44 protein-coding genes and 1 pseudogene (1 of these 45 cut by a window edge) are annotated in these 55,061 nt (G+C 46.8%); 39 read left to right on the top strand and 6 right to left on the bottom strand.

Annotation, left to right across the window (positions count from 1 at the left end; all coding sequences use genetic code 11):
• The 6 genes and pseudogenes from H7T88_RS23655 to H7T88_RS23630 all read left to right on the top strand — a co-directional run.
• Nucleotides 1–305: pseudogene (locus tag H7T88_RS23655) on the top strand (class I SAM-dependent methyltransferase); the annotation flags it as partial.
• 26 nt (nucleotides 306–331) lie between these two features.
• Nucleotides 332–766, top strand: coding sequence for a GNAT family N-acetyltransferase (locus H7T88_RS23650; RefSeq protein ID WP_260511092.1), 435 nt, complete (start codon nucleotides 332–334; stop codon nucleotides 764–766).
• 211 nt (nucleotides 767–977) lie between these two features.
• Nucleotides 978–1,433, top strand: a complete 456-nt coding sequence (locus H7T88_RS23645; RefSeq protein WP_221790634.1) for a MarR family winged helix-turn-helix transcriptional regulator — start codon at nucleotides 978–980, stop codon at nucleotides 1,431–1,433.
• Complete coding sequence (locus H7T88_RS23640; protein ID WP_221790632.1) at nucleotides 1,433–4,600, top strand: MMPL family transporter; 3,168 nt, start codon at nucleotides 1,433–1,435, stop codon at nucleotides 4,598–4,600. The genes H7T88_RS23645 and H7T88_RS23640 overlap by 1 nt, the downstream gene beginning before the upstream one ends.
• 162 nt (nucleotides 4,601–4,762) lie before the next feature.
• Nucleotides 4,763–5,425, top strand: coding sequence for a GDSL-type esterase/lipase family protein (locus H7T88_RS23635; RefSeq protein WP_260511091.1), 663 nt, complete (start codon nucleotides 4,763–4,765; stop codon nucleotides 5,423–5,425).
• 86 nt (nucleotides 5,426–5,511) lie between these two features.
• Nucleotides 5,512–6,627, top strand: coding sequence for a phosphotransferase enzyme family protein (locus tag H7T88_RS23630; RefSeq protein ID WP_221790631.1), 1,116 nt, complete (start codon nucleotides 5,512–5,514; stop codon nucleotides 6,625–6,627).
• A gap of 111 nt (nucleotides 6,628–6,738) precedes the next feature.
• Here H7T88_RS23630 and H7T88_RS23625 read toward each other — a convergent pair whose 3' ends face one another.
• Entirely contained in the window at nucleotides 6,739–7,416 is a 678-nt protein-coding gene (locus H7T88_RS23625) for a tetratricopeptide repeat protein (protein WP_221790629.1), read from the bottom strand.
• 103 nt (nucleotides 7,417–7,519) lie between these two features.
• Nucleotides 7,520–8,398: an AraC family transcriptional regulator gene (locus tag H7T88_RS23620; RefSeq protein ID WP_154983918.1), complete on the bottom strand. Its 879-nt coding sequence runs from the start codon at nucleotides 8,396–8,398 to the stop codon at nucleotides 7,520–7,522.
• Between the two features lie 194 nt (nucleotides 8,399–8,592).
• Here H7T88_RS23620 and H7T88_RS23615 point away from each other — a divergent pair, with 194 nt between their 5' ends.
• Together H7T88_RS23615 and H7T88_RS23610 are read left to right on the top strand one after the other, a co-directional pair.
• Complete coding sequence (locus tag H7T88_RS23615; RefSeq protein ID WP_221790627.1) at nucleotides 8,593–10,110, top strand: tagaturonate reductase; 1,518 nt, start codon at nucleotides 8,593–8,595, stop codon at nucleotides 10,108–10,110.
• Nucleotides 10,107–11,621, top strand: coding sequence for a UxaA family hydrolase (locus tag H7T88_RS23610; RefSeq protein WP_186809552.1), 1,515 nt, complete (start codon nucleotides 10,107–10,109; stop codon nucleotides 11,619–11,621). The genes H7T88_RS23615 and H7T88_RS23610 overlap by 4 nt, the downstream gene beginning before the upstream one ends.
• Before the next feature lie 129 nt (nucleotides 11,622–11,750).
• Here H7T88_RS23610 and H7T88_RS23605 read toward each other — a convergent pair whose 3' ends face one another.
• The gene (locus tag H7T88_RS23605) at nucleotides 11,751–13,781 is read right to left on the bottom strand and encodes a beta-galactosidase (protein ID WP_221790625.1); all 2,031 of its coding nucleotides are present in this window, start codon (nucleotides 13,779–13,781) and stop codon (nucleotides 11,751–11,753) included.
• Nucleotides 13,782–13,906: 125 nt separating this feature from the next.
• Here H7T88_RS23605 and H7T88_RS23600 point away from each other — a divergent pair, with 125 nt between their 5' ends.
• The 17 genes from H7T88_RS23600 to coaD all read left to right on the top strand — a co-directional run bounded on the left by H7T88_RS23600 (nucleotide 13,907) and on the right by coaD (nucleotide 35,241).
• Nucleotides 13,907–14,740: a helix-turn-helix domain-containing protein gene (locus H7T88_RS23600; protein WP_221790623.1), complete on the top strand. Its 834-nt coding sequence runs from the start codon at nucleotides 13,907–13,909 to the stop codon at nucleotides 14,738–14,740.
• Between the two features lie 136 nt (nucleotides 14,741–14,876).
• Nucleotides 14,877–15,665 carry an alpha/beta hydrolase gene (locus tag H7T88_RS23595; RefSeq protein WP_154886419.1) on the top strand — a complete coding sequence of 263 codons (789 nt, stop codon included), beginning with the start codon at nucleotides 14,877–14,879 and terminating at the stop codon, nucleotides 15,663–15,665.
• A 72-nt stretch (nucleotides 15,666–15,737) separates the two neighbouring features.
• Nucleotides 15,738–16,397, top strand: coding sequence for an SGNH/GDSL hydrolase family protein (locus H7T88_RS23590; protein ID WP_090923924.1), 660 nt, complete (start codon nucleotides 15,738–15,740; stop codon nucleotides 16,395–16,397).
• A 14-nt stretch (nucleotides 16,398–16,411) separates the two neighbouring features.
• Nucleotides 16,412–17,293 (top strand): SMP-30/gluconolactonase/LRE family protein, encoded by an 882-nt coding sequence (locus H7T88_RS23585; RefSeq protein WP_154886418.1) that lies wholly within the window; start codon nucleotides 16,412–16,414, stop codon nucleotides 17,291–17,293.
• Nucleotides 17,294–17,628: 335 nt separating this feature from the next.
• Nucleotides 17,629–20,703 carry a cellulose binding domain-containing protein gene (locus H7T88_RS23580; RefSeq protein WP_221790622.1) on the top strand — a complete coding sequence of 1,025 codons (3,075 nt, stop codon included), beginning with the start codon at nucleotides 17,629–17,631 and terminating at the stop codon, nucleotides 20,701–20,703.
• Between the two features lie 276 nt (nucleotides 20,704–20,979).
• Nucleotides 20,980–22,515 (top strand): response regulator transcription factor, encoded by a 1,536-nt coding sequence (locus tag H7T88_RS23575; RefSeq protein WP_221790620.1) that lies wholly within the window; start codon nucleotides 20,980–20,982, stop codon nucleotides 22,513–22,515.
• Between the two features lie 24 nt (nucleotides 22,516–22,539).
• Nucleotides 22,540–24,309, top strand: coding sequence for a cache domain-containing sensor histidine kinase (locus H7T88_RS23570; protein WP_090923920.1), 1,770 nt, complete (start codon nucleotides 22,540–22,542; stop codon nucleotides 24,307–24,309).
• 333 nt (nucleotides 24,310–24,642) lie between these two features.
• Nucleotides 24,643–25,938 carry an extracellular solute-binding protein gene (locus H7T88_RS23565; protein WP_221790618.1) on the top strand — a complete coding sequence of 432 codons (1,296 nt, stop codon included), beginning with the start codon at nucleotides 24,643–24,645 and terminating at the stop codon, nucleotides 25,936–25,938.
• Between the two features lie 130 nt (nucleotides 25,939–26,068).
• Nucleotides 26,069–26,968, top strand: a complete 900-nt coding sequence (locus tag H7T88_RS23560) for a carbohydrate ABC transporter permease (RefSeq protein ID WP_221790616.1) — start codon at nucleotides 26,069–26,071, stop codon at nucleotides 26,966–26,968.
• Nucleotides 26,961–27,791: a carbohydrate ABC transporter permease gene (locus H7T88_RS23555; RefSeq protein ID WP_221790614.1), complete on the top strand. Its 831-nt coding sequence runs from the start codon at nucleotides 26,961–26,963 to the stop codon at nucleotides 27,789–27,791. The genes H7T88_RS23560 and H7T88_RS23555 overlap by 8 nt, the downstream gene beginning before the upstream one ends.
• 132 nt (nucleotides 27,792–27,923) lie before the next feature.
• Nucleotides 27,924–30,974: a beta-galactosidase, LacZ type gene (gene lacZ, locus H7T88_RS23550; RefSeq protein ID WP_221790612.1), complete on the top strand. Its 3,051-nt coding sequence runs from the start codon at nucleotides 27,924–27,926 to the stop codon at nucleotides 30,972–30,974.
• A gap of 197 nt (nucleotides 30,975–31,171) precedes the next feature.
• The gene (locus H7T88_RS23545; protein ID WP_090923916.1) at nucleotides 31,172–31,477 is read left to right on the top strand and encodes a hypothetical protein; all 306 of its coding nucleotides are present in this window, start codon (nucleotides 31,172–31,174) and stop codon (nucleotides 31,475–31,477) included.
• Nucleotides 31,478–31,908: 431 nt separating this feature from the next.
• Nucleotides 31,909–32,343: an Imm44 family immunity protein gene (locus H7T88_RS23540; RefSeq protein ID WP_221790610.1), complete on the top strand. Its 435-nt coding sequence runs from the start codon at nucleotides 31,909–31,911 to the stop codon at nucleotides 32,341–32,343.
• 178 nt (nucleotides 32,344–32,521) lie between these two features.
• Nucleotides 32,522–33,421 carry an AraC family transcriptional regulator gene (locus tag H7T88_RS23535; protein ID WP_221790608.1) on the top strand — a complete coding sequence of 300 codons (900 nt, stop codon included), beginning with the start codon at nucleotides 32,522–32,524 and terminating at the stop codon, nucleotides 33,419–33,421.
• A gap of 97 nt (nucleotides 33,422–33,518) precedes the next feature.
• Complete coding sequence (locus tag H7T88_RS23530) at nucleotides 33,519–33,872, top strand: DUF3021 family protein (RefSeq protein WP_221790639.1); 354 nt, start codon at nucleotides 33,519–33,521, stop codon at nucleotides 33,870–33,872.
• 252 nt (nucleotides 33,873–34,124) lie between these two features.
• A complete protein-coding gene (gene rsmD, locus H7T88_RS23525) occupies nucleotides 34,125–34,733 on the top strand; it encodes a 16S rRNA (guanine(966)-N(2))-methyltransferase RsmD (protein WP_154886412.1) in 609 nt (202 codons plus the stop codon).
• A 1-nt stretch (nucleotide 34,734) separates the two neighbouring features.
• Nucleotides 34,735–35,241 (top strand): pantetheine-phosphate adenylyltransferase, encoded by a 507-nt coding sequence (coaD, locus tag H7T88_RS23520; RefSeq protein ID WP_154887388.1) that lies wholly within the window; start codon nucleotides 34,735–34,737, stop codon nucleotides 35,239–35,241.
• Here the strand turns inward: coaD and H7T88_RS23515 are convergent.
• Nucleotides 35,219–36,553: a nucleoside recognition domain-containing protein gene (locus H7T88_RS23515; RefSeq protein ID WP_221790607.1), complete on the bottom strand. Its 1,335-nt coding sequence runs from the start codon at nucleotides 36,551–36,553 to the stop codon at nucleotides 35,219–35,221. The two genes, coaD and H7T88_RS23515, sit on opposite strands and share 23 nt — an antisense overlap.
• 265 nt (nucleotides 36,554–36,818) lie before the next feature.
• Here H7T88_RS23515 and H7T88_RS23510 point away from each other — a divergent pair, with 265 nt between their 5' ends.
• Nucleotides 36,819–37,859 carry a SepM family pheromone-processing serine protease gene (locus H7T88_RS23510; RefSeq protein WP_090923910.1) on the top strand — a complete coding sequence of 347 codons (1,041 nt, stop codon included), beginning with the start codon at nucleotides 36,819–36,821 and terminating at the stop codon, nucleotides 37,857–37,859.
• Nucleotides 37,860–38,173: 314 nt separating this feature from the next.
• Here H7T88_RS23510 and H7T88_RS23505 read toward each other — a convergent pair whose 3' ends face one another.
• Together H7T88_RS23505 and hmpA are read right to left on the bottom strand one after the other, a co-directional pair.
• Entirely contained in the window at nucleotides 38,174–39,418 is a 1,245-nt protein-coding gene (locus H7T88_RS23505) for a nucleotidyltransferase (RefSeq protein ID WP_221790605.1), read from the bottom strand.
• Between the two features lie 250 nt (nucleotides 39,419–39,668).
• Nucleotides 39,669–40,904: an NO-inducible flavohemoprotein gene (gene hmpA, locus H7T88_RS23500; RefSeq protein ID WP_221790603.1), complete on the bottom strand. Its 1,236-nt coding sequence runs from the start codon at nucleotides 40,902–40,904 to the stop codon at nucleotides 39,669–39,671.
• A gap of 509 nt (nucleotides 40,905–41,413) precedes the next feature.
• On the opposite strand from hmpA, the gene H7T88_RS23495 reads away from it, so the two are divergent.
• The 13 genes from H7T88_RS23495 to trhA form a co-directional block, all read left to right on the top strand.
• The gene (locus H7T88_RS23495; RefSeq protein WP_221790601.1) at nucleotides 41,414–41,920 is read left to right on the top strand and encodes a YceD family protein; all 507 of its coding nucleotides are present in this window, start codon (nucleotides 41,414–41,416) and stop codon (nucleotides 41,918–41,920) included.
• A 65-nt stretch (nucleotides 41,921–41,985) separates the two neighbouring features.
• Nucleotides 41,986–42,159: a 50S ribosomal protein L32 gene (rpmF, locus tag H7T88_RS23490; protein WP_017689233.1), complete on the top strand. Its 174-nt coding sequence runs from the start codon at nucleotides 41,986–41,988 to the stop codon at nucleotides 42,157–42,159.
• 396 nt (nucleotides 42,160–42,555) lie between these two features.
• Nucleotides 42,556–43,104, top strand: coding sequence for a transcription factor FapR (gene fapR / locus H7T88_RS23485; RefSeq protein ID WP_260511099.1), 549 nt, complete (start codon nucleotides 42,556–42,558; stop codon nucleotides 43,102–43,104).
• Nucleotides 43,101–44,096, top strand: a complete 996-nt coding sequence (gene plsX / locus H7T88_RS23480; protein ID WP_221790599.1) for a phosphate acyltransferase PlsX — start codon at nucleotides 43,101–43,103, stop codon at nucleotides 44,094–44,096. The genes fapR and plsX overlap by 4 nt, the downstream gene beginning before the upstream one ends.
• An 8-nt stretch (nucleotides 44,097–44,104) precedes the next feature.
• Nucleotides 44,105–45,094: a beta-ketoacyl-ACP synthase III gene (locus H7T88_RS23475; protein WP_090923953.1), complete on the top strand. Its 990-nt coding sequence runs from the start codon at nucleotides 44,105–44,107 to the stop codon at nucleotides 45,092–45,094.
• 25 nt (nucleotides 45,095–45,119) lie between these two features.
• Entirely contained in the window at nucleotides 45,120–46,061 is a 942-nt protein-coding gene (gene fabD / locus H7T88_RS23470; RefSeq protein ID WP_221790597.1) for an ACP S-malonyltransferase, read from the top strand.
• Between the two features lie 257 nt (nucleotides 46,062–46,318).
• A complete protein-coding gene (fabG, locus tag H7T88_RS23465) occupies nucleotides 46,319–47,068 on the top strand; it encodes a 3-oxoacyl-[acyl-carrier-protein] reductase (RefSeq protein WP_090923903.1) in 750 nt (249 codons plus the stop codon).
• 151 nt (nucleotides 47,069–47,219) lie between these two features.
• Complete coding sequence (acpP, locus tag H7T88_RS23460; protein WP_024630176.1) at nucleotides 47,220–47,453, top strand: acyl carrier protein; 234 nt, start codon at nucleotides 47,220–47,222, stop codon at nucleotides 47,451–47,453.
• 174 nt (nucleotides 47,454–47,627) lie between these two features.
• Nucleotides 47,628–48,866, top strand: a complete 1,239-nt coding sequence (fabF, locus tag H7T88_RS23455; protein WP_090923902.1) for a beta-ketoacyl-ACP synthase II — start codon at nucleotides 47,628–47,630, stop codon at nucleotides 48,864–48,866.
• 13 nt (nucleotides 48,867–48,879) lie between these two features.
• Nucleotides 48,880–49,578, top strand: coding sequence for a ribonuclease III (rnc, locus tag H7T88_RS23450; protein WP_090923901.1), 699 nt, complete (start codon nucleotides 48,880–48,882; stop codon nucleotides 49,576–49,578).
• 189 nt (nucleotides 49,579–49,767) lie between these two features.
• Nucleotides 49,768–53,337 (top strand): chromosome segregation protein SMC, encoded by a 3,570-nt coding sequence (gene smc, locus H7T88_RS23445; RefSeq protein WP_154886400.1) that lies wholly within the window; start codon nucleotides 49,768–49,770, stop codon nucleotides 53,335–53,337.
• A gap of 97 nt (nucleotides 53,338–53,434) precedes the next feature.
• Nucleotides 53,435–54,448, top strand: coding sequence for a signal recognition particle-docking protein FtsY (gene ftsY / locus H7T88_RS23440; RefSeq protein WP_154886398.1), 1,014 nt, complete (start codon nucleotides 53,435–53,437; stop codon nucleotides 54,446–54,448).
• Between the two features lie 141 nt (nucleotides 54,449–54,589).
• A protein-coding gene (trhA, locus tag H7T88_RS23435; RefSeq protein WP_221790595.1) for a PAQR family membrane homeostasis protein TrhA crosses the window boundary here: on the top strand, nucleotides 54,590–55,061 show its 5' portion. Its footprint extends 176 nt past the window's final position; 472 of the gene's 648 nt are visible here — the first part of the coding sequence; its start codon is at nucleotides 54,590–54,592; the stop codon falls past the right edge of the window.

The following is a 55,061-nucleotide window of genomic DNA, read 5'->3' as shown; positions in this document are numbered from 1 at the left end:
CTAGCAAAGAGGCTTTTCTTGAAACAGTGGAACGATTAAAAGAGGGAACCCGGCTCGGAGGTATCCATTGTATTACGATGAGTACCAGTGTGGAGGAAAAAGAAATCCAGACAGGCCGTCAGATTGAGCCATTGATTGAATTGAACCTGCCGACATCCGAAGTCATGGCTTTACTGGAACAAGCCTACGAGGGCTGGAATATTCTGTTTCAGGAGCATGTAACCCAGACGATCCAAGAAGAGAAATATGATAAACCGACAGAGTTTCGTTGCGAGTTGCTTCGGTTTGCTGTGCAGAAAGACTAAGTACTTATATTGGAGGAATTGTTTTGTTGAAAAATTTGAAGCCACGACTGCAGGAGCCGGAGGTACAGGAGCTGCTCTCTTACGCTGTATTCCCAGACCCGGATCAGGTTAATGAAACGGTACAGCAATATGTGACACAAAGTAACCTGTTTCTGACGGGATATGAGGATGAAGAACAGCTGGTTGGTCTAATTGGCTATGAACATACGGGAGCGAGCGAAATTACCATTCGCCATATTGCAGTTCTGCCCGAGAACCGCTTCAAAAATTATGGGCGGGGCATGATTTCACAACTTCTTGCAGAGTACAATCCGGATACTTTGATCGCAGAGACAGATCAGGAAGCGGTGGAGTTTTACCGAAACACGGGATTTGTCGTTTATAGTCTCGGTGAACTGTATCCAGGCGTGGAGAGATTCCGCTGTGTGTTTGAGAAAGAGGACGATGAGCAGGAAGCTTAGCAAGGGATGTGCTTTAAAACGTTTTGCGTATAATCATATACGATTAAATCAGATAGGATATTTGGCTTGGCAAAAGTGCTGAGCCGGATGTCCTGTTTTCTTGTTTAAGGAGTAGGAAAAAAAGTATTGCTTCACAACATAGTTTCATTATAGAATAGTTTTACTGATGAATAGTTCGTTATGTGAACTAGTTTTGAAAGGAGAAAAATATATGAACATCCCAGATGCCAAAAGTTTGGTGAATCGTTATCTGGATGCGTCTTTCCTGGTTAACAAGCGGTTTGATACCCAGATACGGGAAAAGGTAGGGCAAACGGTCACAACGGATCAGTTTTGTGCACTGCGCCTCATACATGAAAAGCCTGCCTGCACCCCGTCGGATCTTGCGGAGCTCCTGTGTGTGGGCAAGAGTAGCATTACGGCTCTGGTCAACAAGCTGGCTGACCGGAATCTGGTGCATCGTGCAGGGGATGAACGTGATCGTCGTGTTATCTATCTGACTCTGACCGAGGCTGGTCTTCAGATTTACAAGGAGACTGAGCTGGAAATCCAGAAGGTTCTTGAACCTTACTTGAAACATTTTACACCAGAAGCGGTCCAGAACTTTATTGAATCTTTTGAGAAGCTTGCAGCGTTACTAGCACAAGAAGAAGGGCTGGAGAAGTAATGAGAGCGATATTAAAAGGACGCTGGTGGATCATGGGGCTGTGGATTGTCGCCGCAGCTGTATTGATGTTTACCGCGCCAAACATGAGCGAATTAATTCGTGAAAAAGGACAGTTTTCCGTGCCGGAGGGGTACTCTTCCACAAACGCAGCGGCAATTTTGAATGAAGCCGCAGCCCAAAATGGAGAACAAAAAGGAACTTCTATTGCACTGGTGTTTTATAATCCAGATGGTCTTGGCACAACAGGTAAACAAGAGGCGGAAAAGGCGGTTAAACTGCTTGAGGCCGATAAACAAAAACTCGGCATTCTGTCTGTTCTGGAACCATTCTCACAGCCAGAACTGTCAGACAAAATGATCTCGAAGGACGGTAAAACCATTCTGACTTCACTCTCCATTGAGATGGGTGACCGCACGGTAAAGGAAATGCGGAACGATCTGAATGATGCGCTGGAATCAGTGAATGTTGAGCATTATATTACAGGTAAAGGGTTAATTGATGAAGATACGATTGAGAGTTCTCAGGAAGGACTCAAAAAATCGGAATACATTACGGTTGTCTTTATTTTGCTTATTCTGTTCCTCGTGTTCCGCTCGTTCGTGGCACCATTCGTACCGCTGCTGACGGTGGGCATCAGTTACATCGTATCCCAGCAGATTGTTGCGTTCCTGGTCGATGGGGTTAACTTCCCGCTCTCTACGTTCACACAGATCTTTATGGTTGCAGTCATGTTCGGGATCGGTACAGACTACTGCATTCTATTGATCAGCCGGTTCAAGGAAGAACTTGCGCACCATGAGAACACATGGGATGCCATTATAGCTACATATCGCACCGCAGGTAAAACAGTATTTTTCTCTGCTCTGGCAGTGCTGGTTGGATTCGTGGCCATCGGTTTCGCCCAGTTTATGTTGTACCGTTCTGCGGTCGCTGTCGCTGTAGGGATTGCCGTGATGATGCTGGCACTCGTGACGATTGTGCCATTCTTTATGGCTGTGCTGGGCAGAAAGTTATTCTGGCCATCCAAAGGATCACTTGAACATGCCGAGAGCAAAATCTATGGGGCTGCGGGCAAATTCTCACTTAAACGTCCGTGGGCAGCTCTGCTGATTGTTGCCGCAGTTACGGTGCCTCTTTTGTTGACATATGACGGGAAATTATCATTCAACAGTCTGGATGAGATTGGTGACAAATACGATTCGGTCAAAGCTTTTAATATTATTTCAGATAGCTTCGGGCCAGGAGAATCCCTGCCGGGTCAGATCGTCATTCAGAATGACGAAACGATGGATAATGCCAAATATATGGCTGTGGCAGAGAAGATCAGCCGCGAAGTAGAGAAGGTTCCCGGTGTTGCGGGTGTTCGTAGTATGACACGTCCAACGGGGGATGAGATCAAAGATTTTGAAGTAACAAAACAGGTAGGTACACTATCGGATGGTCTGGGCGAGGGCAAGACAGGTCTGGATAAAATCAGCGATGGTCTTAGCAAAGCTAGTAATGAATTGAGCAAAAATGAACCACAGCTTAAAGAGGCAGCAAACGGAGCAGGTCAGCTAACCAAGGGAACAAGCCAGCTGCAATCCGGTATTACGCAGCTTAGCGACGGACTAAAGCGCATTGAAAAAGGGATTCGGGACGGATCGTCTGGTGCAGGGGATCTCAAAGCCGGACTTCAACAAGCCAAAACCAGTGCAGACCAGCTAGCCAAAGCGAATGATCAGTTGTTGCAAGCCTACCGTCAGGCAGGAGCAGGTGTTGCTGCGCTGGGGAATGGAACGAAGGAACTGGAGCAGCAATTGACAGGTGTTTCAACAGCTTTGACGAGTCTTACAGCATCTTTCTCTGCTCTGGAAGAGCGTTTCCCTGAGTTGCAGCAAGATGCTGACTATCAACGCATCAAAGGCACGATTGGTCAAACCGGTTCAGGCACTGCGCAGCTTGCGCAGGGACTTTCCAAAATTCAGACGAATCTGAGTGCAGCGGCGGCTGGAATCAATCAAGCGAATGAAGGTTTTGCTTCCGCAGCGTCCGGACAGAAGGCTTTGGCCGATGGTCTGGGTCAGATTGTAACAGGTATTGGTCAACTGGAAACAGGATTGAAACAGGCTGCCGATGGTCAAGGTAAGGTGATCAAAGAAATCCCTTCTATCCAGAATGGTCTGGGTCAGCTTCAGGGAGGGCAGGAGAAGATCCAGAAGGGCTTCTCGGATCTCAGTGGTCAATTAACACAATTGACAGATGGCTTGAATCAAAGTGTTGATGGAATCAAGAAGGTGTCGGGCGGTCTCGATTCCGCTCAGGATTATCTGACACAACTGCAAAATTCACCGGATTCGGATCTCGCAGGCTGGTACGTACCTGAAGAAGCCTTGAATAACAAGGACTTCAAAAAAGTGTTTGATACGTATCTATCGAAAGATCGCAAGACGATGACGCTGGATGTTATTTTTGCTGAGAATCCGTATGGTACAGAAGCGATTGACCGTGTGCCAGATATCGAAGCGGCAGTACATCGTGCAGTTCAGGGCAGTGCGCTTGAAAAAGCCGATGTTGCCGTAGGCGGTGTAACCAGCACGTTTGCCGATTTGCAGTCGATCTCGAACAAAGACTACACACGTACCGTTATGCTGATGCTCGCAGGAACATTTATCATCTTGGTAATCCTGCTTCGTTCCGTCATCATGCCGATTTATCTCATTATTTCACTTCTGCTTGCGTACTTCACATCGATGGCACTTACGGAAGTGGTCTTTGTGAATATCATGGGTTATGCCGGAATCAGTTGGGTTACGCCATTCTTTGGATTCGTTATGCTGATTGCGCTTGGCGTTGATTACAGCATTTTCCTTATGGATCGATTTAACGAAAACAAAGGAATGAGAGTACAGGATGCAATGTTATACGCGATGAAAAACATGGGAACCGTCATCTTATCCGCGGCGGTCATTCTAAGTGGAACTTTCGCGGCGATGTACCCGTCTGGGGTACTCTCGATGATGCAAATCGCTACCGTTGTGCTTAGTGGTCTGATTCTGTATTCCCTCTTATTCCTGCCATTCTTCGTACCTGTAATGGTGAAGATGTTCGGGCGGGCGAATTGGTGGCCGTTCCGTAACAAGGAACAGTCGGAATCTTCCGAATCGAATCATACCGTTGGTATGTGATCATCATTGATGATATTTCATATGGAAAGGAAGCTCTGCCGCATCATGTGGTGGGGCTTTCTTTTTTATAATACTCATCATGGACACAAAGATTGGTGTTTGCCTAAGGACACTATCCCGCGCTTTGTCGAATCGATCTTCATAGGATATAGGGAGTCATGAATGATCAGGGAGATCAGCAGAGAGAGGGGCGGCGGGATGGTATATCGTTATGTAGCTATAGGGGATTCCTTGACGGTAGGTACAGGAGCTTTGCTCGGAACCGGATTTGTTCCAATCTATCGCCGTATGGCGGAAATGAACCTTCGTACATTTGTATCTATGGACAATTTGGGTGTGAACGGACTAACATCGGCAGAACTTCAGCAGATGATTAACGGACATCCTCGGGTGCGTCAAGCGATACGTGAAGCAGATATGATTACGGTATCCATTGGTGGTAACGATCTGATCCGTACATTTAAAGCTAGCGGAGGTATTCCAAATGCAGGGAAAATGACACAGGTGCTTGGTGAAACACGTCATCATGTATCTCAGGTTATGCGACAAATTCGGCAGTTAAAAGGGGATCAGAAGTACTTTGTTCGTTCCATTGGATTGTACAACCCGTATCCACAATCAACCGAAGCTGCATACTGGGTGCGACAGTACAATTCTTATCTTAATAGTGCAGGTTCAGGTAACTATGCATGTGCTCAGGTGTACGACAAGTTTGAAGGACGTGAGCGAGAATTGCTGTTCTGGGACAGAGTCCATCCAAACGCAAGAGGGTACCGGATTATCGCGGAGCAGTTGAATCGAACGGGCTATGTTCCTTTTGCTTGAAGCCTGAAGAAAACTAGACCCGCCTTACAACTTCCGATATGATGAAAGAGTTCATTCAAATTATCGTAACAGGGGAGTTCAAATCGGTGTCTAACAAACAGCAAAATTCTCTTCTTCCATCGGAAAAGCAATTAATCTCTGAAGTGTTAGCCTTGTACGGCTTCAGATCGGAATGGCAAGGTAAGCGCAGCAATGGAGGTATGAATAACTCTACTTTTGTGCTTCACACCCGTGATGCAGATTATGTTATGAGACAATACGAAACACATAATGATCAAGCGAAAATAGCTTTTGAACATGGCGTGCTTATCGCACTGTCCAATACAGATTTTAAACTTCATTCGCCAACACCAGTCATTTCATTATCTAGTAGTAGCGGCGAGACCGGCGATCAAGAATCGAAGGAAAGTAACCATTCTAATGAGGAGAATAGGCAGACTTACCAGCTTGTACAAGATCATATCACGGGAACTTTTAAAGTCGTGGCTCTGTTTCGTTATTTGGAAGGCGTAAATCCGGTATGGGATTCCCCCGAGCAATTGCTTCCTTTGGGGCGGGCAGCGGGAAATCTCTCAACAGAACTTGCCAAGCTCGAATTGGAACTTAAGCCGGTATATCCGCCATATTACCGGATCGACGAGGCTTATCCGCTGTGTACACCAGAACGTTTACTGGGAATGTGTGCTTCGCCGCCGGAAACGCTGAAGGTTTGTGCCGAGGAGTTAGAGCAGTTGCTGGTTGAACTGCCAGGTTTGTTCAAAGCATTGCGTGGAATGGAGCAACTTCCGCATCAAATCGTGCATGGTGATGTGAACGCATCCAATGTGCTGGTAGACCCAGAAGGCAACATGAGTGCGATTCTTGATTTTGAGTTTGCCACCTGGGATCTGCGGGTCATGGAACTGGCTGTTCCGATGTCTGACATGCTGACCATGGACAAGAGCGAAGAATGGATGTGGCAGGCGCAGGCTAATCTGGTGCAGGGCTTTCGAGAAGAGGTTGAACTCACCGCTGACGAACTGAAAGCAATCCCGCAGCTGATTTTGCTGCGAAGTCTGGATGTGGTTATGCATTTTATCAGCCGGATGCTGGAAGGGACGGATAAACCAGAGGTGGCCGCAGAGCAAATTGTGAAACTCAAACAGCGAATGGACTGGATGAGGCGGCATGAGAATCAATTACGTCAATTGTTAACGAATTAACATGCGTGGCAAATAAATAAGTGTGCTGGTTCTGCTACGGACAAAAAAGCAGAACCAGCACACTTATCTTTCTTTTATAGGATGCTTGCTGATATACGAAGGTAGTTCAATCTACAAAGCACGTTTGCGGAACCAACTGCGGACAGCCCAGCGCCGTTCCTGACGTTTTTTATATTTGGGCAAGGAACGATACACATTCAGGGATTGATCATATGCCTGTTTGGCATCTTCATTACGCCCTAGCGAACGGTATACCGAGCCAAGCAGATAAAAGGCTTCACTGGAGGAAGAATGGATTTCCTGAAACTGCTGCACATAATGAAGGGCTTTGTCACGATCCGTATCCTTGAAGGCTGTAGCCAGATTCAGATAAGGCTGTCCGTACTTGACTCTGGGGTTAATCTCAAGTGCATGCAAGATATGACGTTCGCCTTCCGAGATTTTGCCGAGATACAGTTCAGTTGTGCCCAAAGCTTCCCAGTACTCAGCAGACTGTTCGTAAGGGCGTTCCAGTTCAAGCAAAAAGGCATGTGCCTCACTGTAACGTTTGCGTTCAATGAGCAATCGGGCCAGTTCCAGCTTGGAAGATACTTCGTTAGGGTTCAGCGCTATCTGTTGTTTCAACCTGGAAATGTTACGCAACCGTTTAAGGGGTTTGGTGAAGCTTGGAAATACGCCGACAAAACGACGATCCAGGAAATACAGGATGACGAGCAGAATCAGAATGGCGATGAACGGATTGCCAACGATCTGCCAGAGCAGGCCAAAAATAAGAAATTTAATAATCACAGGTTCAACTCCAGTAACAATATAATCGTGTTGCGCAAACCTTGAATATCATACCATATCCTCTCTTGGAATAATATGTGTGTGCATATCTCCGTTTCACATCCTAGCGATGTTGTACCATCGTTCTGCGATATGCAGCCGGTGTCGTGCCCGTCAGTTTCTTGAACTGTCTGTAAAAATGAGGCAAACTATCAAATCCGCAAGCATCTGCGACAGCAGCCATCGTTTCATCCCCATTCAGAAGATGCTCCTTCGCCATAATAACTCTACGAGCGAGTACATAATCCGTTAGCGTCATTCCGGTGTAACGCTTGAATGCCCGGCTAAGATGAGCAGGAGACACGGCAGCTTGTTGTGCAAGTTCAGGTAAAGTCAATCGATTGCGCAGTTTAAGATCTATGTCAGACAGAATGGAGGACAGCCATGACGGAGTAGGTAGTGATGTTGTAGCATGGGCAGGACCGGTAGCTGAATCCAGACGTTCAAGGAAAATAAGCAAGAGCTGCAGTCGGAGCAGTGCGGCGTGAGAACTCAGATGATGATCGGAACGGAACTCGGCATGAATATCATCAATGAAGGCAGACACTTGTGCCTGCTCGGCACGGTTTAGATGCCTTTTGTATATTCGCCGTTTGCGACAGCGTTCAAATGGGTGTAGCAAGGAGGAGGACATGCCTCCGGCGGTTGAAGCCAGTAACCCCGGACTGAAGAACAGTGCAGAAGAGGTAACCGGATTACCTGCATCAGGCAATGCACGGTGCACGGTACTGCCTGGAATAAGAAATAAATCTCCCTCCTGCATATCTTCGAGACCTGCATCGATAAAAATACTTCCCTGTCCCCTATAGACATATATAATTTCATGCCAGTCGTGCAGATGATCCGGTAATTCATTTTGTGGAGATTTCGTATCACTATAGACAAGGCGGAACGGTATGCCCGATTCGGTCTGAATGGTGGTGCGAACTGGTGAATGTTCCATTGGGACTCCTTTGGGAGACAAATGTCTCAGATAAGATGTCAATTCTGATCAAAAAACAGTATATTTAACGCAATATAAGCAATTTAATTTCCTTTTATTGATGATACAATGAATTTAAAGCGTTTACAATAAAAGGATGCCAGCATATGCTGTTCGCATTCTGAGTTCGCAAATAATCGGTGAGGTGAGTGTCCATGTCTGCAAGCACAAAGCGGCCAAGATTGAAGATGCATCTGCTCGGCAATGATAGTCAGCGCAAATGCAAAGAAATGATTGAACGTCCCGTCAAAGTTTTGCAGATCGGGGAAGGTAATTTTTTACGGGGATTCGCAGACTGGATGCTTCATGAGAGTGCTCGGCAAGGCAAATTTCACGGCTCTGTAGCCGTGACACAGCCTCGGCCTGGGGGCAAGGCCAAGCTGGAGCAGATTCGTGATCAGGATGGATTATATACAATGATTACGCGTGGTCTCTCTGAAGGGAAACGTGTGGAACGTACGGAAATGGTCTCTGTCTTCTCCCAATTTATTAATCCATACGAGGAGTGGCAGACGTTTCTGGAACTTGCGGAGCTGCCATCGCTGGAATTTGTAATCTCGAATACGACAGAATCCGGCTTGAAATTTATCCAATCAGACTATATCCCAGGAGAGCCCGTTCAATCTTTTCCTGGTAAATTGACGGTTTTCTTGCATCAAAGATATGTACGTTTTGCTGGAGATCCATCGAGAGGACTCATTCACCTGCCATGTGAATTGCTGGAGGGCAATGGTGATGTTCTGCGAGAATGCGTGCTCCGTCATAGTGAAGATTTCGGATTCTCGGACAGCTTCCGCTCTTGGATCGAACATCACAATCAATTCCTGAACAATCTGGTAGATCGTATTGTGACGGGTGCGCCAACTCAGGAAGAGGCAGATGCACTCACGGAACGCTGGGGTTATGAGGATCAACTGATTAATACGGCAGAGCCTTATCATTTCTGGGCGATTCAAGGCGAGGAGTCGCTGGACAAGCGCCTTCCATTGAAACAAGCAGGGCTCAATGTGCACTGGGTTAAAGATTTGAAGCCATATCAGCTTCGGAAAGTGCGCATCCTGAACGGCTCACACACCCTGATGTCTTCTCTGGGCTTGCTTCGCGGTAAACAACATGTAAGAGAAACCATGGAAGATCCGCAGTTTAGTTCCTGGATTAGGCAAGCGGTGCTTGAAGAGATTGTGCCTGCTATGGATATGCCTGAGCTGGGATTGGAGCCATATGCGGAAGAAGTCTTTGAACGTTTCTTAAATCCATATATTGATCACAAGTTGCAGGACATTGCACTGAATACGGCCGGTAAATTCAAAGTACGTGTACTGCCAACCCTGCTCGCCTATGAACAGAGTCAAGGAAGCTGGCCTGAGCGGCTAATACAAGGTTTTGCCGGATTCCTCTATTTATATCGCCCATTGCAGACGCAGGAGGGCTACAGAGCGCAGCTTTTGAGCGGAGAAACGATTCCACTAAGAGATGACCCTGATGTACTGGCAGCTTTGGCTACTCATTGGGAAGGTTACGATCACTTGACCAGTGGAACGGCTGAATTGGAGAAGAGGGTTGCTGCGGTTCTCTCCAATGAAGTGATCTGGGGAGAGAATCTGGATGCAAAAGAAGGATTGCGAGCAGCACTCGTACATGAAATCAGTAAACTGGAAGGTGAAGTGAAATGAGTACAACAAGCACAATCAACGACTGGATTGCGATCCAGCCTCAGGACGATGTCATCATAGCACTTCGCGATTATGTGAAGGGAGAGCGTATCGATCTGCCGGATGGTCACTCGTTCACACTGCAAGATGATGTACCTAAAGGGCACAAAATCGCTGTGCACGATCTTGCACAGGGAGCAGATGTGATGAAATATGGTTTTTCCATCGGCATCGCCCAGGAAGCAATTGCACAGGGGAGCTGGATACACAGCCATAACTTGAAGACAGGTCTGCATGGTTTGCTTGAATATGAATATCAGCCAGGACAACCGATGACGATAGACATGCCTCCTGAACATTTACGAACATTCGATGGGTATTTGCGTCCGAACGGGGAAGCGGGAATCCGCAATGAAATCTGGATCGTCAATACCGTTGGATGCATTAACAAGGTGTGTGAAGCTCTTGCACGGATGGGGCAGTCCCAATTTGGCCGTCGGGTGGACGGTGTGTTTCATTTTCCGCATCCTTTCGGCTGTTCCCAGCTGGGGGACGACCTGAAATATACTCAACAGTTGCTGGCCTCACTGGTCGAGCATCCAAACGCTGGTGGTGTGCTGGTCATTGGTTTAGGTTGTGAGAATAACCAGGTGGATCAGTTCCGTGAGTGCATCGCACCGGAGTATCGGGAGAAGGTACGTTTCCTCAAAGCGCAAGAGACCGAGGACGAGTTGGAAGAAGGATTGCGTTTAATGGAAGAGCTGGTTGAGATTGCTGAGCAAGAGAAACGTCAGCCTCTGCCACTGAGCAAACTGAAAATTGGATTGAAATGCGGAGGCTCGGATGGCTTATCCGGCATTACAGCGAATCCGCTCGTAGGCGCTGTTGCGGATCTGCTCGTTGCTGCGGGTGGAACAGCGATTCTGACTGAGGTTCCGGAGATGTTTGGAGCGGAAACCATTCTGATGAACCGTGCGGCAGATGAGCATGTCTTCAACGATTTGGTAGACCTTGTGAATGGTTTCAAGCAATATTTCGTGAATCATGGTCAAAATATCTACGAAAATCCTTCGCCGGGTAACAAAGCAGGCGGAATTACAACACTTGAAGAAAAATCACTCGGATGTACGCAAAAGGGAGGACGCTCCTCGGTTGTCGATGTGCTCCGTTACGGTAAACGGGTGACCAAAACGGGTCTAAACATTGTAGAGGCACCCGGCAATGACCTCGTTTCCGTGACAGCTTTATCTGCGGCAGGAGCGCATATCGTGCTGTTTACGACGGGACGCGGCACACCGTTTGGCGGTCCGGTACCTACGGTCAAAATTGCAACGCAATCGGACCTGGCGAACCGTAAAAAGCACTGGATTGATTTTAATGCCGGTCAGCTGCTTGAAGGACAGACGATGGAACAAGTCAAAGAACAATTATTCAGTCAGATTATTGATATTGCTTCAGGACGTGCGCAGACTCTTAGCGAACAGCATGGTTTCCGGGAGATCGCGATCTTCAAAGACGGAGTTATTCTCTAACCTCATCTACGTGTTGCAAAATAAAACAAGACAACAATCCGGCGAGTTGTAATAAACTGCCGGATTGTTTTTTATTTTCTTTTCGAAGTCTTATGCACGCGTAGCGGTGCAACAATATAGATTATACCGCTACGTTGTGCGTTCTAAAATGTGCACTCCGCGGGCTTCAATGCTAATCTCTCCAGTGTATTCCTTGCCTGTTAACAACTCACGGACCCTTGAATCACCGAGATCATATGACTGCGGGGAAGCATTGTGGTTCATGACAAAAAGATAAGTTAACCCATCTTTCGTACGTGCGCTTACCTCTACACCTTGCGGGGTTTCGAGCAAAGGTTTAATATTTTTTTCGGCCGCAAGCTCTGCGAGTAAACCTTCGAGGAAAATGTTTTCCGGATCAGTGGCGACGTACCAGGCTTGCCCTTGACCAAAGGTATTACATGTAAGTGCAGGCATGCCTTGATAGAAGTCTTCACCGTACTCGGCAATCACTTCTGCACCTTCACTGTGAAGGAGGTCGCACAGCATACCGCATTCGTATACGCCTTCAAGTGCGCCCCATGTTTCCTTCAGAACGATGCTATTCTTCTGTTCGGGTAGGAGAGCATCAATCTCTTCGACCCAGATGCCAAGCAGGTTTCGAAGCTCACCGGGGTAACCGCCAGTGGTCACGAGATCATGCTCGTTAACAATTCCGCTAAAGAAGGTGGTCAGGAAGGTACCGCCGGCCGCAACGAACTGCTCCAATTTTGCAGCAAAGCCTGGTTTGACCATATAAAGCACAGGTGCAAGAAGCAGATCGTATGAGCTGATATCGCTGTCTACGCTTATAATGTCCACTTGAATGTTGCGGTGGAAAAATGCCGCGTAGTATTTGTGAATTTGCTCGACGTATTTCAAAGCCACCGTTGGCCCGCTTGATTTTTCAATTGCCCACCAGTTATCCCAATCGAATACAATCGCCACCTTGGACTGAACTCTGGCATCAAGCGTGGTGTCGCCGAGGATCTGCAGTTCCTTGCCGAGCTGTGCGACCTCTCTGAACACCCTTGTGTTTTCATGTCCTGCATGTTCAATGACGGCACCATGGTACTTCTCGCATGCACCGATGGAACGGCGAAGCTGGAAGAACATCACGGTATCCGCGCCGTGTGCGACTGACTGATAACTCCATAGACGCATGACACCAGGGCGTTTCAGTGAGTTATACGGTTGCCAGTTCTGCTGACTGGGTGTCTGTTCCATTAGCATAAATGGCTGACCGTCTTTGAGACCGCGCATGAGATCATGAGCCATGGCGGTATAGCTGATTGGTGTCGCAAGACCGGGATAACTGTCCCAGGACACGATATCCATATATTTAGCCCATTTAAAATAGTCGATCTGTTTGAAAAAGCCCATCAAATTCGTTGTGACGGCAGAATCGGGAATATGCTTTTTAATGGCATTGTACTCCAGCAGATAACATTCGAGCATGCTGTCCGAGTTAAAACGGGAGTAGTCCAGTGAGATGCCTTGGAATGATGAACTGTTGTGACCCCAATGTTCACTCAGATTGCTTGGAAGCACAATCTCGTCCCAATCATAGAACGTATGGCCCCAGAAGTTGGTGTTCCATGCTTTATTGACCTGTTCTATGGTTTTATAACGTTTCTTGAGATATACACGGAATGCTTTTTCGCAGTTTTCACAATAACAATCCCCGCCATATTCATTGGAAATATGCCAGACAAGGACTGCGGGATGATCTTTGTATCGCTCGGCCAGTTTGTCTGCGATGATTTCGGAGTACTTCCGGTAGGTCGGACTGTTCGGGCAGGAGTTATGCCGTCCGCCAAATTTCCGTTTGCGTCCGTCCGCGTCTACGCGCAGGACATCGGGGTAATTTTTGGCCATCCATGCCGGGTGCGCGGCGGTACTTGTGGCAAGGCAGATATAAACCCCATTTTCGTACAAACGATCAATCAATTGATCCAGATATTCAAAATTATACGTCACCTCGTCAGGCTGAATTAGTGCCCAGGAAAAAACGTTAATCGTGGCCATATCAATGCCCGCCAGTTTAAACATGCGGAGGTCTTCCAGGTGGGTCTCATGATCCCATTGTTCAGGATTGTAATCGCCTCCATAAAACATTTTGGGTAATTTGCTGCTGATCAATGTGCTCACCTCTTGTATAAGAATAATCCTATACTATATGATACATATGACTTTTAAAATATAATAAAAGTGATGATGCATATAAGAATATGGAACTGGATTCTATTGTATTTAAGGAGGTTATCATGCTCATCTCACCGGGGCATCAGCGTTTTTTTATGACACCGCGGGATCAGCCGCTCCCACTATATATCGAGAGTATAGGCTATAACGGAAATCAGGAAAAAGTCTCCAGAACTGCGGGTTATCCGTATTACCACTGGCTGCAAACGGTCAAGGGAGCAGGAGAGTTCAAGCTGTCAGGGACTTCAGCAATTGTTGGCGAAACCTCGGGTATTTTGCTTCCCCCAAACCTGCCTCATGAATATGCTCGTGTTCAAAACGAGTGGGAGACCATTTATATTACATTTGGTGGTTCGCAGTGTGCCGCCATCATAGATTCACTTGGGTTGGGTGAGGCCGATATTCGCCAGTGGGAAACAGATAGTCCACTAAGCGATTATGGTCAGCATGTGCTGAGTTCGATCGGGAGTGATCAGGATTTATCCGGATTGGAAGCCTCGGCGGACATGTATCGTTTCTTGATTTTGCTGAAAAAACACGGAATGACCGGCAATCGCTCTTCCATCTCCCAAGCTGTAGCAAGGCTTGCTCCGCTGCTTGCCTTTATGGAGGAACATTACGGCGACCCGGACATCGGGTTAGAACAAATGGCATGCATTATCGGAATCTCATCCAGGCATATGAATACGCTGTTTAAACAATCCTTCGGCATAACGGCCTACAGTTACTTCATTTTGCTTCGCATACGTAAAGCCAAAGAAATGCTGACGGGCAGTATGGAACTTACGATCAAGGAGACTGCGGCACGGGCCGGGTTCCGGGATGCCAGTCATTTTGTTGCCACATTTCGCCGGATTGAAGGGGCCACACCTGAACAGTTTCGCAACTTGTACTAATTACGCCAAGGTTGAACAAAAAGATCAGAAGGGTATTGATGCTTCTTCCTGTTGCCGTTATGATGGTATCGAATCCTAGAATCGAAAACGATTAAACGAATCTATTCCATATACATGAGAGAGGATGAGTCCGATCATGAGTTCAATTATTCCTTTGTGGGAGCAGGCGGCCCCATACGCGGCTACAGGCCATGAAGACGAAATGCCACATCTGATTCCTTTTATTCAACCGGGTTCCGAGAGCGCTGTCATTGTATGTCCAGGGGGCGGTTATGGCCATCTCGCTGACCATGAGGGTGCGCCCGTTGCTGAGTTGCTCAATCGAGCTGGCATTAGTGCTTTTGTGCTCAAATATCGAGTAGCACCGCACAGTCATCCGGCGCCTCTGGCGGATGGGCAACGTGCAATCCGTTATGTAAGAGCTCACGCGGAACACTACGGGATCAACCCGTCCAAAATTGCAGTACTTGGCTTTTCGGCAGGTGGCCATCTCACAGCAACATTGGGTACGCAGTACGATGATGGACAACCGGGCCATGAGGATCCGATTGAACAGGTAAGCTCTAGGCCGGACCGTGTCATTCTCTGTTATCCGGTTATCACAATGGAGTCTTATGGACATGAAGGCTCGCGTATCAACTTGCTAGGCGAGGATGCAACCGAAGAACAGGTTCAAGCGTTCAGTGCAGAGCGACAGGTTAGAGCAGATGCTCCTGAAGCATTTATTTGGCATACGAGTGATGACCAGGCTGTACCCGTGGAGAACAGTTTACGGTATGCTTTGGCTTTGGGTGCACATGGGATTCCATATGATCTTCACATCTTTGAAAAAGGTCCACATGGTTTAGGACTGGCGGAGCATGATGCTACGGTTCGAGTGTGGTCTGATCTATGTCTCACTTGGCTTAAAAATCAAGGTTGGTGACGTCGGCAACGGCACAAACTCTATTTTGCCAGTGAACTAACCGATCAATATCCAGCAAAGGAGAACAACGCCATGAAATTGCAAAAGAATGACAGACTTCTTTTTATCGGGGATTCCATTACCGATTGCGGACGAGCACATCCTGTAGGTGAAGGAAGTTCAGGGCTGGGACATGGGTATGTGGCACAGGTGTATGCTTTATTGCGGTCCATTTATCCCGAACTGATGCTGAGATTGCAGAATGTGGGTAATAGTGGGAATACCGTTCGTGACTTGAAGCAACGCTGGCAACAGGATGTACTTGATCTGAAACCGGACTGGCTCACAATTATGATCGGTATTAACGATGTGTGGCGGCAGTTCGATCACCCACTGGCTGACTCACAGGTGTTTCTGGAGGAATACGAGGCAACATTGCGTGAACTGGTCGCATCCGTGCGCCCGAATCTGAAAGGGCTTGTGCTTATGACCCCGTATTATCTGGAAGCGAACCCGGAAGATCCGATGCGGGCGACGATGGACATCTACGGAGAAGCGGTTCGCAGAGTAGCATCGGAATATGACGCGTTGTTTGTAGATACGCAGGCAGCATTTGCGCCACTGTGGGATCATTTTTATACATCGGTTCTCACACATGATCGAGTACACCCGGATGCTACGGGTCACATGGTACTTAGCAAAGCTTTTCTAGATGCGATTGGATTTGAATGGACGAGAAATACGAAATCCTAAGAAGGAGCGATAATATGAGTCATGTAACTGTAGTTGTGGATACACCAGCACAATTGGGAGAAGGACCAAGCTGGGATGCGGAAAATAGTCGTTTGTTATGGGTAGATATTGAAGGGTTTAAAGTACATGCATACCATCCCGAGACAGGTGAGGATCAGGCTTATGATGTGGGTGAACATGTCGGAGCGGTGGTGCCCTATCGTGGGGATGAAGTGATCGTTGCACTCCGAAGCGGCTTCTATACATATCATCTGCTCACGGGTGAGAAGCAAGCGATCGCGGACCCTGAGCAAGACAAATCTACCAATCGGTTCAATGATGGAAAATGTGATGCATACGGACGTTTTTGGGCCGGTACGATGAGCCTGAACAACGAACAAAAGGCTGGATCATTATATTGTCTGGAGGAAGGGAAGCCTGTACGCAATATGGTGCAGCAAGTATCCACCTCCAACGGTCTGGGTTGGAGCCCGAATCGTGAGTTCATGTATTACATCGATACGCCGACACGTTCCGTGGATCGTTTTGATTTTGATCTGGCTTCGGGTACGATCTCCAATCGGACGAGTATCATCTCAGTGCCGGAAGACATGGGATTCCCGGATGGCATGACTGTGGATGCGGAAGGTATGCTGTGGGTTGCCCATTGGGGTGGAGGAAGAGTCACCCGCTGGAACCCGGAGACAGGGGAACTGTTACAGCAGATCGAAGTGCATGCAGATCAGGTGACTTCCTGTTGTTTTGGCGGCCCGGATCTCGAAGATTTATATATTACTACTGCACGTATAGGAATTAAGGAAGAGCGCTTGCAGGAAACGCCGCAAGCAGGTGCATTATTTGTCGTTAAGCCGGGTGTTAAAGGGCAGGAAACACATGTCTACGGACGAAAAGCGTAAGCAAAGTGAGCAGGAAAAATCATAGTGGATTTAAAGATGCTGTGTGAACAGCATCTTTTTTTATTTTACCAGAGGATTACAATTTTTTTTGAAAAGTGGATATTTACACAGAGGGGAAAAACGTTTTCTATCGAATGTTATTATTGAAAGAATTATCCATTTTGCGGTGGTGTTCGAAAGATTTTTGTAAGCGCTTAACCGCAAAGTGAAGGGAGGTGGTTCTCCTCTAAGGGAGAAGGTATGGATTCGTCTGATACGCCATCATCAGCAGGTGAGACAGCGGGGATAGACCGAATTGCCAAAATGTACAAATGCGAAAAGGAGGAGTAGTTGAGATGAAAAGGTGGATGAGCAAGTTACGAATCCTGAGTTTAAGTGTAGCTATTGTTACAGCTTCACTGGGTGGTCTGGGGATGGCAGGAACTTCAGAGGCTGCGCCGAGTGAGGCCTACGAATGGAAAAGCGTCGTTACTGGCGGAGGCGGAGGTTTTATACCCGGCATTATCTTTAATGAATCTGAAAAGGACTTGATCTATGCGCGCACTGATATAGGTGGAGCTTATCGCTGGAATCCGGTGGATAGTAGCTGGACTCCGCTTACTGACTTTGTAGGCTGGGACGACTGGAACAATAACGGGGTAGATGCACTCGCCTCCGACCCTGTTGATCCAGATCGGGTGTACATGGCTGTAGGGACGTATACGAACTCATGGGTGAAGGACAACGGATATATCTTCCGTTCCACTGATCGCGGAGATACGTGGGAGAAAACCGAGCTACCCTTCAAGGTAGGGGGAAACATGCCCGGACGTTCCATGGGTGAGCGTCTGGTTGTGGACCCGAATGATAACAGCATATTGTATTTCGGAGCCCGCAGTGGCAACGGATTATGGAAAAGTACAGATTCTGGAGTAACCTGGAGTGAAGTAACCAGTTTTCCGAATCCGGGTAACTATGTTGAGAACCCTGCTAATGAATACACAAGTGACATTATAGGTCTCGCCTGGATTACTTTTGATGAAACAAGCGGCTCTGCGGGACAGGCTTCACAAACCATTTATGTCGGCGTAGCTGATAAAAGTGAAAGCATCTATCGCAGTACCGACGGCGGCTTGACCTGGACTGCTGTTCCCGGACAACCTACGGGTTATCTGCCTCATCATGGGAAAATGGACGTAGATGGAAGTTTGTATATTACCTACAGTAATGGTGCGGGACCCTACGACGGAACGAAAGGGGATGTCTGGAAGCTAAACACAGCAACCGGAGTATGGAAGAACATCAGCCCAGTTCCGAGCAGCAGTTCGGATAACTATTATGGTTATGGCGGCTTGGCTATTGATGCACAGGAGCCTGGAACGATAATGGTCGCAACGCTGAATTCCTGGTGGCCTGATGCTATTCTGTTCCGTAGTAAAGATGGTGGAGATACCTGGACACGAATATGGGACTTTGAAGGGTATCCTGACCGAAAATTCAGATATACGCAGGATATTTCCGCGGCGCCTTGGTTAACCTTCGGTGTGAATCCTGCACCGCCGGAAATTTCGCCTAAGCTGGGCTGGATGATTGCTGCTCTGGAGATTGATCCGTTTGATTCCGACCGATTGATGTATGGAACGGGGGCAACCATATACGGAACCAACAATCTGACGGATTGGGACGAGGATAAGAAAATTAACATTTCCGTTATGGCCAAAGGCATTGAAGAAACCAATGTCATGGATTTGATTAGCCCGCCAAGCGGAGCGAATCTGCTTAGTGCACTCGGTGATGTTGCCGGGTTCCGTCATGATGATCTCACCAAAGCTCCAGCAACGATGTTTACGAATCCGAATTATCCTTCAACAGAGAGTATTGATTTTGCCGAATTGAGCCCAAACACCATGGTACGGGTGGGGAAAGCAGATTACACGGTTGATCCCAATGCGAGATCCATTGGATTATCCAGCGACGGAGGAAAAACGTGGTACAAAGCAAGTGCAGAGCCGTCAGGTACTGCCGGAGGCGGAACTGTTGCCATCTCGGCGACAGGCAACCGTCTGGTCTGGAGCACATCGGATCGCGGGGTATTCCACTCTGTAGGCGGTAATTCCTGGACGGCAAGTACAGGCATACCAGCAGGCGCCAAAGTCATTTCCGACAGAGTTAACCCGAGCAAGTTTTATGGCTTCGCTGCAGGGAAAATTTACGTCAGTGTTAATGGTGGAGCATCGTTCACTGTATCTCCAGCTACTGGGCTTCCTGCCTCAGGTAATTCAGACCTCGATGCTGTGCCAGGTGTGGAAGGAGAACTGTGGTTTGCTGGGGGCAATGAAGAAGAAGGGCCCTACGGCTTGTGGCACTCAACAGATTCTGGAGCGACCTTTACGAAGCTCGCCAATGTAGAAGAAGCGGACAGCATTGGTTTTGGTAAAGCAGCTCCTGGGCAAAGTGTTGTCGCTTTGTATGCCGTTGCACAGATTGATGGGACTCGCGGATTCTTCCGTTCTGATGATGGTGGCACGAACTGGGTGCGAATTAACGATGATCAGCATCAGTACGCCCGTGTGACCACAATTACAGGTGACCCACGTATTTATGGCAGAGTATATCTAGGTACCAACGGACGCGGAATACTCTATGCGGACCCGGTTAATGGCAATGGGGGCACACCTACAGTACCTAATTCGACCATCACCCCGGTAACGGCTCAATTTGATCTGAATGTGGATCATCAGGCCAATATTCCTGTCACGTTAACACTTAATGGCAATACACTGACCTCTATTCGGAACGGAAACGCGATACTTGTAGCCGGAACCGACTATACCGTTGCGGGTAATCAGGTTGTGCTGTCCAAAAATTATTTAGCCACATTGTCTAAAGGTGCAGCTGTGTTAACTTTTCAGTTCAGTGCAGGCAACCCTGCGGTGCTGAACCTGACCGTTAAGGATACAACTGTGGTCATCCCAGGTGGAACAATTCGTATCGAGATGTACAATGGAACAACGGCAGCTACGGGCAGTTCCATCACTCCCAAATTTAGACTGACCAATACCGGTACAACTCCACTCCATCTGTCCGATGTGAAAATTCGATATTACTATACGATTGACGGTAGTCAGCCTCAAAATTTCTTCTGCGATTGGGCTGCTGTGGGAAGTGCCAATGTTACCGGTACGTTCAGTTCCATTAATCCTGCGTTGCCAGGAGCGGATCATGTGTTAGAGGTTGGATTCAAGGCAACTGCGGGAATGTTAAACGCAGGACAGAGCACGGAAATCCAGACTCGCTTTTCCAAAGACAATTGGACCAATTACACTCAAACGGATGATTACTCCTTTGAAGGAACGCATACCTCTTATGCTGACTGGTCCAAAGTAACTGGATATGTTGCGGGTCAACTTGAATGGGGAATGGAGCCGTAACATTCGGTTCATGATTGAATTGAGAAAATAATAATGAACAAGAGGTCTCAAAATGCCTGAGTAGGTCGTGGCGTTTTTGGGACTTCTTGTTTTGTCGAAATATAGTGTAAACTATAAGTAGTTACTATTGCTTAAACATAGGATTTAAGATATAACAATATGTACGATTATTATAATGTTCATGTAACCGCTAACAAGAACAACTTCAATAACCAACATATAGAGGGTTAAACGGTATAGATATAGAGTGATAGAAGAGACAGGGGGGTCGCGATCATGAACCGGTTGTGCAAGGTGCTGATTGTTGACGATGAATTTCTGGTTAGACAGGGTATTAAGCACCACATGAACTGGGAAGCAGAAGGATTTAATATTGTAGGGGAAGCATCCAATGGCGAAGAAGGTCTGCAACAGGTGGAGTTGTTAAAACCGGATATCGTCATTACCGACATCGTGATGCCTGTTATGGACGGTGAAACTTTTGTTCGTACACTCAAAGCGGGTTACCCGCATATTGAGGTCATTGTGCTGAGCAGTTTCAGTGAATTCGAATATGTTCGATCTACATTGCAGCATGGAGCGGCAGATTACATATTGAAGCCCAAGCTGGATACGAATGAACTTCTGGAAGTGTTAAGACGTACGGCCGGCAAAATACCAGAGCTTCAATACGAGCCATCCCATGATGGCTGGCGGCTTGGTCAATTAATGGAGAAAATGTTATCCGGATTCACGCTGGACGAAGACAACGAAATGCCTGTTATTCGGGAAAACTTCCCGTTAGGCGCTTTTCGCTTGCTCGCATTTCAGATTACTGAAAGTAGTTTGAAAAATCAGGATCAGATTGAAGCTGAGGTTCGAAAACGCTTGCCTGAGATTGAATGTGCTATTTTACCAGCAGAAAGCCGATTGTCTGTTATGTTGCTGAACATGAAACCTGAGCAAGATGAAGCTACGGTTGAGCAGATCAGGGAATGGGCAGCGGAAGCAGGGGCAGGACAGAATGCTCCGGTGTGGGTGCTTAGTGAGAGATTTCTTTCTTTTGAAAAGATGGGAGACATCTATCGCGAGCGTTTGCTTAAATTAATGGAGTTTTGCTTCTATTATACGAATCGTGCAATTCTGATTGATGGCGAGCTTCCGCCAATGCATCCTGCAGGGTATCAATTCAACGTCAATATGTTTTTGCAACATGTAAAACGCAATCGGGTGGAGACAGCCAAAGAATATTTGCATGAACATGCCGCGACACTTGGGAGAGATTATATTGCTGATGTATTCGAGATCAAATCATTTCTGGGTAACTTGATCTTCAATGTCACGATTACCCTGGCAGATATGGATGTGCAGTCAGCGGGGCTTGAAGAGAGTAAATATACGTATTTTAAAAATGTGGATGGAGCCTCGACGCTTACCGAAGTGATGCTGGTTCTGGAACAATTCATGACGGAGGTTCAGGAATGTGTTTCCGGTTCAGGAGGCAAACGAAGTGATCCGAATATGACCATGTTGCTGGATTACATGCATGCGCACTATGACCAGCCCTTGGGGCTGTCCGAAGTGGCCAAACATTTTCATTTTAACCCGTCGTATCTATCCAGTTACTTCTCGTCACATAAAAAAGAAGGATTTAATGAATATCTGAACAAGATTCGCATTGAGAAAGCGGAGGAATTGCTACGATCGGATGATGTCACGATATCTGAAATTAGCAGTATGGTGGGGTATTCAGATCACAGTTACTTCTGTAAAGTGTTCAAAAAATTCACAGGACTATCTCCAAGTCGCTATCGGCGTAAATTTTGGGCTTAATATAGAAATGGATGAGATTACTTCATGAAAAAGTGGAAAAATGGCTTGTCGCGTCTCGGATTATTCCCCAAGCTAATTCTGGTTATGGTTGTCAGTATAGTCCTGGTGTCAGTGCTTATATTGTGGACAACAATTCATATGTCAACCAATCTGTTTACTGAAACGTTCAGCATCACGAATTCGAAGGTGCTGAGCCAGATCAAAACGAATTTTGATGCGTTTAACGACTCCATCGCTGCGGTGACGAACAATGTGGCCCAAAGTGGGGCTATTCGAGGGTTTCTATCGGATGGGGATGGGGATTCGGTTACCATGTCCAAATCGTACTACAGTATGCGGGAAACGATGAAGCGGGTTCAGTCCATCATTGAGTTTTATGAAGTGGGTATTACGATTGCGGGGGTAAATGGACGAAGTTTTTCGACCAACCCCTCATACATCCAGAAAACAGCCGACGAATTAAAACAGGATCAGATCACAAAGGCAGCGACCGAGTCACCGAGTCGTCTGATCTTCGATGACTACCAAGCCCAGACCAAAGAGGGCACATTGCGAATGATCTCTGCAACCAAAGCGCTGACGGATCGAACGCGAAGCAAAATCTATGGTACGGTTTATATCACGATGAGGGAAGAGTCATTCCGTCAGTTCTACGCCAATTTTACAAGCCGGGGCAATGATGTCGTCATTATGAATGAAAAAGGGGAGATCGTATCCTCTAACCGGGAAGACTGGATTGGCACGACTCAATCTGAACTGTTATCATATGCCGAAACCATAAATGAAACGGCACCCAAAAACATCAATGCGCGAGTCATGGGGCAGGATAGCATCATATTATCTGAATATTTACCATTTTACCGTTTGTATATGGTAAACATCGTGGATAAGGAATCTGCGATGGGACAGCTCATTGATATGAAGACGGTCGCATTGATCTGTGCTGCGATTGTGTTTGCGGCTCTGTTGCTGGTATTCCTGATTACGAGTCAGATGACGAAGTCGCTACGCAGACTGGTCAAACAGATGTCCAACATTACGAAGAGTGATCTGGATAACTATATCCCGATCAGCGGCAGTTATGAGAGCAGGCAGTTAGGTCATGCGTACAATTACATGCTAGATGAATTGCATGATTACGTGGATCAGCTTGTACAGACGCAACGGGAACAACGTAATGCTGAGCTTGCGGCGCTTCAGAGCCAGATTAATCCTCATTTTCTGTATAACACCCTGGCTTCTGTCAAAGTTCTGGTACAGCAGGGCAATAAAGATCGGGCTGCGGAAACGATTAATGCGCTAATTGGTTTGTTGCAAAATACGATTAGCGATGTCAGAGAGACGGTAACAGTAGAGCAAGAGGTCGAGAACCTGAAAAATTATGTCTTCATCAACCATGTGCGTTATGGCGGACGGATCAAAGCGGCCTTTTACGTAGCTCCGGACTGCACACACTATCAGGTTCCCAAGCTGGTGATTCAGCCTTTTATCGAAAATGCCTTCTTCCATGGGTTTATCAAAAAAGAAACGGGCACGATTCATGTGATGGTTTCCCGCGCGGGAGAATCATTAGTGTGTGAGATCATGGATAATGGAGATGGTATTGCAGGACTTAATGTAGAAGGAGCACTACCCAATCCGAAAAATAATCGTCAACTGTTCAGTGGCATAGGTATCCGAAACGTGCATGATCGAATTGAGTTGTTGTACGGCTCGCCTTATGGTGTGACGATTATGAGCAACGTTGGCGAGGGGACAAGAGTCACTGTAACGTTGCCGTTGATTACGAGTTGAAAAAGATAACAAAAAGTCTCAAAATACAACAACCCTTCATTTCTGATCCCCGGAGATGAGGGGTTTTTCATATGCAAAATCACGGACTCACTGCATATTTGTAAAATTTTCAGCTCAAAATAGTACAAAATCAAAAGAAAGTACAAAAAACCAAATTAAGTGCAACCGTTTTCTGTAAAGGTTTTCATTGTGGCAATAAGAAGACAAATCTGCACAAAATTTTTACTAACGAATGGAGAAATGGGAATGATAAGATGAATACATCGGAAGCAACCGCTTTCAGAAAACGCAAACAAATTTACAAACAAAGAGGTCGAAGGGGAGTTGAATGTTTTGAAAAAAATGTGGGTATTGATGCTCGTAACCGTATTGCTGTTGTCCGCATGTTCATCCGGCGGTGGAGGTAAAGAAGCTGCTAGCGGTGGTGGCGAGAAAGCAAAAGAAATTACGATCTGGGCTTGGGATAAAGCATTTAACGTTGCTGCTCTGGAGCAAGCTAAAGCCATTTATCAAAAAGAAAACCCGGATCTGAAAATCAACATCATTGAGAATGCTCAAGATGCGATCATTCAAAAGCTGAACACTGGATTGAACTCCGGAACAAGCAGCGGTCTGCCAAACGTAGTTCTGATTGAAGACTATCGTGCACAAAGCTTCTTGAGCGCTTATCCAGATGCGTTCAAAGATTTGTCTTCCACAATCAAAGCATCCGACTTTGCAGAGTATAAAATTGGACCAACTTCTTATGAAGGTAAACAATACGGTATTCCGTTTGACTCCGGCGTAGCTGGTTTGTACTACAGAACAGACTTGCTTGAGGAAGCAGGCTACAAAGCTGCTGACCTGCAAGATATCACGTGGGATGATTACATCAAAATCGGTGAAGCTGTAAAAGCAAAAACAGGTAAAGAGCTTCTGTCTCTTGACCCGAACGACCTGGGTATCATCCGTATGATGATCCAAACTGCAGGTAAATGGTACACAGCTGAAGATGGTAAAACACCTGATCTGAACAACAACCCTGCATTGAAAGAAGCGTTCGAAACATACAAAAAAATGATGGATGCTAACATTGTTAAATTGCATTCCGACTGGAGCCAATTCGTTGCCAATGCCAATAACGGTGCTGTAGCAACAATTCCTACAGGTAACTGGTTCTCACCATCCGTTCGTCAAGAAGCTTCCCAATCCGGTAAATGGGCTGTAGCTCCAATGCCGAAAATGGCTGGTCAAGCAAACTCTGTACATGCATCCAACTTGGGTGGTAGCTCTTGGTACATCATGAATGATGTTCCTGGTGCAGATCAAGCGGCTGACTTTATGGCTAAAACTTTTGGTTCCGACAAAGAGTTGTATCAAGAATTGTTGACTAAAATCGGTGCGATCGGTACGTACACACCGGCTGTTGATGGTGATGCATACAACAAACCAGACGAGTTCTTCGGAGGTCAAAAAATCTTCGCTGATTTCGCTAACTGGACTAAAGAAATTCCAAAAGTAAACTATGGTAGCAACACTTATGCAATCGAAGATATCTTGGTTGTTGAAATGCAAGCATACCTGAACGGTAAATCAATCGATGACGTTCTGAATGATGCACAAAAACAAGCTGAGGCACAATTAAACTAATATCCCAAGGTAACTTATAGAACCTAGGAAACAACGGAGCCGTCTCCCTTGTCTGGCGCAAGTCGAGCTGGACATGGCGAGAGGCTCTGTAGGTTCTAACCATGTTGCATGGAGAGAGAGGAGCCATACTGTGAAAGCCATAAATACAGGAGACAGTCTCCAAAAGAAAAATAATTTGACTGGATGGGCTTTTGTTTTGCTGGCTGTTGTCGGAATCGTAGCATTCTACTTCTATCCGATGATTCAAGCGCTGCTCTTATCATTCAAGTCAGGCAAAGGTGCCAACCTTGAGTTTTCGGGCCTCGCGAACTACAAAAGATTGCTCGTGGATACAACATTCCGGACGGCTTTATCGAACACATTCATTTACTTAATCATTCAAGTACCTTTAATGATCATTCTCGGTTTGTTCATTTCCGTATTGCTGAATGACAGCACACTTCGTTTCCGCAGCTTTTTCCGTACTGCAATTTTCTTGCCTTGTGTAACTTCACTTGTTGCTTACTCGGTTGTATTCAAATATTTGTTTGCACCGGATGGTATGGTGAACCAGGCATTGCTGGGGATGCACATTATCGGCACTCCAATCCAATGGATTACTGACCCGTTCTGGGCTAAAATTACGATCATAATCGCCGTTACTTGGCGTTGGACCGGATATAATATGATTTTCTATCTGTCATCCTTGCAGAACATCGACCAATCGATCTATGAAGCAGCGAAGATTGACGGAGCGAATGCTTTCACTCAATTTTTCAAAATCACTGTACCATTGCTTAAACCGATCATTCTCTTCACGTCCATTACATCAACGATTGGTACATTGCAAATCTTCGATGAAATTATGAATATTACCAAAGGTGGTCCGGGTAACGCGACCATGTCGATCTCACAATACATCTACAACCTTTCGTTCAAATATTCACCGGACTTCGGTTATGCAGCAACCGTTTCGTATTCCATCGTAATTCTGATCATTATATTGTCCATTATCCAGTTTAAAGTGGCAGGTGATAATAAAAATGGCTAAATCAAGAGCAAAACGCATTTTCACATATGTTTTCCTGTCCATCGTCGCTTTTATTTCCATCTTCCCATTTTTCTGGATGATCGTCAGCGCTACAAATAAATCGGTAGACGTAACTAGAGGCACTTTGCTACCGGGCTCTGCTTTGATTGAAAACATCAACAAATTGCTCGACACCACGAATCTGGTGCAAGCTTTGGGGAATTCAGCGATAATCTCGATCGTTTCCACGATTCTGGCTCTGTTGATTGGTTCCATGGCGGGTTACGGATTTGAAGTGTTCCGTACGAAATCCCGCGATGTCGTGTTTAACATCCTGTTGATGTCGATGATGATTCCGTTTGCAGCGATTATGATTCCGCTCTATCGGATGTTTGCAACCATTTCGAGTACCGTACCGGCAATCGGTATTAATACGATGGCTTCGGTTATTATCCCGACCATCACAACAGCGTTCCTGATTTTCTTCTTCCGTCAGAACACCAAAATGTTCCCGAAAGATTTGCTGGAAGCAGGACGTATTGATGGTCTGAGCGAACTGGGGATTTTCTTGAAAATCTATATGCCTACAATGAAAACAACATATGCAGCAGCAGCGATCATTACATTCATGAGTAGCTGGAACAACTACCTGTGGCCGCTCATCGTGTTACAAACTCCGGATCAGCAAACCATTCCGCTCCTGATCTCCAACCTGGGCGCAGGTTATGCTCCGGATTACGGGGTTATTATGACCGCAGTTGTTATTGCAACACTGCCAACCGCAATTGTGTTCTTCATTATGCAAAAACACTTTGTTGCAGGTATGGTTGGTTCTGTAAAATAAGCATTAACCGCGTATCACGTCCAGATGGACGAATGCAGGAAAGAAGAGAGGACGCCTGTACAGGCGTACCTCTATCTTTTTTGTATAGATGAAAAAAAATTATGACACGATCAGCAGAGGGAGAGAGAGCCGATGAAAGCAACAAAGGCAGATATCAACTGGTTAGGTGACGTAAGCGTATTTGAGGTCAACCGTCTTCATGCCTATTCCGATCACCGTTATTACAGCACGATGGAGGAAGCAAAGGCTTCCGCTGCAATGTCAATGCGTTACGATCTGAATGGAACATGGAAATTCAACTATGCAATTCGTCCGGATTGCCGCCCAGAACTATTTTATTCTTCCGAGTACTCCAGCGAAGGCTGGGATGATATTGAAGTGCCAGGACATATTCAGCTACAAGGGTACGGACAGATCCAATATGTGAACACGCAATATCCGTGGGATGGATTGAATGAACTCCGTCCGCCAGCTCTGCCGCAGGATAAAAACGCGGTGGGTAGTTACATTCGCACATTCCATCTGCCAGCAGGCTGGGAAGCGAATCCGGTATACATTTCGTTCCAAGGTGTGGAATCCGCATTTTATGTATGGCTGAACGGACAGTTCGTAGGGTACGGGGAAGACAGCTTCACACCATCTGACTTTGACCTGACACCGTTCCTTCAAGATGGAGAGAACAAACTTGCGGTTGAAGTATACCAACGCAGCACAGGTAGCTGGTTAGAGGACCAGGACTTCTGGCGTTTCTCCGGTATCTTCAGAGATGTATATCTGTACACCGTTCCGGCTGCACATATCCGTGATGTTCATGTTCGTACCGATTTGGATGCTTCATATACAAACGGTACATTGGAACTCGATCTGAAACTGGAAGGAAAAGCGGCAACAGGTGCACGGATCGAAGCCGAGCTTCAGGACAAGGACGGAAATACAGTCAAAAGTTTTGGCGGTAATGTAGTCGATAATGGTCTGGTACAACTGCGTGAAGAAATTGGCCAAGTTAACCTCTGGAGTGCAGAGATTCCGTATCTGTATCGTCTGTACATCCGTGTGTATGATGCAGCAGGCAAGCTTGTGGAAGTAGTTCCTCAAGCCGTTGGTTTCCGTAAATTCGAAATGATCGACAAAGTGATGCACATTAATGGCAAGCGTATTGTGTTCAAAGGCGTAAACCGTCACGAGTTCAACCCGCGCCGTGGTCGCGCTGTAACGAAGGAAGACATGCTGTGGGATGTGCGTACGATCAAACAAAATAATATGAATGCTGTCCGCACATCACATTATCCGAACCAAAGTTTGTGGTATGAGCTCTGCGATGAGTACGGACTCTATGTGATTGATGAGATGAACCTGGAAACGCACGGTTCCTGGCAAAAGCTCGGCGCTGTTGAGCCTTCATGGGTAATCCCTGGCGATAAGCCGGAATGGCATGATATTGTTATGGATCGTGCAATTTCGATGGTAGAGCGTGACAAAAACCATCCGTCCATTCTGATCTGGTCTTGTGGTAACGAGTCCCATGGTGGTGAAGTGATCTACAAAGTATCACAATACTTCAAATCGGCAGATCCAACACGTATGGTTCATTACGAAGGTGTGTTCCACGACCGCCGTTTCAATGACACAAGTGACATGGAATCCCGGATGTATGCAAAACCGGCTGACATCGAGGAATTCCTGAACGATAACCCGACCAAACCATATATCAGCTGTGAGTATATGCATGCGATGGGTAACTCCATTGGCGGTATGCATAAATACACAGAACTTGAAGATAAGTACCCGATGTATCAAGGTGGATTCATCTGGGATTACATCGACCAATCGATCTACAAAAAAGACCGTTACGGTAAAGAGTATCTGGCGTACGGCGGGGACTTCGGGGATCGTCCATCAGACTATTCGTTCTGTGGCAACGGGATTGTGCACGCAGATCGTAAAGTGACAGCTAAAATGCAGGAGGTTAAATTCCTGTATCAAAACATTAAACTGTTCCCAAGCCGTGACGGCGTTAAAATCGTGAACCAGAACCTGTTCGCAGACACTTCCGCGTATGAACTGGTGTACAGCCTGGAGCGCGAAGGAAATGAAGTATTGCGCGGTACACTGGATGTAAATGTTGCTGCGGAAAGTGAAACTGTGGTAGAACTTCCTTTGAATGCAAAGGCTCTTGAAGGTGGCGAATATGCTGTTAACGTGGCGTTTGTACTGAAAGAAGCAACGCTGTGGGCTGACAAAGGTGACGAAGTAGCATTTGGCCAATTTATTTTCACACAAGAAGGTAGCCAAGCGGCTGTTGTAACGGATAAAAACGTTGTGAGCGATATTCAGGTGGTTGAAGGTGACGTAAACATTGGTGTTCGCGTTGGTCAAACGCATGCGTTGTTCTCCAAGCAGTTTGGAACACTCGTTTCCCTGAAATTCTCCGGTCGTGAAACGATTGCGATCCCGCCTGCACCACTGTTCTGGCGTGCAACGACAGACAATGATAAGGGTACAGCAATGGGCTTCGAGCTTGGTGCATGGTATGCTGCCAGCCTGTTGCCACGTTCTGTAGAATGGAAACATGAACAAAAATCGGATCAGTACCGGATTGAGTTCACCTATAAATTGAACATCTCGGCCGATGTAGAAGTGAAAGTGACCTATACGGTGCTTGCGGATGGAAGTGTACACGTGCACAACACGTACAAAGGTACCGAAGGATTGCCAAACTTGCCGATCCACGCACTGTCGTTCAGAACGTCTCCGGATTATGAGAACGTGGAATGGCTGGCAATGGGACCAGAGGAAAACTATTCGGATCGCGCATTTGGCGCTCGTCTGGGTATCCATGGTAGTAAGGTTGCAGATACGATGGCTCCATATCTTGTACCACAAGAGTCGGGTAACCGTACAGGGGTACGCTGGGCTAAGTTGACGGACAATGCAGGACGTGGTTTCAAAATCGAAGCTTCCGGTGCACCGGTTGAATTGAATGTGTCACCATATACAGCGTTTGAACTGGAGAATGCGCAGCATGTGTATGAGTTGCCACCAGTGCATTACACTGTCGTTACGGTAGCCGGTAAACAAATGGGTGTTGGCGGTGACGATAGCTGGGGCGCTCCGGTACATCCGGAATATCAAATTCCTTCCAATGGTGAACTGAGCTTTGAATTCGTTATTCGTTCACTGTAAAAGGGAAGTATACGGTAAGAACAACAAGTGATGTTGCCACCCGTGTCAATGTAGTGGTAACTTGAATTGAAACGTGATTATATCAGAGGCAGAGGTTCCCTTGGATGGGGGCCTCTGTTTTTTTGCTTTCCCTTATTGAAACCGTTCTCGCTTCATTCTCGTAGAGTACTGCACAAAGATACTGAGGAGGGGACAGGATGAGCAGAAAAGCAAAAACAGGGGTGTGGGTGACAGTGATCGCCGTTCTGGGCATCATTGTTGGATCATTTATATGGTATTTTAATACGGCTTCAGGTGAACGTGCACTCAAAACGATGAGATCAAATAATGCTGGCGGTTTGGAACGTGTAGTTAAGGTATATAGTAATTCGGGTGAGCTGATTCAGACTTACGAAGGCAAGATTGACGTACAGGATACGGAGTATGGCAATAAAGTACTGTTTGACCTGAACGGGAAACGGGTTGTGATCTACAATGCTACGATTGTGACCGAGGAGAAGTAAAGTGAAGTGAGGTGACAAGTACTCTGGTGATCCAGAGTACGTAGACAGATTCAAGAGACATAATTCTACTTCTGTAGTAAAATTAAGGAAAAGTATGAGAGTTGAGTGATTCAGAATGATGATGTTAATCGTTGCTCTTTCCTTGCTGGGTATGTTAGCGTTCTATAGCTTAATTGCTTACGTCTTGATTCGTTTAATATCAAAAAAGACTTTTAAAGTGACGTTAACGAAGTTGGAGATAATTGAAATCATAACTTGGCTTGCACTGATTTTTGTTGCTTTCTATGCGATCCGATCAGGATCATCTTCTATGTTCTTGCCGTCTGTCCTACTTTTTATAACGTTAATGAATATGCGAATCTCGAATCGAAAAGCAAGAGAACGTGTTAAACAAGAATGTACTTGAGTTGTCGGGACAAGGAGGTTGTACTTTGATTCTGGACAAAACAACCGATACGTCAGGGCTGACACAAGTTGCTGACCTATCCGATGAATTGCAGCCTGTTTTCGACAAAGCCGCTGAAAAATATGCTTCGTGTGATATTGAACTGTACTTTGTGTTCCGCTGCCTTCCCGATGAATATGGGCGCAAATCAAACGTCAGACATGTGAAGGCAGAAAAGGTAATCTATTTCGATATGACGGTTAGTGAAGACCGTTATAAGACCTGGAGCAAAAGTAAACAGCGATATGCATTAAGCCGTGCGTTTTATACGTTTGTGAGTGACAAGATGAAGAAGTATAAGATAGATCATCTGGATAGGGATGCATTTATTGCAGATATGGGTGCGTGGCTTAAAGAAATTGGATGGTTGCAGACGGAAGAGGAAGCAGAGTTGAATGAGATGCAGGAGAAGTATGAGTAGAAACGGGTGAGTCCAATCATTCTTAGAGTATCCTATAAGAAATAAGTTAAGTGTCAAAATAGCAGTATCTGGCCGACTGATTAGTCGGTTTTTTTAATAATAGACAAATCAGAGCATTTCTGAGCAAGAAGATGCCAGAGGGTTCTTTTACACTGTAAAAGAAAGGAGATGAGAGATCATGGAAATATTTAAACAGCTTCACCAATCGATTGACTATGTGGAACGACATCTTCATTTGCCAATTGAGATTGAAGATATTGCTAGGGCAGGCATGAGTTCGAAGTATCACTTTCAGCGAATGTTTCATGCAGTAACCGGCGTAACGGTTACCCAGTACGTAAGAAACAGACGTCTCACACTTGCGGCTCAGGAGTTAGCAGGAACAAACTGTAAAGTTATTGATGTTGCACTTAAGTATGGTTATGAAAGTCCAGCAGCATTTACAAAAGCGTTCCAAAGGATGCATGGGGTAACACCTCTTGAGGCGAAGAAAATGAATGTGAAACTTAAAGCATTTCCTCGAATCTCCTTTCAAATTCAGGTTAGAGGGGAATCAGAGATGAATTATCGATTTGTCGAGGAAAAAGGCTCTATTGTATTTGGAAAAAGCGTTATCATCCATGAAGATGCGTATAAAGAGATACCCGTATTTGTGGAGGGCATTTGGAAAGATGGCACCCATGGTCAGATACTCAATTTGTTAGAGAAACCCGCTGGAACATTGTTATATGGGTATCATTATGATTTTGCGGAGAATGGTTCGAGGCGGTATTTGATGGGAGCAGAAGTGCCAGAGGGCATTCAGGTACCGGATGAATTTACTGTCCTTCCTATACCTGATCAAACTTATGCTGTTTTTGACAGCCGAGGGACGATGGCAGATGATGTCGAAATTGATGTAAGCATTCAGGATATTTGGAAACGGATCTACACCGAGTGGTTCCCGTCAACAAGTTTTGAACAAGTGGAAGGACCCTGTATAGAAAAATATTACTGGGTGGATGAACGGGAGAAGGATTTCATCACTGAAGTATGGATTCCGGTTCGTAAAATGGAAGAGGACATTAAATCATTGTAAGGAATGATTACCGTATAAAGAAGGAAGATGCCCAGCAATTGATCCAAAATATATTGTTATCTATTTTTTTGAGAAAAGAAGGTTGGAAATCTTGGTGATGAATGCACTATTAAGAGGTGGAATACCCTTCGTGATTATGAACGGTATCGCTCTGATCCTTTATTCTCAAGGAAAATATGCTGATGCTAAAGGCACATTTGTTGCAAGTCTGATTGCTCTTTTTGTCGGTGCTGCAACTGTTATTTATAACATAGAACATTGGACTTTGGCGAAAAAAAGCGGTGTCCATTTTATTGTAATGCTTGTAACCATTTATCCGATCCTGTTGTTAAGTGGCTGGTTTACGATTCATTCTGTTTTCGATGCTTTTAAAGTTTTCCTGTTTTTTATCTTTGTTGGGATCATTTTATGGTCTGTACTTTTCACATTAACCCAATTTTTCTCTCGATAAATTGCTCAACAAAAAGAAGCCCTCTTTCGAGAGCTTCTTTTTCATGGGAGAGGAGAAACCGGACGAAGAGCTTATGGGGAAACGTAAGTCTTCTCCGCGGTTGTCTACGACACTTGTGATGTCGATAATTATAGAATGGCCCAAGGGTTTCCTTTTTATACATATTGCTCAACAGTATTTTTCAAACGGAACCTGATTGTGGTACGATAGCTTTATCAATAAACTTACATAGAGAGAAAAGGTGACACATTCGTGAGAGTGGTATCTGGAAGTGCGAAGGGCAGGCCGCTGAAGGCTGTTCCCGGCACAGGTACGCGTCCAACCACTGATAAGGTGAAGGAAGCGTTGTTTAGTATGATTGGTCCTTATTTTGAGGGCGGGGCAGCATTGGATCTGTTTGCAGGCAGTGGAGGTCTCGGTATCGAGGCGCTGAGCCGCGGCATGGACAAGGCTGTTTTTGTTGATCTGGAATCGAAAAGTATTGAAGTGATCCGCGAAAATCTGAAGGCAACAAGGCTGGAGGATCAGGCGGCTGTATATCGGAATGACGCAGGTCGTGCGCTCAAAGCGCTGGCTAAACGTAACGCAACATTTGATCTAGTGTTTCTCGATCCGCCCTATCGCATGAAGAACGGGCACGAGTTAATGTTAACGATGCACGAACTGGAGCTGCTTACCCAAGGTGCGACCATCGTGCTTGAGTATGAATCCAAACATGAATACCCGGAGCAATTTGGTCCGTTTGAACAAACGCGTAAAGCGGTGTACGGGGAGACAGCTGTATCGATTTACGATTATGTACCCGGTGCGGCAGAGGATGAAGAAAACAGCATCACAGAAGAGGAGGCTCCTCATGACTGAAATGATTCATCGGCAGGAACGCATTGCCGTATACCCAGGAAGCTTTGATCCCGTAACGATGGGACATCTCGACATTATTGCGAGAGCGTCTAAACAGTTTGACCGTGTAATCGTCGCTGTATTGAACAATATGAGTAAAAATCCGCTGTTCACGGTAGAGGAACGCAAAGAGTTAATTCTTACTGTAACCAGCCACCTGCCGAATGTGGAAGTGGATAGCTTCCGTGATCTGACCGCTAATTATGTACGTCAAAAGGAAGCGCAGGTTATCGTTCGCGGCATCCGCTCCGTAACCGATTTTGAATATGAGTTGCAACTCGCGTCGACCAACAGCAAGTTGAACCCGGATGCGGAAACGATTTTTATGATGACCAACCCGAAATACTCCTACCTCAGTTCCAGTATCGTTAAAGAAATCGCTCACTATCATGGGGATGTAACGGATCTGGTATCGCCTGAAGTTGAAGCTGCGCTTCGTCAGAAGATCAGCGAGAAAAAAGGCGGTTAATCCATAAGGTAAGGCCCGAGAGACTAATCATTACCCCAAGAAGTAAAGCGAGACTTAGGGCTGCTACAGGGAAGCTGTTCCAGATGAGTTGCCATGTACTTGTGGTGTCTGGAAATTGCAGAAACGGCCAATAGAATAAAGAGTTTGAGCGCTCTACCACAGTGGTCTGCCATGTGGTCGATACTTCTGTGCTGTAACGGCTGAATGGTTCCCACAACCAGAGGGTAAGGATAAAGGCGGTTAACCCATGTCCTAATCGAACGATAATGAAAAAGAGCATGGAATGCAGTCCGGGGATGGCTGCTCTTAGCATCGACGAGACTTGTAGGTGCGAGCATACGCCTCCCCAGCCAAGCGCACCTGCCAGGAATGCCATCAGTAGGGCGGGTGCTATTGCTGTTTTGCTAATGTGGTATGTCCCCAGGTGAAGCTCCAGCACAGAAGGCCAAACTGCAGCTGAAATACCGGGAGTCAGATAGAGTGAGAGTAACCGGATAAATACAGCAAAAACGATGATGTATCCTCCAGTTAATAATAGAATTTGTACGGCCTGAGATACGGTGTCCCCCAGTAATTTGCCAAACCCTCGTGCGTCCCGGCTATGTGCTTCTCTAGCGGCTCGCAACATGCGCGAACCGATGCGGAGTTTCTGAGAATCTGGAGCTAAGGGAGGCAATTGCTTCTTTTCTGTCTCTGTGTGATCTTGGGCTGGAGAGAGAGAATGGACATCTGTATTAGGTGACATAGAGTCTGGTACAAGTTTTTTTTTGCGGGATGCAGGTATAAAACGAATGGCAACGGCGGCTGCAATCCAGCCACTGATCCAGTGTGAAATGAGGAGAAAATATCCAGCGGCAGGATTATGAAGAAAAGCACCTCCAACAACAAGCAGAATCATCATGGGGTTGGCAAAATGAGCTGCTGCCGTAATAATAACCGCCTGTCTGGCGGTCATTTGTTGATCCTTGAGTAATCGAGATACGGCATCTACGGCGGTTGGAAAACCTCCACACATGCCCACAGCGAGAGCGAAGCCGGTATGGCCGGGTAGCTTGAACAAACGCCTCATCAGGGGCTCTAGCAGAACTCCCAGGGCGTGGGTAAAGCCAAACGCGGTCAGCATTTGGGATAACATCAGGAACGGCAGCAGGGCAGGAAAGACAATTTTCCACCAGATGTCGAGTCCTTGAATGGATGCGTCGAACGCTTCTTTCGGAGATGCAACTATTGCAACAACCAGCATGAATGCACTGGTGCTCAGGAATACGGTTCGTACCAAACCCGGACTTCGAACCTCACTGGATACGGTCATCGTTTCACCTCATATCAATTAACGCCCCTCGGGCATTGGGATTATAGTGGACGGCCGAATCACGTTCGTAAACGGTTCGGCCTTGACCGGATAGACGGCGAATCATCCTGCGGCCTATCCGGCCTGTACCATTGTATGCAGGAACAACAAGGTGTTAGACTTGGATTGTAATCATGTGGAATAAGATGAGCTAAATGAATTACTCAAAGCAACTCTTGTGGAGTGGGTTCAGCTTGTATAGAGATAAAGAACGGAGGCTCATGAGATGAATCGGTTCCGGAAAACAGGTGGTTTCAGAGCTTCGATCTACGTGATCGCGGTGGCTCTTATTGTCTATCTTACGGTGTACATGCCAACGCCGTATATTATTTATAAACCTGGCAGTGCGGATGAAGTTAAACCCATGGTTACCGTGAAGGACGGTGACAAAGATGAAAAAGGCGTATTCATGATGACCACCGTGTCGGCAACGTATGCCAATTTATTTTTGCTAGGCACTTCGTATTTTGATAAAAATGCACAAGTGGATAAAAAGGAAGATCGTCTGCGTGGCAAAAGCGAGGCGGAATACTCCGCTGAACAGGTCTGGTTCATGAGTGATTCGCAATCCTCTGCCATGGAAGCGGCCTATGAGAAAGCGGGTATTGCATACTCCATTGTGCCTGAAAACATCTTTGTGTTTGGTCTTTCGGAAAATCCCAAACCGGATGGAGATATTGAACCCGGAGACATTATTCTGGGTGTGAACGGTACAGCTACACCGGATAATACGGTGCTTGCCAAACAGCTGGAAGGAAAAAAAGCCGGGGATACGGTGGAGATGCAATTGGAGCGCGGCGGTGAAACGATTAGTCGGGATATCACGCTGGTTGAGGTGAAAGACAGCAAGACAGGCAAGATGCGTACTGGACTTGGGGTGATGATTGGTGCGGTGCAGAAGGTGAAGCCGGAAGACCCGAACAAACAAATCACATTTTCAAGCACGCAAGTGGGAGGTCCTTCTGCCGGGTTAATGTTCACGTTGGAGATTTATAATCAGTTGACTCCTGGTGATCTGACCAAGGGACATCGGATTGCTGGTACAGGTACGATTACGAAAGATGGTGTTGTAGGAGCCATTGGCGGTGTGCAACATAAAATTGTCGCTGCCGACCGTAAAAAGGCAGAAATTTTCTTTGTACCTAAAGACAACTACAAAGAAGCTGAGGCCAAAGCAAAAGAAATCAACACTCCAATGAAGCTTGTGCCCGTAAGCACACTTGATGATGCGTTAGCCTTCTTGAAAACTCTGTCTGTGAAGTCTTAAGTGAAATAAGAGTATCTTACTAGAAGATTGGACTTAGAAGAGCTTGGGCAGTGACCTCTTTTAAAATAAGAAGGTACGCTCGGAAAAACAGTTATAGGAGATTCATAAAAAAGAGCGAGAAAGCAATGAGAAAAAGGGATGTAAATTAAGTGTCCAGGTCAGGTTGAATAATACGATAAGTGTTATGCATTGGTAGGTACATGTGTAAGACGTTGCTTTTAAAAAATCGAAATGACAAAATCCCTTGTGATGACAGCCAAAGGCTGGGCACAGGGGATTTTTTGCTGGTTCTATAGTTTGTAGGGCGAGATGAGTCAGATTCTCACGGGTGATTCGTAGTAGTCGCTATACATTATGCGTGATATGTTGCGCGAATCCTGTTGGTCATGGGCAAGAGCATAGGCGGCTTGCGCCTGGATATCCAACTCCAGTTGAGCATGTTCAAACGTTGAGGGTTTCATTACAACAGGCAGGGTGGCTGTTTTTTTCATCTGTTTCAGCAGACTCTGGCCTGTTGAAGTAAAGCCGAGGACACGCAGATATCCGGGTCCGGTGGCTAATCGCTCTGGTGAACACTCTTCTTTTGTGTGGTACAGGAGCAGGTGAGCGAGCATGCGCTGCAGTTTGGTGCGCGTGTAACGCCGGGTTTTGAGCGCATTCAGGAGAGTTTCGACTGAAGGCTCGGGGAGCTGGGCGAGTGCACGTATGAGCCGATGCTCCAGTCCTTCCGTGACTTCGGCGATACGTTCCAGCTCGGAGGCACGGCGGGTGGCCGCGATGTGCAGCAGCGGCTGGGCAAAGCGCTCCCAGTGCATGGGAGCGCGTCCTTCTTGCCATTCGTGATGCAGAATGGCGAGGGTTGCCGCCGGCACATATGGTGCGGCGGCTTTGGGCCCGTCCGCCAGTAGCAGGCGGCGGACAGCTGTGGCACTGGCGATCGCCCCCGGACCCGGCGTCGCTTGGTGATAGGCGGCACCGGTACGTGCCGCCGTCAAGGGCTGGATCGCGCTGCCAAGCCGTTGCAGCGCGATGAGGTAGTGCAGCCCAAGCGAATTGTTGGGCTGCTCCAGCAGTGCCGCGGCGTCGTGAGCATCGACGCCGCCGGGCGCCAGCGCCGCCGCCGCGCCTGCGTACGCGGCGGGGTAGCTGGCGCCCTCCCGCAGGCGGCGCGCGATATCCTCGCGCAGCCCTGCGGGCTCCACAGCCAGCACACGCGCGATGCGCTGCAGGCTGTCGATGTCGCCGGACTCGCTGCCAAAGCAGAGCGAGTCCACAACCCCGGTGCGGTGCAGCAACGATACCGCACCAAAGGCAAACCACTCCGCCGGTTGAACCGCATAGGCAACCGGCAGTTCAAGCACGAGATCGGCGCCAGCATGGAGCGCCATCTCGGTGCGTGCCCTTTTACCAACGATGGCGGGTTCGCCACGCTGGAGAAAAGGGCCGCTCATCACGGCAACAACGGCATCTGCTGCGCTAAGCCGCCGCGATTCATTCAGATGATGCACATGTCCGTTGTGCAACGGGTTATATTCCACAATAACGCCTACAGCTTTCATGAGCGTTACTCCTTCCTGCCGCGTTGAAATCTCCCATTGGGTCGTTAATCACGCGGGTCATTACATTTTTACAATATGGGATAGCATACATTAGTTTGTTCACCGTCAAAGCTCATTTTACCTCTTTCATCATAGAATAGAGCTGGCATTAGAGCAAATGATGAAAAAAGGCACAGAACCAGCATCCGCAGATGCAGCCTGTACCTGAAATATAGCTGTTATTATATTTCTTTCCGACTGTATTTTATGCTCACACATTCTCCGTAGCAGGAGCAAGACTGGCTTTTGGCCCGAAAAATTCATAATGGATACGATCTTCTGCAACACCAATGGACAGAAGTTCTGCATATACCGAACGCATAAACGTGACAGAGCCGCACAGATAATAGTTCGCATCCGGTTCTTGAATGACTTGACGAAGCCATGCCGCATCCATGTATCCCTGTTTGTAAACCAGCTCATTTTCCAGATCGGAATCGGCAGGAGAAGTGTAACAATAGTGTGCGTTGAGATTAACATGCTCCTGAGCCAGTTGACTTACGTGATCGCGGAACGCGTGCGATAATCCGTTCGGGCTAGCATGTAAAAAGGTAATGGAACGCTGATCATCCGACTCCAACATTGTATTCAGCATGCTGACCATAGGGGTTATCCCTGCACCTCCGCTTAACAGCACAACAGGACGCGGATCTTCCATATCCAATGTGAAATCACCCGCAGGAGCGGAAAGTTCGACCAGGCTCCCCTCTGTAATATGATTGTGAAGATAATTGGAAATTACACCGTCAGGGCGGTCCGATCCACTCGATTCACGTTTCACGGATATACGATAATAGGGTTTGCCAGGTGCGTCGGAAAGGGTATACTGACGAATCTGAGTGAATTCCTGTCCGGCAGGCTGTATTTTAATGCTGATATATTGTCCTGCCTTGTATGAAGAGATAGACTTGCCATCCTCCGGTATCAAATAAAACGAAGTGATGAGTTCGCTTTCTTGTACTTTTTTGGCAACTTTGAAGGTTCTGAAACCGTCCCATCCACCCGTTTGATTTGCGGCTTCGCTATACATATCCTGCTCAATGCCTATAAAGGCATCTGCAATCACTTGATAAGCATCGCCCCAAGCGGCTAAAATTTCATCGGTTGCGGCATCACCGAGTACACCTTTGATGGCTTGAAGCAGATAAGTGCCAACGATAGCGTATTGTTCAGGTACAATGCCGAGGCTACGGTGTTTGTGAGCAACCTGACGAACGGCTGGCAAAATAGCCGCGAGGTTATCGATGTGCATTGCCGCGGTGTAAACCATGTTGGCGAGTGCGGCTTGCTGGCGGCCTTGTTTTTGATTTGCGTGATTGAAAATGTTTAATAGCTCCGGGTGAGCTGTAAACATCGTTTGATAGAAATGGCGTGTAATGGCTTCTCCATGAACTTCAAGTACGGGTACAGTAGATTTGATTACGTCAATCGTTTGTTGGCTTAACATGTAATTTCCCTCCCGATTTTCTTTGAAATATCAATAATAGATGGTTATAAAAATGGTTGTGAAAGTTACTTTGTGATTGAATCTACGACAAGTATAGGCATTAGGTTTAGCGACCTGTGTGACATAGATCACACCATTCGTTAACGATTGGTGACCGTTGTAAGGAGTAGAGAGCATCAGATATAAGTAAGGGATAGAATTGTAAGTATAGATCCTATAGATGACTTGTAGTTATGATGGAGTAGGTCTATAATAGATCAGATGTGACGGTTGAATCGGAGTGATCGTTTTCCAGAAAGGGTGTAAAGTTAAAAGTGTTGACAAACCTCTTGGAAAATCGGTATAATGATTTTTGTTTGTTAAGTCAGTTTCATAAATCTTTTGTGAGTGACAGACAGCATACATACAGTCAGGAATGAACGCACATATTAGGATCGTCTTGAACTGTATACTGCCGCCATTCGTTAGACAACTATTTATGAAATTGGTTTCGTTTGGAGTGATAGAACATGATAATGCCATTTCGCAAAGTGGCAACCAGTGATCGCCCCCTGCGCTTTAACGAACAGTGGGATATCAAACATCTGGTTTCTAACCGACAAGATATCACAGCCGTTACTCCGCTGACTGCAGATTTGTCTGCAGAGATCAGAGAGGAGAACGTTGTGGATGTTCATGGCAAACTGACAGTAGGGGTGGACATGTTGTGCTCCCGTTGTCTCAAGCCGCTAAGTGAACATTTTCATATTGATTTTCATGAGCAATTCAAGCAGGGAAAACAACCAGAGGAATTATCTGAGGATGACGATACACTCTATGTGGATGGGGATAGCGTTGATCTGAAGGTTTATGCCGAGGGAGCTTTTCTGCTGGATCTTCCGTTTGTGCCGCTCTGCAGTGATACATGCAAGGGGCTCTGTCCCAAGTGTGGCCATGAGTTGAACGAAGGTGACTGCGGTTGTGATACCCAGGTTATCGATCCGCGGCTTGCAGGACTCAAGGATTTTTTTAAATGAGCATGATTGAAAATCGAACGTAACAACTACCTGCAAAGGTTGATTTTGATAAGGAGGTGGGAATAATGGCAGTACCTCAACGGAGAACGTCCAAGACGCGTCGCGACAAACGTCGTACTCACTTTAAATTGGCTGTACCGGGCATGGTGAAATGTGAACAATGTGGCGAACTTAAACTGAGTCACCACGTGTGCAAAGTGTGCGGAACGTACAAAGCAAGAGAGATCATCTCTCAATAATAGCTACACATCAAGCAACACTTCATTTCGATGAGGTGTTGCTTTTTTGTGTAAAGAAAAGCGAACGCATAAGCTTGTTCAAGCGGGTATGTATGCTTGCTACACATATTCATCAGCACTGTGATGAAGTGATGTGAATTTGTTATACTAGCCTTTCTTTTTGACACAGGATGAGATATACTATAGTTTAGTACCAGGTTCTAAGATTTGACGTTACATACAGATCATCATACACTTTTATTTAGAAGCTCCCTGAATAAGCAGGGCTACAGCATATAAGAAGTAAGGCTTGGAAGAACGAACTTGACCTTGAGGTGGGTTTTGGAAACGATACAGCGGGGGGTGTCAGGCATCGAGCGTTTACCGAAGAGACAGAGGCAACAGCAGTTAACCAAAATGATAGACGAGAATCCGTTTGTGACCGATCAGGAGCTTACACGTCAATTGAAGGTAAGTATCCAGACGATCCGACTTGACAGGCTGGAACTTGGCATACCGGAGCTTCGGGAACGGATGAAACTGATGGCGGAGCGCTCGTATGATCAGGTGCGATCACTGCCCCTGCATGAGATTATCGGTGACATTGTGGATTTACAGCTGGACAAGAGCGGGATATCCTTATTTGAGATCAAAGAGGAACATGTTTTTTCAAGAACAGGTATTGCCCGCGGGCACTATGTCTTTGCACAAGCGAATTCACTTGCAGTCGCTGTCATTAATGATGAGATTGCGTTAACTGCTTCGGCAGATATACGTTTTGTTCGCTCTGTTCGTTTGGGAGAAAAGTGTATTGCCAAAGCTTATGTGAAATCAATCCCCGGTCAGAAGGGGAAAGCCAAAGTTGAAGTGTTCACCTATGTTGGAGAAGAAATGGTGTTCCAAGGTAATTTTGTGATCTATCATTCAGGTGGAGAAGACAGCAAAGAAGGAGGTCATTTGGGATGAAAATCGTCATTGATGCCATGGGAGGAGATCATGCTCCTGCGTCAACCGTAGAAGGGGCTATTGCCGCAGCTACGGAATGGGCGGATACACAGATCGTCCTGGTTGGCGATGAAGCCAAGATTGAACCTCTTTTAAGTCAGTCAGGAACAAGACCGGCCAACTTGAGCGTTCGGCACGCTTCCGAAGTGATTGGTTCAGATGATGAACCGGTAAAGGCAGTAAGGCGCAAAAAGGATTCTTCCATGGTTGTAGCCGGACGTATGGTCAAAGAAAAGGAAGCCGACGCCATGATTTCGGCAGGAAATACAGGGGCGTTAATGACGGCTGGTTTGCTTGTTGTAGGCCGGATGGATGGAATTGAGCGTCCTGCACTTGCCCCCATGATTCCCACGATGGATGATGTAGGTGTGCTTGCGCTAGACCTCGGTGCGAATATGGATGCTAAACCGGAACACTTGGCACAATACGCGCTGATGGGCAGTTTGTACCGGCAAAAAGTACAAGGCATTGCCTCCCCGAGAGTGGGCTTGCTCAACGTGGGGACAGAGCCAGGCAAAGGCAATGAGTTGACCAAACATGCCTATCCGCTCTTAGAACAGCTTCCGATTCGTTTTGTGGGGAATGTAGAGGCACGTGATGTGCTAACTGGCGCCTGTGATGTGCTGGTGTGTGACGGGTTTGCCGGCAACATCCTGCTGAAATCATTGGAAGGCGTGGCAGGAGCGATTTTTGGCCTGCTCAAGGAAAAGTTCACTTCATCCTTCAAAAATAAATTGGCTGCGGCGGTACTCATGCCAGAATTGCGTGGGTTAAAGAGCAAACTTGATTATACGGAGCACGGTGGTGCCCCATTGCTAGGTTTGAGTGGACTGGTCGTCAAAAGCCATGGTTCCGCTGACGGCAATGCGATCAAAAATGCCGTGCGTCAGGCACGGATTGCAGTACAAAACCAGTTGGTGGAGAGTATATCTAAGGAAATTAGTGGGAAGTGAGTGACGATATGAATAATTTGCGCCCAGTAGGGATTATTGGTACAGGTAAATATGTGCCGGAGAAAATTTTGACAAACAGTGATTTGGAAAAAATGGTCGATACGAATGACGAGTGGATTGTCAGTCGTACAGGAATTAAGGAGCGGCATATCGCTGCACCGGATCAAGCTACTTCTGATCTAGCCTATGAGGCAGCAATAAAAGCGCTTGAATCTGCTGGCATGACAGGCAGTGATCTGGATCTGATTATCGTTGCTACGATTACACCGGACTCCTCTTTCCCGTCGACAGCTTGCATTCTGCAAGATAAACTGGGTGCCAAGGGCGCTGCTGCATTTGATTTGTCTGCTGCTTGTTCCGGGTTTGTATACGGCCTTGCAACGGCAACCAGTTTCATTCAAAGCGGCATGTACAACAACGCGCTTGTTATTGGTGCAGATTGTTTGTCACGTATTACAGACTACACAGACCGCAACACTTGTGTTCTTTTCGGTGATGGAGCAGGAGCCGTCGTTGTTGGTGAAGTTCCGGAAGGCCGTGGTTTCAAAGCATTTGATCTCGGTGCAGAAGGGGCAGGAGGCAGTCTTCTAAACATTGAAGGCGGTGGTTCACGTCTGCCAGCAAGTGCGGAAACGATTGAGAACAAAAAGCATTATATCTATATGAACGGCCGTGAAGTGTTTAAATTTGCTGTTCGTGTCATGGGTACGGCAACGATTGAAGTTCTTCGCAAAGCTGGCATGGATCGCACGGATGTTGATTTGTTCGTTCCACATCAGGCGAATGTTCGAATTATTCAATCGGCTATGCAACGACTGGAACTTCCAGAGGAGAAAGTGGTTGTCAATGTAGACAAGTATGCGAACACGTCGGCGGCATCCATTCCACTTGCACTGGTTGAAGCTGCAGAAGAAGGCCGTATGAAAGCAGGAGATACTGTTTTGATGGTTGGTTTCGGCGGCGGTTTGACTTGGGGCGCATCCGTACTCGTATGGTAAACTAGACAGCTGGAGGATGAATGAAATGGGTAAAATCGCTTTTGTATTCCCTGGACAGGGATCACAAAAAGTAGGTATGGCCAAAGATGTATATGAGTCTGTACCTGCAGCCACGGAAGTTTTTCGCACAGCAGATGAGGCACTGGGCTTCTCGCTGAGCAACCTGATCTTTGAAGGACCAGACACGGAGCTGAAACAGACATCCAATACACAGCCAGCACTGCTCACCGCGAGTATTGCGCTGCTGGAGGCTTTCAAAGAAAAAGGGATTGAGGCAGACTACGCTACAGGTCATAGCTTGGGTGAATACAGTGCACTAGTGGCAGCTGGTGTTCTTTCCTTTGAGGATGCTGTGCAAATTGTCCGGGCACGTGGTCAGTATATGGAAGAAGCTGTTCCGGGTGGACAGGGAGCAATGGCTGCTGTACTGGGTGCGGATCGGGAAGCGCTGGGGGTGCTTTGCCGTGAAGTGTCAGAAAGTGGACATGCAGTTGAACTTGCCAACATTAACTGTCCTGGACAAATCGTTATTTCAGGTGTAAAAGAGGGCGTTGCTGCCGTGTCAGAACGGGTGAAGGAAGCAGGTGGCAAGCGTGCAATTGCACTAGAAGTAAGTGGTCCGTTCCACTCTTCATTGATGAAAGACGCTGCAGATAAGCTGGCGGATAAGCTGAGTACAGTGACGTTCTCACCTGCGAAGGTTCCTGTGGTAGCTAACGTAACCGCAAGACCTGCTGAAGATGGACAATTTCAGAACTTGCTCACGACTCAGGTCTATTCTCCGGTTTTATGGGAAGACAGTGTGACATGGTTGATTGAGCAAGGTGTGGATACGTTTATTGAGATTGGTTCAGGCAATGTATTAACCGGTTTGATTAAAAAAACAGATAAAACCGTAAAATTATACAATGTAAACAGTCTTGAAACCTTGGAAGCAACTGCTGCTGATCTTAAAAATAATAATTAAATCACATAAGTAGAACCATTTATTTACACTTTAACGGAGAGGACAGAAAAAACCTGGAAAAGCGAAGCTGAAAGCTTTCTGAAAGAAAGCTGCATCGGAAGCGTAGGCCTCGCCTTTATCACCAGATTTTTCCCTTTGGAAAAGGGAAACAAGAAAATCTGGGGATAACAGCGATTGAAAGGTTATTCTGTCATCGGAGTGGCTGTGTAAATAATCGAAGTTCAACTTATGTAGATTCAGGGAGAGGAGGAATGGTTATGTCTAAACCGTTAGAAGGTAAAAATGCATTAGTAACCGGAGCATCCCGCGGAATTGGCCGCAGTATTGCACTTGCCCTGGCTGAAGCCGGAGCGAATGTTGCTGTAAACTATGCGGGCAGTCAGGCTGCGGCAGAGGAAGTGGCCGAAGAGATTCGTGCAAAAGGTGTGCAGGCGATTACGATTCAGGCGAATGTAGGTCAGATGGTTGAAGCGGAACAGATGGTGAAAACAACGCTTGAAGCATGGGGCAATGTCGATATTCTGGTGAATAATGCGGGGATTACACGGGACAACCTCATTATGCGGATGAAAGAAGAAGAGTTCGATCAAGTTATCGAAACGAATCTTAAAGGGGTGTTTAACTGTCTGAAGGCAGTAACACGTCCAATGATGAAACAACGTTCAGGAAGAATTATTAACATCTCTTCTGTCGTTGGTGTGCTGGGTAATCCGGGTCAAGCCAACTACGTGGCTGCCAAAGCGGGAGTTATCGGTTTAACGAAGGCTTCTGCTCGAGAACTTGCTTCTCGCGGAATTACGGTGAACTGTGTTGCACCGGGCTTCATTGAAACCGATATGACCAAGGAATTGTCTCAGGAGCTGGTCGATGGTATGCTTAGTGGCATTCCGTTGTCCCGTCTTGGACAGCCGGATGAAATTGCTGGTGTGGTTACATTCCTTGCATCAGAAGCTTCATCTTATATGACAGGTCAAACACTGCATGTCGATGGTGGCATGTACATGTAAATTTCCTGGACTTTGAATCAAAGTCGGGGAACAGGCGCTGGACGATCCGAAATGCCGGAAAAAGGCCGGGTTCCCCGGCCGGGAGCCGCATATGTCTTCTATGGCATTTTGCCTGCGATTCTCGTATAATACCAAGGAGGAGGTGAACCGGATGTCCGATGTATTGGAGCGTGTAAAACGCATCGTCGTCGACCGCTTGGGCGCAGACGAAGCTGAAGTTACACTTGAAGCATCTTTCAAAGAAGATTTGGGTGCTGATTCTTTGGATGTAGTGGAATTGGTCATGGAATTGGAAGATGAATTCGATTTGGAAATCTCTGATGAAGATGCAGAAAAAATTACGACCGTAGGTGAAGTTGTAAACTACATACAATCTCATACCTAAAGTCAATTCAGTCCCGCTCCTGTTTTCGAACAGGCGGGACTTCTCATCATTCATTGGTTTTTCACATCCCGCAGACAAGGTGCTTGCTGATCTTTGGAGAGGCGTCTTGCATTCGAGTCTGCGGATATTCCCACAAAATACTTGCGTAATGCAGTCGATATAGAGGTGAGTCGGTTGAAACAAAGAGTTGTAATTACCGGAATGGGCGTAATGACATCGCTCGGAAAAGATATAGAGACGTTCTGGGGCAGTTTAATGGCAGGAAAGTCCGGAATTTCTCAGATTGAGGCATTTGATGTTAGTGAATACACGACACAGATTGCAGCCGAGATCAAAGATTTCAACCCGGAAGAATATATGGATCGAAAAGATGCACGGAAGATGGATCGTTTTGTACAGTTCGCTGTGGCAGCTGGTTTCAAAGCTGTGGAAGATAGTGGTCTGAAAATCAACGAAAACATTGATGCAGAACGTTTTGGTGTATCGATTGGTTCTGGTATTGGTGGATTGGGAACTTGGGAAGATCAGCACAATGCGCTTTTGCAAAAAGGCCCTAAACGTGTGAGCCCGTTCTTTATTCCGATGATGATTTCGAATATGGCATCCGGACAGATGTCCATTTCACTTGGTGCCAAAGGACCGAACATCAACGTTGTTACCGCTTGTGCGACAGGAACACACTCCATTGGAGATTCGTTCAAGTTAATTGCGAATGGTGATGCAGATGCGATGATCTGCGGCGGTGCTGAAGCAACCATTAGGCCAACTGGACTTGCGGGTTTCTGCGCGATGCGTGCGATGTCTACACGTAATGACGATCCTACGAAGGCAAGCCGTCCTTTTGATACAGGTCGTGACGGATTTGTTATGGGTGAAGGTGCCGGAATTCTGATTCTGGAATCTCTGGAACATGCTCAGGCTCGTGGCGCACGAATCTACGGTGAAGTAATCGGTTACGGTCTGACAGGTGATGCACACCATATGACAGAACCAGATCCAGATGGAGCAGCACGTTGTATGACGATGGCGCTTCGCAATGCAGGAATTCAGCCGGAAGAAGTGGATTACATCAATGCACACGGAACTTCAACACCAGTAGGTGACCGTTCCGAAACGTTAGCCATCAAAAAGGCGTTTGGCGATCATGCGTACAAGCTTGCCGTAAGTTCCACCAAGTCCATGACAGGCCATATGCTTGGCGCTGCAGGTGGTGTAGAGGCAGTTATCTGCGGATTGTCCCTGACACATCAGACACTGGCTCCAACGATCAACCTGGAAGATCAGGACCCTGAATGTGATCTGGATTACGTGCCTAACGTCCCACGTCAAACCAAAGTGAATGTGGCAATGTCCAATTCATTTGGATTTGGCGGTCACAACGCTACCATTATTCTCAAAAAATTTGAAGCATAAGGGGCTAGTTCGTTTGAGTGAAGATCTGAAGCAGTTACAACAAAAACTTCAAATCAAATTTGACAACAGGCAGCTTCTAAAACAAGCGTTTACCCATGCTTCTTACGTAAACGAACACCGATTCAGTCAACATCAGGATAACGAACGTCTGGAGTTTCTGGGCGATGCTGTATTGGAGTTGACTGTATCGGAGTACTTGTATCATCTGTATCCTAACCGTCCGGAAGGAGAACTAACAAAGATGCGGGCATCCATTGTCTGTGAACCTTCCCTGGTCAAATTTGCTGAAGCGCTTAGTTTTGGACAATATGTACTTCTTGGAAAAGGTGAGGAATTAACTGGAGGACGTACACGTCCAGCTCTTCTGGCGGATGTGTTCGAGTCATTTATAGGTGCGTTATACCTGGATCAGGGTCTTGAACCTGTGCGAGCATTTCTGGATCAGCATGTGTTTCCGTTAATCGTTGTTGGCAGCAAGCTGCAAATGAGTGATTACAAAACAGAGTTGCAGGAACTCACACAGCATCACAATATGGGGGCTCTGGAGTACCGGATCGTCGAAGAGCGGGGACCAGCCCATGAACGTGAGTTTGTCTCGGAGGTCCATATGGGCCAAGAACGACTTGGCCGAGGTACGGGACGCTCCAAAAAAGAGGCGGAACAACAGGCAGCATCTGCGGCGCTTGAACGATTGAAGCTTCCGGAGGCCTGAATTGTACCAGGCAGCGCTTAGACAAACGAAGAGCAAAGAGCAGCCCGCGGGCCCGCCCCGGCGGAAGTAATCGGCCGGACTGCTTTTTGCTCTTTTTTTTGTAAAGAGACTCGGGAGGCATTATCGGATTTTTTACTAGGTGTCGAAGGCATTATTTGAAATTCGCAAGAGGAGGTGACGAGAAGCCCTATGTTTCTGAAACGAATAGAATTGGGTGGATTCAAGTCATTCGCCGACAAAACGGAAATGGAATTTGTTCGTGGCATTACAGCGGTTGTAGGTCCGAACGGAAGCGGTAAAAGTAATATATCCGATGGTATCCGCTGGGTATTGGGGGAGCAAAGCGCCAAGTCACTCCGTGGCGGTAAAATGGAAGATATTATTTTTGCAGGCAGTGATGCGCGTAAAGCTGTCAACTACGGAGAGGTTTCCCTTACACTGGACAATGAGGATCATGCACTCGCTTTGGATTTCGGTGAAGTAACCGTGACCCGTCGTGTTCATCGCAGCGGGGACAGTGAGTATTTTATCAATAAACAATCCTGTCGCTTGAAAGATATCACAGAACTGTTCATGGATACGGGGATCGGTAAAGAGGCTTACTCGATTATTGGACAAGGACGCATTGAGGAGATCTTGAGTACTCGTTCAGAGGATCGCCGTGGAATCTTTGAAGAGGCTTCAGGAATCGTTAAATATAAATCCCGCAAACGGGATGCAACGCGCAAGCTGGATGAGACAGAGCAAAATCTGCTACGTATTCACGATCTTGTAACCGAACTGGAAGATCAGATTGGCCCGCTGAAAGAACAATCCGAGAAAGCCATGCATTACAAGCAACTTCGTTCCGAACTCAAATCAAAGGAAATTTCGATGTATGTGTATCAGATTGAACAGATTCATGCTTCCTGGAGCAAAGCGAGCGAACGTCTGGAGTCGCTAAAACACGAAGAAGTTGGATTGGCGGCGATTGTATCCACACATGATGCGAAGCTGGAGAATGATCGCAATGCACTGCGTCTGCTGGAAACGGAGACAGAAGAACTTCAGGCTGCTTTGTTGCAATTTAGTGAGGCAACAGAGAAAAGCGAAGGGCATGGAGAACTTCTTCGGGAACGTTCGCGTAATCTGCAAGCGAATCAAGAGCAACTGAGGGAAACGCTGGCGGTGAGCGAGCAGAGACATCAGGAGCGTGAAGCTGAGTTGATTGCCTTGCGAGAGAAGTTTGGCAAGCTTGAACTGGAACTGGCTGATGTAAAAAATCGTTTGTCTGAAGAAGAAGCTAAGCTTATCGGTGTTACGGGTGGAATAAGTCAGCAGCAAGAGGAGAGCCTCAAAGGGAACTTGCTGGAACTGATGAATCAGATGGCGCAGGCACGAAACGAAATACGGTATGTGGACCAGCAAAAAGAAACGCTGGAGCGCAGAATGAACCGTGCATCAGAAGAATCCGGCAAATGGGAAGAACAGAAAGAGACGTTAGAAGGCCGTAAAGCAGAGATTCAGAAAAAAGTGGTTCGGTTAGGTAAGGAAATCAGTGAACTGCGCGGGGGCTATATTTCGGAAAGCGAACGGCTGCAGTCTTTGCAAAAACTCCTGGAAGAGAGCCGTGGTACTGTACGTAAATGGGAGCAAAAGCGCGAAGCACAAGTGTCCCGCCGGGATACGATGAAAGAAATGCAAGATGATTTTGACGGCTTCATGCTGGGCGTAAAAGAAGTGCTCAAAGCTTCTCGAAAGGGGACGCTAAACGGAGTACATGGTGCTGTGGCAGAACTCGTCAAAGTTCCCGAAAAGATCGAGCTTGCGGTAGAAACAGCGATGGGGGCTGCGCTACAGCATATCGTCATGGAGAACGAGGCCGTATCCAGACAGGCTATTGCTTTCTTGAAGCAACGTCAGTTGGGACGTGCAACCTTTCTTCCGTTGGACGTTATTCGTCCTCGTTCAATCGGTGCAGGTGAACGATCGATGGTTGAGGGTATGGACGGTTTTGTTGGCATCGGTGCTGAACTTGTACAGTATGATTCAAGATATGCCTCAATTATCGGTAGCTTGCTCGGAAATGTCATCATTGCAGAAACGTTGGAGTTTGCGAATAAAATTGCGGCACGTTGTCAGTATCGTTTCCGTGTTGTAACCCTCGAAGGGGATGTCGTCAACGCTGGCGGTTCCATGACTGGCGGCAGTCAGCACAAAAAAAATGGCAGTCTGCTCAGCCGCAAGCGGCAACTGGATCAGCTGGATCAAGATATTGTGGATACCGAGCAGCAGATTGTGAAACTGCATCGCAGTGTGGAAGATGTCAAAGCTCAGCTGGAGCAGTGTCAGGACAAGCTGGATCAGCTACGTCAGTCTGGTGACGATACCCGAAATGCAGAGCAACAGGCCTCGATGGAGATGAAGCAGGTTGAGCATGAACTGCGCCATGTATTGGAGCAGGTCGCTGTGGCAGGTCAGGAAAAGAACGGCTTTACGGAAGAAATTAAGGAACTGGACAAATCCCGGGTTGAAGCGGAGAAAAAACTTGAGCAACTTGAGGAAGAGGAGAAAGCAACTCATCGCGCTATTCATGCAGCAGAGTTTGCCCGGAAGGCCAATGAGTCTGCAAAAGAAGAGTTGCAAACACAGCTGACCGAACTGAAAGTCCGGGAAGGTAAGCTGGATCAGGAACGCTTCTCAAATGAAGAGCAATTGCGGAGATTGGAGCGAGAGGTTGATTCACTAGTCAAAGATCTGCGACAGAATCGTACGTTGCTCGCTTCGATGGAAGCTGATTTTAAGAAAACACAGAGTGAAAGTGTAAAACAGATTGAAGATTTAAACGAGTACAAGCTTAAAAAGGCACAGGCATCTCAAGAATTGGACTTCAAACGTGCCGCGCGCAGTGAACTGTCGAAAAAGCTGGAGCTGGCCGAGAGTGAAACGAAGGAGCAGCGCACACAGCTCAAAGCGGTGGAAGAGCAGATGCGTCAGACTGAAATTTCCGTGAACCGTCTGGATGTTGAGCTGGAAAATATTTTGCGTAAGCTGACAGATGAATATGAGTTAGGCTATGAGCTTGCCAAAGAACGTTATCCAGTGCCTGAAGATGTGGAGAGCACACAAGCTGAGGTACAGAAGTTAAAACGTGCAATATCCGCTCTTGGCGATGTGAATCTCGGTGCAATCGAAGAGTTCCAGCGGGTGAATGAGCGGTATGAGTTCTTGAACGAACAGAAGAATGATCTGGTGGAAGCCAAAACGACACTGTATCAGGTTATCAAGGAAATGGAAGATGAAATGGCGAAGCGATTCAAATTTACATTTGACGCGATCCGTCGTGAATTTGGTACCGTCTTTACGAAGCTGTTTGGCGGTGGACGTGCTGATCTGGTTCTGATGGACCCTGAGCGACTCCTTGAAACAGGTATTGATATCGTAGCCCAGCCACCGGGTAAGAAACTGCAAAATCTGCAACTGTTGTCGGGTGGAGAACGGGCATTAACGGCGATGGCGTTGCTCTTTGCCATTCTGCACGTGAAACCTGTGCCATTCTGCGTATTGGACGAAGTTGAGGCTGCACTGGATGAGGCGAACGTCGTTCGTTTTGCCCAATACTTGCGTGAGTTCTCTGAACAAACCCAATTTATTGTGGTTACGCACCGGAAAGGCACGATGGAAGAGGCAGATGTCCTATACGGAGTTACGATGGAAGAGGGCGGAGTATCCAAGCTCGTTTCGGTTAAACTGGATGATGAGGAAGCAGACATCGCCTAATTGCATGGAGATTGCTGTGTGCTTCAAATAGGATTCATTTAATTTTACAAAATCATGACCATTTACGATTTAATTATCTACACGATGGAGGGGCTTTATGAGTTTCTTTAAAAAGCTACGGGACAGCATTGCAAGTAAAACGGAGTCGGTTACTAAACAGTTTAAGGATGGCCTAGAAAAGACACGCAAAGGGCTTGTGGAAAAAGTAACCGATCTGGTCATTCGCCGCAAAAAAATTGATGAGGAATTTTATGAGGAACTTGAAGAAATTCTGATCGGGGCAGATGTAGGCGTCAATACGGTCATGAATCTGATTGAAGACCTGCGCGCAGAAGTGAAGAAACGCAAAATTGAGGATGCGGCTGAGTTACAGCCTGTGTTGTCCGAGAAACTGACAGATTTGCTTCGTGGGGAACAAAACAATGAACTGAAAATGAATCCGGATGGCATTACGGTTATTTTGTTTGTTGGTGTGAACGGTGTTGGTAAAACAACGACGATTGGCAAGCTGGCTCACCGTTTCAAGCAACAAGGGAAAAAAGTAATTATGGCAGCGGGCGATACGTTCCGAGCTGGAGCGATCGAGCAACTTGAAGTATGGGGCCAGCGTGCTGGCGTAGATGTGATTAAACAGCAATCGGGTTCTGATCCGGCTGCTGTTATGTACGATGCAGTACAGGCGGCAAAACAGCGCGGAGCTGATGTGTTGTTATGTGATACCGCAGGCCGCTTGCAAAATAAAAGCAACCTGATGGATGAGCTGAACAAAATCTATCGTGTGATTCAGCGTGAGATTCCAAGTGCGCCGCATGAAGTGCTGATGGTGCTGGATGCGACGACGGGACAAAATGCGCTGAATCAGGCCAAACTTTTCGGAGAGAAAAGTGGAGTAACGGGTCTTGTGTTGACCAAGCTTGATGGAACAGCTAAAGGTGGTATTGTAGTGGCAATTCGTCAGGAGCTGGACCTGCCTGTGAAGCTCGTTGGTCTTGGGGAGAAAATTGATGATCTGCAGGAATTTGATTCTGAACAGTTTGTTCACGCGTTGTTCGCAGGATTAATTCAGGAGCAACCAGCAGAGAATGCCGAAGAAGAGAATACACAATCCTGATCCTGATCTTGGGTCGTAAATGAATAATCATGTTCACCGTATTGCCGCTGCATCATGTGAGAGCTCACGTGTAATGTCATCGGCAATACGTGTATAATGAAAGGTAACTGATATTGTAATGGGTTAGAAAGGAAGGTTGATATGGCCAATACCTATACCTATTCCCGTCGTGAAGAGGTCGCCAATGCCGTGACACATGGAATCGGTGCTGCGCTTAGTGTAGCTGCGTTAGTGTTGTTAATTGTATTTTCCAGTATGAAAGGTACGGCCTGGCATGTTGTTAGTTTTACTATCTATGGTATTACCATGCTAATGCTCTATACGAATTCAACGTTGGTGCACGCGCTCAAAGAGGGGAAGGCAAAAGACTTGTTTGAGTTTTTTGACCACTCTTCCATCTATCTGTTTATTGCAGGCACATATACGCCGTTTTTATTCGTCGCAGTTCGCGGAACACTGGGCTGGACTCTATTCGGTGTCATTTGGGGCATTGCACTGGCCGGAGTGATCTTCAAAGCCTTTTTCACCAAGAAGTTTCTGTTTATGTCGACGGTCTTCTATATCGCGATGGGGTGGCTGATCGTTATTGCTTGGCAACCGCTTGTGTCAGCGA

The sequence above is a fragment of the Paenibacillus cucumis (ex Kampfer et al. 2016) genome, assembly GCF_019748695.1.
Taxonomy (GTDB): domain Bacteria; phylum Bacillota; class Bacilli; order Paenibacillales; family Paenibacillaceae; genus Paenibacillus; species Paenibacillus polysaccharolyticus.
This window is presented reverse-complemented; position numbering and strand designations above follow the sequence as displayed.

Coding starts and splice junctions, on each gene's coding strand:
- H7T88_RS23645 (WP_221790634.1), top strand. CDS start 978: ATGAACATCCCAGATGCCAAAAGTTTGGTGAATCGTTATCTGGATGCG.
- H7T88_RS23640 (WP_221790632.1), top strand. CDS start 1,433: ATGAGAGCGATATTAAAAGGACGCTGGTGGATCATGGGGCTGTGGATT.
- H7T88_RS23635 (WP_260511091.1), top strand. CDS start 4,763: ATGATCAGGGAGATCAGCAGAGAGAGGGGCGGCGGGATGGTATATCGT.
- H7T88_RS23620 (WP_154983918.1), bottom strand. CDS start 8,398: ATGGAACATTCACCAGTTCGCACCACCATTCAGACCGAATCGGGCATA.
- H7T88_RS23615 (WP_221790627.1), top strand. CDS start 8,593: ATGTCTGCAAGCACAAAGCGGCCAAGATTGAAGATGCATCTGCTCGGC.
- H7T88_RS23610 (WP_186809552.1), top strand. CDS start 10,107: ATGAGTACAACAAGCACAATCAACGACTGGATTGCGATCCAGCCTCAG.
- H7T88_RS23600 (WP_221790623.1), top strand. CDS start 13,907: ATGCTCATCTCACCGGGGCATCAGCGTTTTTTTATGACACCGCGGGAT.
- H7T88_RS23595 (WP_154886419.1), top strand. CDS start 14,877: ATGAGTTCAATTATTCCTTTGTGGGAGCAGGCGGCCCCATACGCGGCT.
- H7T88_RS23590 (WP_090923924.1), top strand. CDS start 15,738: ATGAAATTGCAAAAGAATGACAGACTTCTTTTTATCGGGGATTCCATT.
- H7T88_RS23585 (WP_154886418.1), top strand. CDS start 16,412: ATGAGTCATGTAACTGTAGTTGTGGATACACCAGCACAATTGGGAGAA.
- H7T88_RS23580 (WP_221790622.1), top strand. CDS start 17,629: ATGAAAAGGTGGATGAGCAAGTTACGAATCCTGAGTTTAAGTGTAGCT.
- H7T88_RS23575 (WP_221790620.1), top strand. CDS start 20,980: ATGAACCGGTTGTGCAAGGTGCTGATTGTTGACGATGAATTTCTGGTT.
- H7T88_RS23570 (WP_090923920.1), top strand. CDS start 22,540: ATGAAAAAGTGGAAAAATGGCTTGTCGCGTCTCGGATTATTCCCCAAG.
- H7T88_RS23555 (WP_221790614.1), top strand. CDS start 26,961: ATGGCTAAATCAAGAGCAAAACGCATTTTCACATATGTTTTCCTGTCC.
- lacZ (WP_221790612.1), top strand. CDS start 27,924: ATGAAAGCAACAAAGGCAGATATCAACTGGTTAGGTGACGTAAGCGTA.
- H7T88_RS23545 (WP_090923916.1), top strand. CDS start 31,172: ATGAGCAGAAAAGCAAAAACAGGGGTGTGGGTGACAGTGATCGCCGTT.
- H7T88_RS23535 (WP_221790608.1), top strand. CDS start 32,522: ATGGAAATATTTAAACAGCTTCACCAATCGATTGACTATGTGGAACGA.
- H7T88_RS23530 (WP_221790639.1), top strand. CDS start 33,519: ATGAATGCACTATTAAGAGGTGGAATACCCTTCGTGATTATGAACGGT.
- coaD (WP_154887388.1), top strand. CDS start 34,735: ATGATTCATCGGCAGGAACGCATTGCCGTATACCCAGGAAGCTTTGAT.
- H7T88_RS23515 (WP_221790607.1), bottom strand. CDS start 36,553: ATGACCGTATCCAGTGAGGTTCGAAGTCCGGGTTTGGTACGAACCGTA.
- H7T88_RS23510 (WP_090923910.1), top strand. CDS start 36,819: ATGAATCGGTTCCGGAAAACAGGTGGTTTCAGAGCTTCGATCTACGTG.
- H7T88_RS23505 (WP_221790605.1), bottom strand. CDS start 39,418: ATGAAAGCTGTAGGCGTTATTGTGGAATATAACCCGTTGCACAACGGA.
- hmpA (WP_221790603.1), bottom strand. CDS start 40,904: ATGTTAAGCCAACAAACGATTGACGTAATCAAATCTACTGTACCCGTA.
- H7T88_RS23495 (WP_221790601.1), top strand. CDS start 41,414: ATGATAATGCCATTTCGCAAAGTGGCAACCAGTGATCGCCCCCTGCGC.
- rpmF (WP_017689233.1), top strand. CDS start 41,986: ATGGCAGTACCTCAACGGAGAACGTCCAAGACGCGTCGCGACAAACGT.
- fapR (WP_260511099.1), top strand. CDS start 42,556: ATGATAGACGAGAATCCGTTTGTGACCGATCAGGAGCTTACACGTCAA.
- plsX (WP_221790599.1), top strand. CDS start 43,101: ATGAAAATCGTCATTGATGCCATGGGAGGAGATCATGCTCCTGCGTCA.
- H7T88_RS23475 (WP_090923953.1), top strand. CDS start 44,105: ATGAATAATTTGCGCCCAGTAGGGATTATTGGTACAGGTAAATATGTG.
- fabD (WP_221790597.1), top strand. CDS start 45,120: ATGGGTAAAATCGCTTTTGTATTCCCTGGACAGGGATCACAAAAAGTA.
- fabG (WP_090923903.1), top strand. CDS start 46,319: ATGTCTAAACCGTTAGAAGGTAAAAATGCATTAGTAACCGGAGCATCC.
- acpP (WP_024630176.1), top strand. CDS start 47,220: ATGTCCGATGTATTGGAGCGTGTAAAACGCATCGTCGTCGACCGCTTG.
- smc (WP_154886400.1), top strand. CDS start 49,768: ATGTTTCTGAAACGAATAGAATTGGGTGGATTCAAGTCATTCGCCGAC.
- ftsY (WP_154886398.1), top strand. CDS start 53,435: ATGAGTTTCTTTAAAAAGCTACGGGACAGCATTGCAAGTAAAACGGAG.